General features: G+C 43.0%; 50 protein-coding genes, 1 rRNA gene, 1 other RNA gene and 1 pseudogene (1 of these 53 running past the window's edge). 44 read left to right on the forward strand and 9 right to left on the reverse strand.

All coding sequences use genetic code 11. The annotated features are described in order from the left end of the window. Positions 1 to 43: 43 nt before the first annotated feature. From rrf to ssrA, 16 genes are all read left to right on the forward strand, one after another. A 5S ribosomal RNA gene (rrf, locus tag HMPREF0999_RS14525) occupies positions 44 to 154 on the forward strand. A 139-nt stretch (positions 155 to 293) separates the two neighbouring features. After that, the gene (locus HMPREF0999_RS14530) at positions 294 to 1175 is read left to right on the forward strand and encodes an alpha/beta hydrolase (RefSeq protein WP_005865072.1); all 882 of its coding nucleotides are present in this window, start codon (positions 294 to 296) and stop codon (positions 1173 to 1175) included. 206 nt (positions 1176 to 1381) lie between these two features. Continuing rightward, on the forward strand, positions 1382 to 3694 hold the full coding sequence (gene bglX, locus HMPREF0999_RS14535) for a beta-glucosidase BglX (RefSeq protein ID WP_009276231.1): 2313 nt from the start codon (positions 1382 to 1384) through the stop codon (positions 3692 to 3694). Positions 3695 to 4008: 314 nt separating this feature from the next. Then, positions 4009 to 5178, forward strand: a complete 1170-nt coding sequence (locus HMPREF0999_RS14540; RefSeq protein WP_009276233.1) for a site-specific integrase — start codon at positions 4009 to 4011, stop codon at positions 5176 to 5178. A 45-nt stretch (positions 5179 to 5223) separates the two neighbouring features. Beyond that, positions 5224 to 6084, forward strand: a complete 861-nt coding sequence (locus tag HMPREF0999_RS14545; RefSeq protein WP_009276234.1) for a hypothetical protein — start codon at positions 5224 to 5226, stop codon at positions 6082 to 6084. 177 nt (positions 6085 to 6261) lie between these two features. Then, a complete protein-coding gene (locus tag HMPREF0999_RS14550) occupies positions 6262 to 6558 on the forward strand; it encodes a helix-turn-helix transcriptional regulator (RefSeq protein ID WP_009276235.1) in 297 nt (98 codons plus the stop codon). Next, positions 6555 to 7571, forward strand: a complete 1017-nt coding sequence (locus HMPREF0999_RS14555) for a hypothetical protein (RefSeq protein ID WP_009276236.1) — start codon at positions 6555 to 6557, stop codon at positions 7569 to 7571. The genes HMPREF0999_RS14550 and HMPREF0999_RS14555 overlap by 4 nt, the downstream gene beginning before the upstream one ends. Positions 7572 to 7831: 260 nt before the next feature. Further along, positions 7832 to 8128, forward strand: a complete 297-nt coding sequence (locus HMPREF0999_RS14560) for a nucleotidyltransferase family protein (protein WP_005865085.1) — start codon at positions 7832 to 7834, stop codon at positions 8126 to 8128. Then, positions 8112 to 8453 carry a DUF86 domain-containing protein gene (locus HMPREF0999_RS14565; RefSeq protein ID WP_009276237.1) on the forward strand — a complete coding sequence of 114 codons (342 nt, stop codon included), beginning with the start codon at positions 8112 to 8114 and terminating at the stop codon, positions 8451 to 8453. The genes HMPREF0999_RS14560 and HMPREF0999_RS14565 overlap by 17 nt, the downstream gene beginning before the upstream one ends. Before the next feature lie 742 nt (positions 8454 to 9195). Continuing rightward, entirely contained in the window at positions 9196 to 10122 is a 927-nt protein-coding gene (locus HMPREF0999_RS14570; RefSeq protein WP_232306312.1) for a hypothetical protein, read from the forward strand. Then, positions 10119 to 10322 carry a hypothetical protein gene (locus HMPREF0999_RS14575; RefSeq protein ID WP_009276239.1) on the forward strand — a complete coding sequence of 68 codons (204 nt, stop codon included), beginning with the start codon at positions 10119 to 10121 and terminating at the stop codon, positions 10320 to 10322. The genes HMPREF0999_RS14570 and HMPREF0999_RS14575 overlap by 4 nt, the downstream gene beginning before the upstream one ends. A 207-nt stretch (positions 10323 to 10529) precedes the next feature. Then, a complete protein-coding gene (locus HMPREF0999_RS22755; RefSeq protein ID WP_010184789.1) occupies positions 10530 to 10676 on the forward strand; it encodes a hypothetical protein in 147 nt (48 codons plus the stop codon). 535 nt (positions 10677 to 11211) lie between these two features. Further along, the gene (locus HMPREF0999_RS23255; RefSeq protein WP_009276241.1) at positions 11212 to 11766 is read left to right on the forward strand and encodes a hypothetical protein; all 555 of its coding nucleotides are present in this window, start codon (positions 11212 to 11214) and stop codon (positions 11764 to 11766) included. A gap of 253 nt (positions 11767 to 12019) precedes the next feature. Then, positions 12020 to 14104: an ADP-ribosylglycohydrolase family protein gene (locus tag HMPREF0999_RS14590; RefSeq protein WP_005859348.1), complete on the forward strand. Its 2085-nt coding sequence runs from the start codon at positions 12020 to 12022 to the stop codon at positions 14102 to 14104. A gap of 194 nt (positions 14105 to 14298) precedes the next feature. After that, the gene (locus tag HMPREF0999_RS14595) at positions 14299 to 14889 is read left to right on the forward strand and encodes a hypothetical protein (protein WP_009276242.1); all 591 of its coding nucleotides are present in this window, start codon (positions 14299 to 14301) and stop codon (positions 14887 to 14889) included. A gap of 295 nt (positions 14890 to 15184) precedes the next feature. Further along, positions 15185 to 15584, forward strand: a transfer-messenger RNA (tmRNA) gene (gene ssrA, locus HMPREF0999_RS22025). Between the two features lie 40 nt (positions 15585 to 15624). On the opposite strand, the gene HMPREF0999_RS14600 is transcribed toward ssrA, so the two are convergent. Then, positions 15625 to 16446 (reverse strand): M23 family metallopeptidase, encoded by an 822-nt coding sequence (locus tag HMPREF0999_RS14600; RefSeq protein ID WP_008771615.1) that lies wholly within the window; start codon positions 16444 to 16446, stop codon positions 15625 to 15627. Between the two features lie 423 nt (positions 16447 to 16869). On the opposite strand from HMPREF0999_RS14600, the gene HMPREF0999_RS14605 reads away from it, so the two are divergent. The 4 genes from HMPREF0999_RS14605 to HMPREF0999_RS14620 all read left to right on the forward strand — a co-directional run bounded on the left by HMPREF0999_RS14605 (position 16870) and on the right by HMPREF0999_RS14620 (position 20182). After that, positions 16870 to 17172 carry a transcriptional regulator gene (locus tag HMPREF0999_RS14605; protein WP_005865121.1) on the forward strand — a complete coding sequence of 101 codons (303 nt, stop codon included), beginning with the start codon at positions 16870 to 16872 and terminating at the stop codon, positions 17170 to 17172. A gap of 249 nt (positions 17173 to 17421) precedes the next feature. Beyond that, positions 17422 to 18417: a TRAP transporter substrate-binding protein gene (locus tag HMPREF0999_RS14610; protein WP_005855377.1), complete on the forward strand. Its 996-nt coding sequence runs from the start codon at positions 17422 to 17424 to the stop codon at positions 18415 to 18417. After that, positions 18401 to 18871, forward strand: a complete 471-nt coding sequence (locus tag HMPREF0999_RS14615) for a TRAP transporter small permease (RefSeq protein WP_009276244.1) — start codon at positions 18401 to 18403, stop codon at positions 18869 to 18871. Before HMPREF0999_RS14610 ends, HMPREF0999_RS14615 begins: the two co-directional genes overlap by 17 nt. Before the next feature lie 12 nt (positions 18872 to 18883). Further along, the gene (locus HMPREF0999_RS14620; protein ID WP_008780864.1) at positions 18884 to 20182 is read left to right on the forward strand and encodes a TRAP transporter large permease; all 1299 of its coding nucleotides are present in this window, start codon (positions 18884 to 18886) and stop codon (positions 20180 to 20182) included. Positions 20183 to 20360: 178 nt separating this feature from the next. On the opposite strand, the gene uxuA is transcribed toward HMPREF0999_RS14620, so the two are convergent. From uxuA to HMPREF0999_RS14640, 4 genes are all read right to left on the reverse strand, one after another. After that, a complete protein-coding gene (uxuA, locus tag HMPREF0999_RS14625; RefSeq protein ID WP_005865129.1) occupies positions 20361 to 21539 on the reverse strand; it encodes a mannonate dehydratase in 1179 nt (392 codons plus the stop codon). Between the two features lie 74 nt (positions 21540 to 21613). Then, positions 21614 to 22426 carry an SDR family oxidoreductase gene (locus tag HMPREF0999_RS14630; RefSeq protein ID WP_005865131.1) on the reverse strand — a complete coding sequence of 271 codons (813 nt, stop codon included), beginning with the start codon at positions 22424 to 22426 and terminating at the stop codon, positions 21614 to 21616. After that, entirely contained in the window at positions 22426 to 23487 is a 1062-nt protein-coding gene (locus HMPREF0999_RS14635) for a LacI family DNA-binding transcriptional regulator (RefSeq protein ID WP_009276245.1), read from the reverse strand. Before HMPREF0999_RS14635 ends, HMPREF0999_RS14630 begins: the two co-directional genes overlap by 1 nt. Before the next feature lie 34 nt (positions 23488 to 23521). Continuing rightward, positions 23522 to 24148, reverse strand: a complete 627-nt coding sequence (locus HMPREF0999_RS14640; RefSeq protein ID WP_008780866.1) for a hypothetical protein — start codon at positions 24146 to 24148, stop codon at positions 23522 to 23524. A 301-nt stretch (positions 24149 to 24449) separates the two neighbouring features. Between HMPREF0999_RS14640 and HMPREF0999_RS14645 the strand changes: the two genes are divergently transcribed. The 8 genes and pseudogenes from HMPREF0999_RS14645 to HMPREF0999_RS14675 all read left to right on the forward strand — a co-directional run bounded on the left by HMPREF0999_RS14645 (position 24450) and on the right by HMPREF0999_RS14675 (position 33196). Then, positions 24450 to 25661, forward strand: coding sequence for an efflux RND transporter periplasmic adaptor subunit (locus tag HMPREF0999_RS14645; RefSeq protein WP_009276246.1), 1212 nt, complete (start codon positions 24450 to 24452; stop codon positions 25659 to 25661). Positions 25662 to 25716: 55 nt separating this feature from the next. Next, entirely contained in the window at positions 25717 to 28938 is a 3222-nt protein-coding gene (locus HMPREF0999_RS14650; RefSeq protein WP_009276247.1) for an efflux RND transporter permease subunit, read from the forward strand. 3 nt (positions 28939 to 28941) lie between these two features. Further along, positions 28942 to 30333, forward strand: coding sequence for a TolC family protein (locus HMPREF0999_RS14655; RefSeq protein ID WP_009276248.1), 1392 nt, complete (start codon positions 28942 to 28944; stop codon positions 30331 to 30333). Between the two features lie 22 nt (positions 30334 to 30355). After that, complete coding sequence (gene lpxA, locus HMPREF0999_RS14660) at positions 30356 to 31123, forward strand: acyl-ACP--UDP-N-acetylglucosamine O-acyltransferase (protein WP_009276249.1); 768 nt, start codon at positions 30356 to 30358, stop codon at positions 31121 to 31123. A gap of 183 nt (positions 31124 to 31306) precedes the next feature. Continuing rightward, positions 31307 to 31768 (forward strand): hypothetical protein, encoded by a 462-nt coding sequence (locus HMPREF0999_RS14665; RefSeq protein WP_005855403.1) that lies wholly within the window; start codon positions 31307 to 31309, stop codon positions 31766 to 31768. A gap of 128 nt (positions 31769 to 31896) precedes the next feature. Next, positions 31897 to 32052, forward strand: a pseudogene (locus HMPREF0999_RS22030) (integrase); the annotation flags it as partial. A gap of 22 nt (positions 32053 to 32074) precedes the next feature. After that, positions 32075 to 32380 (forward strand): hypothetical protein, encoded by a 306-nt coding sequence (locus HMPREF0999_RS14670; RefSeq protein WP_010184765.1) that lies wholly within the window; start codon positions 32075 to 32077, stop codon positions 32378 to 32380. Positions 32381 to 32503: 123 nt separating this feature from the next. Next, positions 32504 to 33196 carry an AAA family ATPase gene (locus tag HMPREF0999_RS14675; protein ID WP_226769946.1) on the forward strand — a complete coding sequence of 231 codons (693 nt, stop codon included), beginning with the start codon at positions 32504 to 32506 and terminating at the stop codon, positions 33194 to 33196. 77 nt (positions 33197 to 33273) lie between these two features. Here the strand turns inward: HMPREF0999_RS14675 and mdh are convergent, their stop codons facing one another. Further along, complete coding sequence (gene mdh / locus HMPREF0999_RS14680; RefSeq protein ID WP_009276251.1) at positions 33274 to 34215, reverse strand: malate dehydrogenase; 942 nt, start codon at positions 34213 to 34215, stop codon at positions 33274 to 33276. A gap of 272 nt (positions 34216 to 34487) precedes the next feature. On the opposite strand from mdh, the gene HMPREF0999_RS14685 reads away from it, so the two are divergent. Both HMPREF0999_RS14685 and HMPREF0999_RS14690 read left to right on the forward strand, forming a co-directional pair. Beyond that, positions 34488 to 37265, forward strand: a complete 2778-nt coding sequence (locus HMPREF0999_RS14685; protein WP_009276252.1) for a SusC/RagA family TonB-linked outer membrane protein — start codon at positions 34488 to 34490, stop codon at positions 37263 to 37265. A 12-nt stretch (positions 37266 to 37277) separates the two neighbouring features. Next, on the forward strand, positions 37278 to 38903 hold the full coding sequence (locus HMPREF0999_RS14690) for a RagB/SusD family nutrient uptake outer membrane protein (RefSeq protein WP_009276253.1): 1626 nt from the start codon (positions 37278 to 37280) through the stop codon (positions 38901 to 38903). Between the two features lie 51 nt (positions 38904 to 38954). On the opposite strand, the gene HMPREF0999_RS14695 is transcribed toward HMPREF0999_RS14690, so the two are convergent. From HMPREF0999_RS14695 to HMPREF0999_RS14705, 3 genes are read right to left on the reverse strand one after another with little or no spacing between them, the layout of a single operon-like run. Next, positions 38955 to 40139: a class I SAM-dependent rRNA methyltransferase gene (locus HMPREF0999_RS14695; protein ID WP_005855414.1), complete on the reverse strand. Its 1185-nt coding sequence runs from the start codon at positions 40137 to 40139 to the stop codon at positions 38955 to 38957. Beyond that, positions 40140 to 40721, reverse strand: a complete 582-nt coding sequence (locus HMPREF0999_RS14700; protein WP_009276254.1) for a 3'-5' exonuclease — start codon at positions 40719 to 40721, stop codon at positions 40140 to 40142. Then, complete coding sequence (locus tag HMPREF0999_RS14705; RefSeq protein WP_009276255.1) at positions 40718 to 41266, reverse strand: DUF5063 domain-containing protein; 549 nt, start codon at positions 41264 to 41266, stop codon at positions 40718 to 40720. The genes HMPREF0999_RS14700 and HMPREF0999_RS14705 overlap by 4 nt, the downstream gene beginning before the upstream one ends. A 211-nt stretch (positions 41267 to 41477) precedes the next feature. Between HMPREF0999_RS14705 and HMPREF0999_RS14710 the strand changes: the two genes are divergently transcribed. The 14 genes from HMPREF0999_RS14710 to HMPREF0999_RS14775 all read left to right on the forward strand — a co-directional run. Then, positions 41478 to 42863, forward strand: coding sequence for an aldo/keto reductase (locus tag HMPREF0999_RS14710; RefSeq protein ID WP_009276256.1), 1386 nt, complete (start codon positions 41478 to 41480; stop codon positions 42861 to 42863). A gap of 21 nt (positions 42864 to 42884) precedes the next feature. Next, positions 42885 to 44405: a 4Fe-4S binding protein gene (locus tag HMPREF0999_RS14715; RefSeq protein WP_009276257.1), complete on the forward strand. Its 1521-nt coding sequence runs from the start codon at positions 42885 to 42887 to the stop codon at positions 44403 to 44405. Between the two features lie 156 nt (positions 44406 to 44561). Then, complete coding sequence (locus HMPREF0999_RS14720) at positions 44562 to 47087, forward strand: FtsK/SpoIIIE family DNA translocase (RefSeq protein ID WP_009276258.1); 2526 nt, start codon at positions 44562 to 44564, stop codon at positions 47085 to 47087. Positions 47088 to 47089: 2 nt separating this feature from the next. Further along, positions 47090 to 47764 (forward strand): LolA family protein, encoded by a 675-nt coding sequence (locus HMPREF0999_RS14725; protein ID WP_009276259.1) that lies wholly within the window; start codon positions 47090 to 47092, stop codon positions 47762 to 47764. A 37-nt stretch (positions 47765 to 47801) separates the two neighbouring features. After that, complete coding sequence (gene trxB, locus HMPREF0999_RS14730; RefSeq protein ID WP_009276260.1) at positions 47802 to 48755, forward strand: thioredoxin-disulfide reductase; 954 nt, start codon at positions 47802 to 47804, stop codon at positions 48753 to 48755. A gap of 72 nt (positions 48756 to 48827) precedes the next feature. Beyond that, on the forward strand, positions 48828 to 49604 hold the full coding sequence (locus tag HMPREF0999_RS14735; RefSeq protein WP_010184752.1) for a glycerophosphodiester phosphodiesterase: 777 nt from the start codon (positions 48828 to 48830) through the stop codon (positions 49602 to 49604). A gap of 12 nt (positions 49605 to 49616) precedes the next feature. Continuing rightward, positions 49617 to 51104, forward strand: coding sequence for a glycoside hydrolase family 10 protein (locus HMPREF0999_RS14740; RefSeq protein ID WP_005855440.1), 1488 nt, complete (start codon positions 49617 to 49619; stop codon positions 51102 to 51104). A 45-nt stretch (positions 51105 to 51149) separates the two neighbouring features. Continuing rightward, positions 51150 to 51578, forward strand: a complete 429-nt coding sequence (locus HMPREF0999_RS14745; protein ID WP_009276262.1) for a hypothetical protein — start codon at positions 51150 to 51152, stop codon at positions 51576 to 51578. A gap of 111 nt (positions 51579 to 51689) precedes the next feature. Next, positions 51690 to 53927, forward strand: coding sequence for a TonB-dependent receptor plug domain-containing protein (locus tag HMPREF0999_RS14750; RefSeq protein ID WP_005855444.1), 2238 nt, complete (start codon positions 51690 to 51692; stop codon positions 53925 to 53927). Positions 53928 to 54089: 162 nt separating this feature from the next. Further along, the gene (locus HMPREF0999_RS14755) at positions 54090 to 54440 is read left to right on the forward strand and encodes a cation transporter (protein WP_005855446.1); all 351 of its coding nucleotides are present in this window, start codon (positions 54090 to 54092) and stop codon (positions 54438 to 54440) included. A 168-nt stretch (positions 54441 to 54608) separates the two neighbouring features. Next, entirely contained in the window at positions 54609 to 55136 is a 528-nt protein-coding gene (locus HMPREF0999_RS14760; protein WP_005865183.1) for an RNA polymerase sigma factor, read from the forward strand. Positions 55137 to 55142: 6 nt separating this feature from the next. Further along, a complete protein-coding gene (locus HMPREF0999_RS14765; RefSeq protein WP_009276263.1) occupies positions 55143 to 56411 on the forward strand; it encodes a porin family protein in 1269 nt (422 codons plus the stop codon). A gap of 55 nt (positions 56412 to 56466) precedes the next feature. Next, the gene (locus tag HMPREF0999_RS14770; RefSeq protein ID WP_005865187.1) at positions 56467 to 57240 is read left to right on the forward strand and encodes a hypothetical protein; all 774 of its coding nucleotides are present in this window, start codon (positions 56467 to 56469) and stop codon (positions 57238 to 57240) included. Positions 57241 to 57368: 128 nt separating this feature from the next. Next, positions 57369 to 57671 carry the 5' portion of a hypothetical protein gene (locus tag HMPREF0999_RS14775; RefSeq protein WP_009276264.1) on the forward strand. 459 nt of this gene lie beyond the right edge of the window, so only the first 303 of its 762 coding nucleotides appear in the window; it begins with the start codon at positions 57369 to 57371; the stop codon falls past the right edge of the window.

Raw genomic sequence — 57671 nt, forward strand, 5'->3', positions numbered from 1 at the left:
GTCTCTTCGGATTGATGTCCGGTCAAAATCTTGATAATGATATTAAGGTGGCTATAGCACGAGGGATCCACCTCTTCCCATTCCGAACAGAGAAGTTAAGCCTCGTCACGCCGATGGTACTGCGTAACAGTGGAAGAGTAGGTAGCCGCCGTCTTGAGAAAGGCGAAAGCCGGAAGAGAGAGGAGTCAGTCCGTAAGGGGTGACTCCTTTTTCTGTTTTTATTTATTCGATTCTGATTGGATAAATAAAATAAGATGTATATATTCGCTCTCTATAACTTAATAATGTGTTGTATGGTTAAGAAGTGGATATTCCCTTTATTGATTGGGGTTTGTTTAATCAATACGTCTATGGCACAAGAAAATCCGATTTTATTATTCCCAAAAGGGGCGCCGGGAGAAACTATTAAATTAATAGAGAAAGCTGATACGGACGGTGGAAAAACCGGTGGTGAGAGTGTTTTGCGTATTACGAATGTAAGTGAGCCAACGATTACTATATATCATGCTCCGGATGAAGTGGCCTCGGGTGCCGCTATGATTGTCTGTCCCGGTGGTGGTTACAATATTTTAGCTTATGATTTGGAAGGTGATGAAGTCTGTGAATGGCTTAATAATCTTGGAATAACTGCGGTCTTACTTAAATACCGGGTTCCAAGACGAGAAGGACTGGAAAAACACGAAGCTCCTTTGCAAGATGTACAGCGTGCGATTGGTTATGTTCGAGCGAACGCTGAGAACTTGAATATAGATCCAAAGCGGATCGGTGTGATGGGATTCTCGGCTGGTGGCCATTTGGCTGCCATGGTTAGCAATAATTTTTTGAAACGTACTTATCCGGCTATTGATGCTACGGATAAAGTAAGTTGTCGTCCGGATTATTGTTTATTGGTTTATCCTGCTTATTTAGATGGAGAGAACTTCCAATTGGCACCAGAGTTAAAGGTTTCATCTGCCACACCTCCAACCATGTTAATTCAAGCGGAAGATGATAAATCTTATATTAACAGTAGTATTTTCTATTATTATGCCTTAAAGGAAGCTGGTGTTCCGGCATGGATGCATTTATATAGTCAAGGTGGCCATGGATACGGGTTACGAGATACGGGAGCGTCTGTAAATGAATGGCCGGATCGGGCTGAAGATTGGTTTCGTGAGATCGGTCTAATCGAATAGAACTCCAGATATCTTTTCTGGAGACTTGCGGAGTAGATTCTAAAATCGATTGCGCAATTTATTTATTACTAGTTTATTATTGATGGTAAACGTAGTAAAAGCGTAGTCTAGGAAAGCGTGTTCTATAGCATATCGTATCTTTGAAGTAGTGAGTTTATTGCTGTTTTCTGTTATTCGGGCTTTTTTTGAAGTAAAAAAGCTAAGTTATGAAATTCCTTAAAAGTTCAGTTTTATTTATTTCAATGGCATGTATAGTGCCTGTTTGTTCGATAGCGAGAGAAAAAAGTGAGAGAATCACAAGAGCTGAGATTGAACAGAAAAGTGCGGATGAATTTATAAATGGTCTGATGAGTCGAATGACCGTTGATGAGAAAATTGGCCAATTGAATCTTCCTAGTTATGGAAACGTAATGCCAAATCCTAAAAAGAGTGAGATAGCCAGTCGTATTGTACGAGGAGAGGTTGGTGGTATATTTAATATATTCGGTGTCGATGCGATCCGGCAGTTACAAGAAGTCGCGGTTAAAGAAAGTCGGTTGGGGATTCCTATAATTGTTGGCGCTGATATTTGTAATGGTTATAAAACTGTTTTTCCCATTCCTCTAGGTCTTTCGTGTAGTTGGAAACCGGAGAATATAGAAGAGGTCGCTCGAATTTCCGCAAAGGAAGTTGGTGCTGATGGTATCTGTTGGACATATAGCCCGATGGTCGATATATCTCATGATGCCCGGTGGGGACGAGTAAAGGAAGGAGCGGGCGAGGATCCGTTTCTTGGAGGTATAATGGCTCAAGCATGGGTGCGTGGTTATCAAGGCAATGATTTATCGGCTGATACGACTCTTATGGCATGTGTAAAGCATTATGCGCTTTATGGAGCGGCCGAGGCTGGTCGGGATTATAATACGGTAGATATGAGCCGTGTGACTGCCATGAATTATTACATGCGTCCTTATCAGGCTGCTGTAGAAGCAGGAGTAGGAAGTATCATGACTTCATTCAACGAATTTGAAAGTATCCCCGCGACCGGAAATACTTGGCTTCTTAATGACGTGTTGCGTAAACAATGGGGATTTAACGGCTTTGTCGTGTCTGATTTTACGGCAATAGCGGAGATGGTAAACCATGGAATAGGTAATAGTCAGGAAGTCGGAGTCAAGGCGCTAAAGGCGGGTGTCGATATGGATATGATAGCGGACTGTTATCATGCCGTATTAAAGAAATCATTGGAAGAAGGGAAAATAACAGAGGCTAAGATTGACTCTGCTTGCCGGAGAATACTAATCGCAAAATACCAATTGGGATTGTTCCATGATCCATATAAATATTGTAATCCGAAAAGAGCCGCCAAAGAGTTCTTGTCGGTAAATAACGTATCTGCGGCCCGTCGTATTGCGGCGGAGTCTTTCGTGTTACTTAAAAATGATAATAATCTGCTTCCACTTAAAGGATGTCGTAAGGTCGCTGTGGTCGGTCCTTTAGCGGATAGCAAGGCGAATATGGCTGGATCGTGGAAATATGATGAGCAGACTAAATCTTATCATGGATTGGTAGAGGATTTACAGGAATCTTTGGGAAATGGAGTAGAGGTTGTTTTTGCAAAAGGCAGCAATCTAGTCGATGATTCCGTCTATGAAGCAAACTTTACGGATCAAAATCGTTCAACCCGGGATGATAGAAGCGATGAACAATTAATCGCCGAGGCCCTAAAAGTGGCGGAAGGCGCTGATGTGATTATCGCTGCTTTGGGTGAATCGATAGATATGAGTGGAGAAGGCGCTAGTAGAGCCATCCTTGAAATGCCGCAAACGCAGAAAAAATTACTGGATGCTATCCAAAAGACAGGAAAGCCGATCGTAATGGTACTTTTTACCGGAAGACCTTTGGCATTACAATCCGAGGAAAAGCAGGTGAATGCGATCTTGAACGTATGGTTCGGTGGTACGGAAGCAGGAGCGGCTATTGCCGATGTCTTGACCGGAAAGGTTTCTCCGACGGGGAAGTTAACCATGTCTTTTCCTCGTGTAACAGGCCAATGTCCGATCTATTACAATCATAAGATGACAGGACGTCCTATGTCTCCCGATGCTTGGTACACTCGTTATGTCTCCAATTATATAGATGTGTTGAATGAGCCTCTTTATCCATTTGGTTACGGTTTGAGTTATACGACTTATACGTATGGCGATGTATCTTTGAATACGAATTCTATAGATGCAAATGGAAAAATTCAAGCATCCGTGATTGTTACCAATACCGGGGCTCAGGATGGAGAGGAAATCGTACAGCTTTATTTGCGTGATATCGTACGCAGCATAACCCCTCCGGTCCAAGAATTGAAAGGATTCAAGCGAGTTGCGTTAAAAGCGGGAGAAAGCAAGAAAGTAACCTTTGATATTGATGTGGATATGTTGAAATTCTACGATTCAACCTTAGATTATGTCGCTGAGCCGGGTGAGTTTCAGGTAATGATCGGTGGAAATAGTAAAGAGGTGAAAACAGCTTCGTTTACATTAAAATAATCCTAATCGGAAGGAATCAGTTATGGGTCTTTGCTAAATTCGAAATTATATGTATCTTTGCCAAAAGAAATATTACAAAACCATGGGGATGACCGGTTTTGAAAGACCTATCCGAAAAATCAAAGAAAATAAGAGTAAAGCAAAAGTTAAATAAAATACTAAATATTAGTGTTTTATAAGTAATATAAGAGCTAAATAGGAACAACGTGTTTTCCTTTGTTTAGCTCTTTTTTTTGTTACTTTTGTTACTCGTTTGTTACCCGTGAACGGAAATGTTACTTATCTTTACGGTGGGTAACAAATAAAGTAACGATATGGCAAAGCAAGTCAAAGTTAAAGAGCCGGTACGTATTCGTACAAAGAAACTGGCTAACGGGAATGAATCGATCTACCTGGATCTATACAAAGACGGTGATCGTGTGTACGAGTTTCTCAAACTCTATCTTATTCCGGAAAAATCAAAAGCAGATAAGGAAGCGAACCGTAAAACGTTAGAGTTAGCTAATGCGATCAAGGCTAAACGGATCGTAGAGTTGCAAAATAACGAACATGGCTTTAAAACAAATACTACCAGATCAAAGATGAATCTTATTCAATTTGTCTTACACTTGGCAGATGAACAACTAGCAAAATCGGGTAACAAGCGAAGTTATTATTATACGCTTCATTCACTTGCTAAGCATTTAGAGGCTTATGCTGGTGATAAAATTACCTTTACAAAGGTAAATACAGAGTTTGTTAAAGGGTTCATTGCTTATCTTCGTACTGCAATGAATTTTAACTATGAGAATAGTGAAAAGAAATCAAAATATGAAGTTCTTTCACAGAATACTCAACATAATCTATACAAAAAATTTGCTTGGGTAATTCGTAAAGCGATGCAAGCTGATATAATGGCGATTAATCCTCTTGATAAGATAGATAACACGGATAAACCTAAGCCGGAGGATGGGCAAAGGGAATTTTTAACAATTGAGGAAATAAAGAGGTTGATGAATACACCATGTGAAGATGATATGTTGAAATGCGCTTTTATCTTTTGCTGTTTAGTTGGGCTTCGTTACAGTGATGTGAAGAAGTTGGTCTGGAATGATTTGTATGAAGATAATGAAGGTGCCATTATCCTTCGGATTCGTGTGACTAAGACGAAACGTTGTGAGGACTTTCCTATAAGTAAAGAAGCTTTGAAATGGCTACCGGAAAGAATTGGCTCTGGTGATGAGAAAATCTTTAAATTGCCTAAAAATGATAATTCAAACCGGAAACTAAAACATTGGTGTACCTTGGCTGGTATAACAAAGAATGTCACTTTCCACGTAGCTCGGCATACTGCAGCAACGTTGAATCTTAGTTTGGGTGTACCGATAGAGACAGTTAGTAAGCTATTAGGACATACTAAGATTAGTACAACTCAAATTTATGCAAAAGTTATTGACGCAAATAAAAAGGCTGCTGTTCATAAGCAAGACGGCGTATTTGATTGATCCTTAGTAAATAGAATAATAAGTATCTTAAACTAATCATACGATATGGGTATACAAGAAAGACCATTTGAAAATATTATAAGCATGAATAACTCATTATCTGGTGATCCTATTAATGAGTTAATAACACTAAATAAATTAGAGAGAAGTATTTATAGTGAAGGTCGAAAATTAGAAACTATTATCTTGTTATCTGGTATGACATCAAAAGATAGATGGATATACATTTCTCTTATTCTTGATGATTTGTTATATCAATATGATATCTCTTGTAGAAAGGTTAGAGGAATGAATACTAATACTTTGTTATATAAAAGAGCTCTATTATTGAAGAAAGCAATCGTGGAAGTGATGGAAGTAACAAGCACACGATTAAAAATAGCATTTGATACTGATTATATAAAAGAAAGAGAAGAAAGATATGCTACAACGGGGGCTGCCAGATGGGATGATTCAACCGATAAAAAATTAGATTTAGATATAGTAGAAAACATGCGGTATTTTAATGATTTAATTTCGGGGAAGATTGATAGATATTTGGAAAATTGCAAAAGTCGGTTTACGAAAAAATATGACGATGATAAATTAAAAGCTATCTGGCTTCATTTGAAAGAGGAAAATTATATTAATAGTAATACAAGTTTAGATACGTTTCTTTATTTATTGGGGAATATCGATAATGTGCCTGAGCACTTTTATATTGAATGGTTAGCTTCATTGAAGGAATTGCATGTTCTTATAGATGTGTTTTGGAAGTCAGAGCGAAATAGGTGGAAAAAGGCAAGTGAAATATTTTTATATGGTGATAAGTTTTTGAACTATAGAAGCTTAACTACTGCTGTCAGTAAGGAAGATGATATTGAAAATATAGAAAAAAAATTTGCATGTTGGTTAAAAGAGAAGTGACACTCTTTAGGTGATAGTAGGTGATTTTGGGTGATACTTTTTATTATCACCCTTTTTAGTTGTTTTTTAATATGATCTTTGTTGTGTCAATACTGAGTAGGTACATATTGACAATATGTGAATATGCTGAATCTACCTACATTCAGCATTAAGATATGATAATTAAAAACAAAAAAAATGGATTCGATTAAAAATATCTTAAAAAGAATAGAGTGTAATACTCTACTTGCGACAAAGACAGTACTAACTGTTGATGATGTAGCAACTCTTACTGGCTTAAGTAAGAGTCATATATACAAGCTTACATATAGTCATCAGATACCTCATTACAAACCATCTGGAAAGCAAGTCTATTTTGATCGCTCGGAGATTGAGGAGTGGCTTAAACGAAATCGTGTTGATTCGGTAGAAGAGATAGAGCAAGCCGCCATTAATCATGTTGTAATGAATAAAAAAGGAAGGGGGAGAGTATGAAAGATGAGATAGCTTCTAAAATCTATGTCAATCTATCAAGGTGTGAGAAAGGACATGATTCATGTACTGAATATAGTAGTATGTTGCATGATATGGTACATGGTCATATGTTATATGATACGGTTGACTTTGTTCTTAATCAGAAAGATGTTCCAGAAATAGATTTGTTAGCGGAAGTGTCGCCATATTTGATGAATAGAAGTGATTGTATTGGTAATGATGGCCTCCCTTATGTACGTGGGAAATATAAGGGGTATAATGTGTATGTAAATACTCATACTCTAAAAATCAATGCTTGTAGCTTATGTAAATATTACTACGGTACCAACATGCACGATTTCCCTTTAGAGGACGTACGGAAAGCCATTGGGAGGATAGGAGAGGATTTAAACATCCCTATGGATAAGGTCATTGTGACTAGAATGGATTCAGCAATGGATTTGGAGTTACAGCGGTCTCCAATAGAATATTTCAATCGGATGTTAGATTTACCTTATTTTAGGCGTCTTTCATATCCTACAGGAATTACGTTTCAAACAGCAGAGAAAGAACTTTCGTTTTACGATAAAGGAAAGGAACAGGGGAGTAATAATAAGAATATAGCTCGATGCGAGTTTCGGATAAAGAAAGTTAGGAGGTGCTTTGGGAGATCGGTTACTGCGTCAATGTTATATGATCCTAGCTTTTGGAATGATTTGCTGGATCGGTTCTTATCTTGTTATTCCAAAGTCAAGGTGAGTAAAGAGTCTTTACCGCTTGATAAGATAGATGGAGTAAGAAGTTTGCTAAATAGTTCCTTACGTGATTCTGTTAATCGTAATGGATTTGATCCGTTGAGGTCTAGATTGAAGGCTCGTGTGCGTGATGGAAAATTGACGCAAAGAGCCTACAAGTCTATTATAGGAAAGATCAAGAGGTGTTGTTTCTCTTCTCAAGGAAAAGACGTTGGCCCAGAGATAGAAGAATTTGATGTGAAATTCAGGTCATTTTTGAAGTTAAAGAGATTTGATTAAATATCATTGTTTTGCCCATATTTGAGGCTTACAACGTATCTAGGCTTAGTTTTTTCCTAATAAAATGTAGGAAATAATACCCTTGTCGGGGATCTGTCAAATAAATTTAGAGAGGTGGGGGATATTTCCGGGGAGGTGGTATCTCTCACTTCTTTTGGTTTTAGAGGATATTGTTCTGTAAACGATTTTCCAAAAAAGAATCACGATAAAACGGAATTTAGAAAATGTTCGTTATATTTGCGTGAGGTAATCACTAAAAGATGAAACAACAGATAATTAATAAGCTAAGAGGCTTTTTCTCTTTGCAGCCAATAGAGAAAGCGTGGGTGTTTGGTTCCTGTTCACGTGGAGAGGAGACGAAGGATAGCGATATTGATATTCTGGTTCGTTTTGACTCCCACGCTCGTATTACATTATTCAAGTATGCGGGTATGGTGGAAGCTCTAAGCCAATTGCTGCATCGTAAGGTTGACTTGGTGGAGGAAGGACAATTGAAGGATTTCGCCGTTTCTTCTGTAGATCGGGATAAAATATTGGTATATGAGAGAGAAGCCTAAAGACGATACACGTCTACGGCATATGCTGGAGGCGATAAATAATGTCATTGAGTTCACGACAGATGTGACTTTTGAGGAGTATTCCAGGAACAAGATATTGCGTTTTGCGGTCATCAAGAATTTGGAGATTGTGGGGGAGGCTGCTTATTTGATTACAAAGGAATTTCGGGAGGAACATCAAGAGATCGCATGGAATGAGGTCATAGGCATGCGTCATGTGTTGGTGCATGGGTATTATCAGATTCGGGATGAGATTGTGTGGGGAACCATTCAAACAGATCTATTTCCGCTTAAGGATAAGATAGAACGGTTGATCTGTAAATAAGCTCAATGTATTGTTTTAGAAAATAACCCTTTATTGGGGGGGATATCAAATAAATTTAGAGAGGTGGGGGATATTTCCGAGAAGGTGGTATTTTTCGCCTCTCTCATTTTTAATGCGATCACTATCAACCAAGTTACCAATCTCGTACTTTTCGGCAAACAGCTATACGATAGTGCATGTTGGCGTATAAGGCGTTTTTAAGCCCGTTTTAGGCTATATAACCCCGCCCCTATATTCCTCATGTGTTTTCTTGAAATGTTTTGTGAGTAGCTTTAAATAAGATTTTCTGCGATTTTCTTTGCCCTTTGTTTTATATGTAATACATTTGCGGTGTATTGAAAATAACGTAGAAGCGTTTAGCATATCCTTGTCATCGGAAATCGCCAATTTCAACGTGCCACGAGGATAGACAACTAGACGCCTGCGCCGTTATAGGCGTGGGCTATGGTTTGTTTGTGGCATGGTGTTTGGCGATACCTCGATGACAGATAAGCTATAGTTCCCACGCTTTTTGTTGTTAATTTTTTCCTAAGAGGGAGCGAGGAAAATAGATAAACTTAAATGTAAAATGAAGTGGATTAATTTTAAGTGTTATTTGGTTTGCTTATTCCTTCTTTGGATAGGGGTAATGTTATTTGTGTATATAAAAGCCCAAGAAGAGAAAGATAAATTCTATTCTTATGTGTTTGATTTACCATCTAGAACCTTCTATACTCCTTTTATTAAATATAAAGGGTTCGATATGAGTGAAAAAGAATATCGTATGAAAAAGATGTTTGAATCTATAGACACAAGAGGATTTAGTTTTTTTGTTTATGAAATAACTACAGCTACTTATCCTATTCAATTGATGCAAAAATCATATGACGTAGGTGATATAACGTATTTAAAAAATTATTATAAAGAAGAGTCCTATATGGATCAAGAGTATTTGCCCGAAATACAAATGTATGGTTACTCAATAAAGCACCGTAAAGTCATAGATAATTTATCTCCGAGTGAGATTTATCAATCTTGCTGGGAGTATTATGAAAAACAATTACAGGAAAAAGGAGGTAAGCCTACAGGTTATAGATCGGAAGGAAATGTACTAGATAGTTTATCTTTAGCAAATTGGCATTATTATGGACTAAGCCAAGTTCCAGGTGAAGGTAATTTTAAGTATGAAAAAACTACTTATGGTAATGAATACTACTCAGTTGAAATAGGTATTCCTCAATATAGATTTGAAGCAAATTTCGTTTGGCGAAGAATTTGGAGGGATATTGGAATTTATTTTTTAATATTATCAATATTACCAACGATTCTAATCGTGATAAAGTCTTATAATAAAGCTAAGTTTTTAGTAATTTGGTACGTTGCAAACTACTTATTCCTTTCTTTATCTACCTATAGTGATAGGCTTAATTATTATGATCCCATATCAATATATTCATGTGAGGTTATTTGGCCTTTCACAAAAAAAATTGTTGATTTTCAAGAAAAAAAGATATATGCAGGGACAGATCCTAATAATGGAGCAACAATTGTTTACCGTACGAATGAAACTTATCTCAACGCAATATATCCTTTAGCTGGATATGATTATACTGAATTTATAGTCTATTGTATGATGGGTTATATTATACATTTATTCTTAATAAAACAAAATATAAATAAAAACGAATGAGCAATAATGAGCGCAAAGATGACAAGAACTTTTTTCTTGTATGGGGCGTCTTTATCTTTCTCTTGTATTGCGTTTTTAATTGTTCTGGTGAACAATGGAAAAAGGGATATATAGAGAGTTTAGTGAAAGATGGAGAGTATAGTAGTGTGAGAGAATTTGAGGAAGCTATGCGAAACGATTATGTTTCAGATGATAGGTAACTGCCTCTTGGATAATGGTGATTATCTATTTGATATATATAGTAGTCTGATTTTGATTGGTTGGCTCGCACTCCGGTCTCATGTTTCGAGTATTGGCAAGTGATGAGACGTTTTTTATGGGAGGACTATCGAATAGAGTGGAGATCCCCGGTTGAATTGAATCCTACTATATTCAAGGATGATCTTTAGGGGGTATTTGGGGTACGAATGGCTTTATATGGCGTGGATCGGGGCGGCACCAAAGGAGGAGGCTGCGAGCGGGTGCGGAAGGCGGCGGCGGGGACACCAGCCCCGTTTTCTCTTGTGGTGCTTGGCGATGAGGATATGAAACATGAGCCTATTCCTTGCGAATAAGGGGTGATAACTGATAAAGGGGTTATTTATAGATCCGTCCTATATCGTGTCTTAGAGGGCAAAAGAAACGGCCTGAATGCAAATAACACTAATTAAAAGAAAGCGGTAAAGTTGTGAATATGGTAAAAACGAGGTTTTTGATCATCTATTCGATAGTGTGTACTATGGTATTGATACGTACTTGTACGAATGATGATATGTTGGCGGGATTTGACTTAAGGGAAATATCTGGCGTTGAATTTCCTCCTTATCGAGAGATACGTAGATGCAAGACACAATATCCTAGACTTTGTTGGATTGACATTACATATTCTTTATCAGCGGATAACAAGAGAGCCTTGCAAAAAAGACTTGAGGATATTACGGGGAAACCATGTTCTCAATGGGTCAAATACGAGGACAGATACGAGTTTCGAGATTTAAACTCCCCTTATGATATCTTTGTGATTGAGGTAAACAAGCGGGATACTTGTTTTCATGTGAGTTTTTGTTATTGACAGTGGTTTAAAATAAGTTGTTCTTAATTTGAGGTGTTATGGTGTTAGTTTGTATAAGTCTTATAATCTTTGAATTATCGGTTTTTATAATCCTTACATTCAAGGCAAGACCGGAGCGATGGACATTTAAGTCTTTTTGTCTTTGGCTAGCTTCTTTGGTCTCGTGGTGTTGTTTTCCACCATTGTACGTATGGATTGAGCGGAAGTGGCGGCAGGCTAGTCTAAGAAGGGCGCTATTTGTGCTGTTATCCCCAGTCTCTTTTCTTTTCTTGGTGGATGCCTGTACGCTCGATCCGCATCGCTTCATCCATAACCTTGATAGCCTGATAATAGATCTCAATGCTATTAATAGAGACTGGACAGGGATTGATACGCTGTTATCTCTAATCTCTCTTATTTACTTAGTATATATCTGTTCATTGGTATGTAAGTGCGTCAATAAGCCTTTCTATAACCGAAGAGATCTTTCAAGCAAGGTAGGGATAGGGGCAGCATACAAGATTGTAAATTCTCATGGCCGAAATGGGGATACGGATGAGGTTGACATTAGGCTTGATTCGGGTAGTGAAACGGAGAGTTCCAACAAAGGATGAAGACGAATCCCCCGGCTCATTGGAGTATATCGGAAGATGGTGATTTCCCATTCGATGAGAATTAGATGATGGAATTTACTTCTTTATGGATATAGATCCTAGAGAGAATAAGGCATATATGTGATATGGAGGGACTTCGATAATTGGAGTCGGAATGATTTTCGCCATACAAGATCCTTGGTGGTAGGTCGAAAATGAAACAAGTTACCGATGGTAAATCGAGGTTTTTTGCAATCTTTGTGTTAAAGAATTTATGTATAGAGAGAAGTTAGCCATGATGAAAAATACTTACAGAACTATCTATGGAGCGATTGCTGGTGATATTATAGGTTCGATGTATGAGTTTCGTTCTGTCAAGAGCAAAGACTTCGAGTTATTTCCGTATGGTGCCTGTTTTACAGACGATACGGTGATGACATTAGCTATCGCACGATGGCTAATGGAGGATGTCACCCGCTCAGAATACACGCTTGTAGACACTATGTGTGAATTTGGCAACCGTTATCCGGCTGTTGGCTACGGTGGCCTTTTCTGCAATTGGTTATGTAATGATCCAACCCCCTATAACTCATGGGGGAATGGTTCCGCTATGCGTGTTAGTGCGGTAGGCCTTGTTGCTAAGACTTTGGATGAATGCTTGCGCTTAGCGAAACAAACAGCCGCAGTATCACACAATCATCCGGAAGCTATAAAGGGAGCGCAGGCTGTAGCTGCAAGTATATTCATTGCGCTACATTGGACTGGGGAAATAGACGAATTAAAAGTACACATAAGAGATTTTGTTACCAATCAGTTCGAATATAACATGAACCGTACATTGAATGAGATTCGGCCCCGATATGAATTTGATGTATCTTGCCAAGGTAGCGTGCCTGAGGCTATCATCGCATTTTTAGAAGCCGATAGTTATGAAGATGCGATAAGAAATGCCGTGTCACTCGGTGGTGACGCTGATACGCAAGGTGCTATAGCTGGCGCAATAGCGGCTTGTGTTTATCCAATTCCTGAATACATTATTAAAGAGTGCCAGAAACGTTTATCCGATGATCTGTTGAAGGTCGTCATCCGTTTTGAGGATTATCTTGACAATGAATGGCAAAATAAGATTAGTTTGCCCTGTTCGTGCTTGCAACCCAAGCGTGAAACGGTTGAGCCTGAGAAATATGTAGATATTATACGAGACAATATTGATTTGATACACAAATCAATTAAAATCGCAGTGGTGATGGTTGCATTTATATTGGTCAAAATATTATGGGTTTACTGGTCGTGTACTGATAATGGTACATGGGAGGATGAGAAGGGGGAACTCATTCAACGTCGGGATTTCCTGATCGATCGTGTAGTAACTTCACCACGTGCGTTGTTGTGTGAAATGCCAGAAGGAATTGGAACGCAATTTCAAGGTGAGTGGGCGTTGTATTCTTGTTCAATGCTGGCGGCAGCCTTATTCAATATGTCGAAACTTTATCCCGAAACAAAAACAGAGAATCTAGAGAACATAGATAATCTTATTGAGATGGTACTTTCCTTTGAGTTGAGAAAATATGATGCTGAGCGTTGGGGCGAGGATCCTCTGGAAACATTGGATGGTGACAGGAGTCATATTTCATATATCAGTCATCTTGCGTGGATGATAAGCGAGTATAAGATGGCCGGAGGAAATGATAAATATAATAACTTGTTTGATGATCTTTGCGGAACTATGAATCGTCGGCTTCTTCGAAGTAAAAGTCTAAACTTACCAACATATCCAAGCGAATGTATATATGTCCCTGATATGCTTGTTGCGATTGTCGCACTGAATAATTACTCGAAATTAAACAAGGGAAAATATATTTCTACGGTACGTAAATGGGTACGAAAGGCTAAATCTGAATGGCTTGACAAAGAAACAGGCCTACTTGTCTCATTTTTGAGTGAGGATGGCATACCGTTTAAAGCCGCCCCGGTGAAAGGCTCGTACTCCGCATTAAACTGTCTATACCTCACGCAGATAGATTCAGTATTTGCAAGAGAGCAATATCATAGGCTCAAATCCCATTTTTTGCAATCAGGTTTATTGTCTGGTATACGGGAATATCATGATTATTCGTGTTGGTTGGGATTTGACATTGATGCAGGCCCGGTACTGTTCAACCTCAGTCCATCCGGAACAGCATTCGCTGTGGGGGCAGCAACATATTTCAATGACGTGAGAGTACGTAATAATTTCTTACGTACGGCGGAAATTGCAGGACATAGTGTGATGTGGAACAATACTCGACATTATTTACTAGCGGAAATAGCACTTGTTGGGGAATGTATCATGTTGGCAATGCGAACAACAACTCCATAGGAAAGAAATGGAACTTTATATGACCATGTGATTTAATTATAAGGGATAGCTGCCCTAAATAGAAATGTAAGTGTTATAGATCTATTTTATACAGAACCTTCGAGTGCAAAAGAATTGGATTGGATACGAGATTATGATAATTATAAAGAAGGAGTATGAATAAGGTAAAATAGTAGTTCTTAATTTGAGGCGTTATGATGTTTTTTTTATTAGTTAGTGTGATAGTTTGGGGTGGTGGGTTACTGGCTTTCATAATCCTTCTATTTTGGGCAAGGCCGGAGCGATGGACATTTAAGTCTTTTTGCCTTTGGTTGGCTACTTGGGTCTCATGGGTATGTTGTCCGCCTTTGTACGTGTGGATTGAGCGGAAATGGCGGTGGGCGAGTTGGAGAAGGTGTTCTTATGCGCTGTTATCCCCTATCTCTCTTATTAGCTTAATATATGTTTGCTCGTTTGTATCAGATATCGTCAATAAGCCGTATGGGAGCCGTATGGAGATCTCATACAAGGTAGGTGTAGGATTGCCAGCGTACGAGGTTATAGATCGCACCTATGGAAAAAAGTCGTTCACTTTGGACTATATTGATCGGATAGATATTAAGTTTGAACCGGGTCGTGAAACGGAGAGATTCTATTGGTGGATGAAGACGAATCCCCCGGCTCATTGGAGCATGTCGGAGGACGGTAGTTTTTACTTTAATGAGATTTCGGAAGATGGAACCTTCTTCACAATGCGTATAGATCCCCTGAAGGGTACGGCATGCATAGAATATGGAGTGTGGTAGATAACTGGGGTTCGATTGTCAGGGGGAGGCCCTGTACCTGTGGACGGCGGCGAGAGTCCTTTACCCCCCTTTGTTTTTCTTTTGGTGTTTGATTGTATAGGCTATAGTTACGTAATCGCTTAGCATCATATGTTGATTTATGTGTGTCTTTTGTATTATTGAGAATAATTCCTATCTTTGTACCAAAGAAAGCGATCATTTGAAGAATGAAGTTCTTTGATTTTGTTACCAGTTTGTTACCTATAACGGAAAATGTGTTCGCTTTCTTTTGATTTTTAATTAGTTACAAAACCATGGGGATGACCGGTTTTGACAGCGGGTAGAAGTGGTTTGTAAGCATGTAGTGCGTGGTTGGCTTGCACTTAAATCTCAGACAACGAACAATTAACTGGCGAAAATAATTACGCTCTCGCTGCTTAATCGAAGTATAGTAGATTCAAGCTTAATCCCTGCAAAAGTTGTGGGGACGTGACATCACCCGGATGCTGTGGCTCCGAAGCGTTCCGATCAGGTGGTGCAGCAATATCGGAGATAGTTTGAGATAAGCCTCGGGTCTCAGGCGAAACTTTAGAGGATAAGGGATGAGTGGGTGGCTTCGGTCTTGCTCTTCCCCGACAATGAAGGCGAAGATAAACATGTAGAAAGCAAATTAATTCCTCGTTTGGACGAGAGTTCGAATCTCTCCATCTCCACGGAATGAAAAAAGGTCTTACGGATTGTCCGTAAGACCTTTTTTCATTCATTGTAAACCCATTTATAAGGAGGTGGCGGTACGTATGGACCAGCCTTTTGATGGGGTAATATATCAACCGATTTGACGATTACGTTATTACCTTTCTGGGTACAAACCAGACATTTTGAACGTAATTTCCTCTTAGCCATGTTGAAGACGATATTCGGATTGAAATGAACTCCGTTTATACGAGTCTCAAAATGTAAATGCTCGGTAGTAGCCCTGCCGGTACGTCCGGTTAAGGCGATCGGTTGTCCGGCGAGAACACGATCTCCGGGTTTAACCAAGTTCTTGGAGTTGTGGCTATAGATCGTTTCCAGTCCATTATAATGGCGGACAACGATAACGTTGCCATAGGCGGCGAATGGTTTCGCCATCCTGACAATACCATCGAAAGCAGACACGATCGTATCGTTGGCACAAGTTTTGATATCTACTCCGGAATGATGTCTTCTCCTTCCCCCGTAAGGAGAGATCACGTTTCCATTAGGAAGGGGAAATGCGTATTCCCCGGCGGGGATCAAGGATAAATCAATAATTTCCGTGTTATTCTCATCGAATAGCTTGGGGTCCTTGATCGCTATCTGGCTTTTATCACGGGGCGTAAAGGCTTCCGTGATATCTTTTCTAGGAGAATGACAAACCGCTAGCTCCGGAGCTTCCGGCAACATGAAATTGAAATCCACGACGGGAAGAGGAATATTTGCCGTAGGGAAATCCACAGTTTCGGGAGGGGCCGGGCGTGGAGCAGGCTTTTGCGTACGGCAAGACGCAAATAAAATTAGCGTAAGAATGAGTATTCCATTGTGTATTTTAGATGCCATTAGATATTGTTTTACCACAAAAGTATAAAAAAGCCTCTTTCAATGGCCTATATTTCCGATATGTTTATACTTCTTTTTATTCTTTGTGTTTTTTCTGATAGTTGAATTTGCCTACCTTTGTAAAGGTAAAATGGAGATATTATACGATGATTGAGGGGACTAGTTTGTCTCTTTGGTCAGAGAGGATGACGATATTGTATTTGCTGGTATTTCTCTAAACTGAAAACGACCAATTTAAAGTACACAGAGAAATAGACAATGCGAATACACCTGTATTTGGTGTGTTCCTTTGCCTTATTTCTGTTGTGTACAAGGCATTTGGTCGTGCCGCAGTTTGACGGGTTTAAGGTAAAGTGTAACACACCTTTTCTCAGATGTGGGTTTATTTATGAGATAAGATTACCTTAAAAACGGCTTTTGTATATGAAAGAACAAAAGGAGATACATATCGGTTCGTTAATAAAAGAAAAAATGGAAGAGCGGGGACTTTCGGTTTCCGATTTTGCCCATGCGCTTCATTATGAACGTACCAATATTTATAAGATATTTAAGCGAAGCAGTATTGATGTTGATTTGTTACTGCGTATATCGGAAGTCTTAGCCTATGATTTCTTGCGGGAGGTGTATTTAGCGGACGAACCCCGGCGATATTCAATCACTATAGAAGCGGACAAGGAAGATATAGAGGAGATCCGTAAATGGTTGTTAGAGAAAAGGCGTGAATAAGTTTCACGCTTTCGTGAAATAAGATCACGGTCGATATAAGACCGGTCACTTTGATTGTTTCTACATTTGACCGTCTCGATGTTTCATCATAACATTAGAGAAATAGGTTAAATCAAGGCCGTGCTCTTCTTGTTCCGTATGTGAATATAGGCAGGAAGAAAGCGGCCACTTTTTTCTTCTGTGTACGTGCACAATTCGATTATTTCCTTTATATTTGTCGATAAACAACGAATTGTTAACATTTCTAATATGAAAGTTCTAAAGACTGCCCTGCTATTCCTGATGTGCGTATCTTTCTCCTTCTCCTGTAAGGAAGGGGTAAAGGAAGTAAGGGTGCTGAAACTGGCACACGGATTGCCCCCCAGCCATTCCGTCCATTTAGGATTGCTCTATATGAACGAGCGTCTGAAAGAGTTGTCCGGAGGAAAGATGAGCATGGACATTTATTCTTCCGCTCAATTGGGATCCGAAAATCAATGTATAGAGTTGCTTCAAATAGGAAGTCTCGATATCACGAAAGTTTCCTCCGCCGCGTTGGAAGGATTTGCCGATCCGTTTAAGGTATTTGGCATACCTTATCTATTCCGTTCCCGTGAGCAGTTTTTCGAGGTGTTGGATGGTTCGGTAGGTAAACAGATATTGGGATCAACGGAACCTTATTGGTTTAGGGGACTCGCTTATTTTGACTCGGGGGCCCGTAGCTTTTATACGGTAAACAAGCAGATTCGTACTCCCGAGGATCTGAAAGGACTGAAGATCCGTGTGCAAAAGAGCCCGATAGCCGTGGAGATGATGAAGACATTCGGAGGTTCGGCTACTCCCGTGGATTGGGGTGAATTGTATACGGCCTTACAAAGTAATGTCGTGGATGGAGCCGAGAATAATACGCCTTCCGTGACAACAGCGTTCCATCATGAGGTGGTAAAATACTATTCAGTCAATGAGCACACGATGTGTCCGGACGTGATCATCATTAGTTTGGCTACTTGGCAGAAGCTGACGGAACAAGAACGTAATTGGCTGCGGCAGGCCGCTGACGCCGCCGCTATTTATCAACGGAAACTTTGGGCGGAGCAAGAGAAGCAATCGCTAGAGGAGATGGAAGCGCACGGAGTGGAAATTATTTACCCGGATAAGCAGCCGTTTATGGATGCCGCCGCCCCGATGATCGAGCGGTTTAAGAATGATCCGGTTTTTCATGATTTAATCGATCAAATACAGAATACCCATGAGAAAGATAATTGATAAAGGATTGGAGCTATCGTTGATTTTCTTGATGGCTTTCTTGGTCGTGGATGTGTTATGGCAGGTATTAAGCCGGTATATTCTGGTTTCCCCGAGTTCCGTGACAGATGAATTGGCCGGATATTTATTGATCTGGGTGGGATTGCTGGGGGCCGCTTATGTATCCGGTAAAAATGAGCATCTAGCGATCGATTTATTACTTCAACATATACGTCCTTCCCGCAGGAAGCTCTTGCGATTGTTTATCTTCTTGATCGTATTTTTATTCGCTGTATTTGTATTGATCGTAGGTGGGACTTGGCTGGTATACACTCGTTTTCATTTGGGAGTTACTTCGGCTTCCTTAGAGATTAATTTAGGATATGTGTATTTGGCATTGCCGCTAGGAGGATTGCTTACCGCTTATTATGCGGTAGATAACGCGATCACCTTATTTCGTTCCTCTAATTCTTAAAAGACTGATGATATGGATATTATAGGTATACTCGTATTAGTGATAAGTTTCTTTTTCCTGCTGGTGGTCGGGGTTCCGGTAGCGTATAGCATCGGCGTGGCGGGTATATTGACGATGCTCGTGAATATAGACTCGCTTCCCGCCCTTACGACTTACGCGATGCGTATGGCTTCGGGTCTGGACAGTTTCGCTCTGCTGGCGATCCCGTTTTTTATATTGGCGGGGAATATCATGAATAGCGGAGGTATCGCCTTGCGCTTGATCGATTTCGCCAAGGTGCTGGTCGGACGGTTACCCGGAGGACTGGCGGTAGTCAATGTCGTGGCGAATATGTTATTCGGGGCGATCAGTGGCTCTGCCGCCGCCGCTGCCTCTGCTATCGGGAGTATTATGACACCGGAGATGAAAAAGGCCGGTTACGATCCGAATTTCAGTGCCGCCGTAAATATCTCTTCCGCCACTACCGGCATGACGATACCTCCGAGTAATGTCTTGATCGTTTACTCCTTGGCGAGTGGTGGAGTCTCTGTATCCGCCTTGTTTATGGCTGGTTATCTACCGGGAATTCTTACGGGAGTGGCGATCATGATCGTAGCCGCTATGTTTGCCGCACGAAAGGGGTATCCGGTTGGCGTACGTGTTCCGTTCTCGGAGGCGACAAGGGTATTTTTCAGGGCGATCCCTAGTTTGATGCTATTGGTGATCGTGATCGGAGGAATCTTGGCGGGACTGTTTACGGCGACCGAGGCTTCGGCGATCGCTGTATTGTATGCGTTAATCCTCTCTTTTATCTATAAAGAACTTACTTGGGCTAAATTGCCGCAAGTGTTATTGCGATCGGCCAAGACTACGGCTATCGTCCTTCTTTTGGTGGCGACTTGTACGGGCTTATCTTGGATCATGAGCTATGAGAATATTCCTCAAACGGTAAGTGCCGCTCTGCTGAGCATAAGCGACAATCCGGTGGTCATCTTGATACTTATCAACGTGATCCTATTGATTGTCGGGATCTTTATGGACATGACGCCCGCTGTATTGATCTTTACCCCGATCTTCCTGCCGATAGCGACGGGGCAATTAGGGATGGACCCGGTACATTTCGGGATCATGATGGTGTTGAACCTTTGTGTGGGATTGTGTACGCCACCGGTGGGTTCGGTATTGTTTATCGGATGTAGCGTGGCGGGGACAAAGATCGATCAGGTGATCCGTCCGTTGCTGCCGATGTTTGCGGCGATGGTTATCGTCTTGTTCTTGGTGGCGTTCTTGCCGGATTTAAGCTTATTGATTCCCCGGTTGTTCGGTTTGTGATGTTCCTCCATAGGGTCGAGGTAGCCTTGTGCTATAAATAGGGCAGTACTCTGTACGAAGTATTCCAGTACTTACGTGCTGAGTACCGCAATACTTCGTGCAGAGTACTGTAGTACTTCAGTCACAGTACTGCGGTACTTCGTACACAGTACTGCGCTAACTGTAAGACGCTATCTTTTTAATGTCCTTTGAACAGGGATAAGGCGATACCCATCTCCAATCCCCGTAGCTCGGCCAGACCCCGTAAACGTCCGATGCAGGAGTAGCCCGGGTTGGTTTTCTTCTTTAGGTCGTCTATCATTTGATGTCCATGATCCGGTCGCATGGCGATGGAGCATTGGCGGCGTTGCTGCAATTCAAGGAAGGCTTTCATGACACCATACATGTCCACATCGCCCTCCAGATGGTTCGCCTCGAAAAAATTACCCTCCGAGTCTCGTTGCGTGCTGCGGAAATGAACGAAATCGATCCGATCCCCGTAACGTTCCATGATCCCGGCCAAGTCGTTATCACTTCTGACACCGAAAGAACCTGTGCATAGGCAAAGCCCGTTGCTAGGATTCGGCACGGCCTCTATTAACTTCCGGAAATCATCTTCCGTGCTCAAGATACGGGGAAGCCCGAGAATGGAATAGGGGGGATCATCCGGATGGATAACGAGCTTGACACCGGCCTCGTCCGCCACGGGAGCTATTTCCCGTAAGAAATAGATCAGGTTCGAGCGAAGTCTCTCCGCATCGATATCTTTATAACGGTCTAACGCTTCCCTAAACTGCTCGATCGTAAAAGTCTCTTCCGAGCCGGGTAGTCCGGCGATCATATTGCGAACCAACAGCTGGCGGTCTTCCTCGCTCATAGCGTCATAGCGTGCCTTGGCTTTCGCCTTGTCCGCCTCCGTATATTCGGCTTCCGCCGCCGGTCGTTTCAATATGAATAAGTCGAACGCCATAAAAGCCGCGCGTTCAAAGCGCAAGGCTTTGGAGCCATCCGGCATCGTATAAGCCAAATCGGTACGAGTCCAGTCCAATACCGGCATGAAGTTGTAAGTAACTACCCGGATATCGCAAGCTCCCAGATTACGGATGCTTTGTTTGTAGTTCTCTATATAGGTTTGAAAATCCCCGGTTTGCGTCTTGATATGCTCGTGTACGGGCACACTCTCAACCACACTCCACCGTAATCCGGCGGATTCGATCAAGGCTTTCCGCTTTTGAATCTCTTCCGTAGTCCAAACTTCCCCGTTCGGGATATGGTGCAACGCATTTACGATACCGGTGGCACCCGCCTGACGGATGTCCCAAAGGCTGACAGGATCATTCGGTCCGTACCAACGCCAAGTTTGCTCACATAGATACATAATGAATAATTTTTAAATTTATCAATGTGCCAATATGCCAATGCGGTTTGATGCATGGCTGGTTGGCACATTATTTAGATGGAGAAAGCGTCGAAACCTCCGTCTATGGGGATCACGGTACCGGTTACGAATGCGGAGGCGTCGCTCGCCAGCCATTGTAAAGTACCGAGTAACTCCTCCGGTTTTCCTAAGCGGCGGAACGGCGTGTGCGCGACGATCGTGTTGCAACGATCACTAGGTGATCCATCCGGATTGCTCATCAATGCCCGGTTCTGCTCGGTAAGGAAGAATCCCGGTGCCATGGCGTTTACTCGCAGGCCCTCTCCGAATTTAATCGCTAGCTCCCCGGCCATGTATTGCGTGAAATTGTTGATAGCGGCTTTCGCGCATCCATAGCCAACTACACGAGTCAATGGGCGTAGGGACGATTCGGACGAGATATTAATAATGCTTCCTTTCCCTTGCCCCACCATGACCTCGGCGAAGACCATTGTCGGCAGTACGGTCCCGAATAAGTTCAGGTCCACGACCGTCCGGAAAGCATCGATATCCAGATCAAAGATCGTCTTGTCGGGAGGAATCGTCGCTCCGGCTTGGTTACCACCCGCCAAATTGACTAAAACATCAATCTTCCCATATGCTTTCAATATCTCTTGCTTGTTTTGCTCCAGCAAGGCTTTATCCAGTACGTTTGAAACCAAGAATAAGGCCTCGCCCCCTTCCGCTTTAATCTCACCAACCAAGGCAGATCCTTTTTGCTCGTTTCGTCCGAGGATTACGACGTACGCGCCTTCTCTCGCCAAGTGTTTGGCCATGCAGGCTCCTAATATACCATAGCCTCCGGTCAACAAAATCACTTTCTCTTTTACGCTAAATAAGGAGTTCATCAGATATAATTATTGTAGTATTGTATATTTTCCTTTACCAAGATATCAATCGGCATATAATTGACAGGCTCAATTTTCTCCTTAAGGATCAAATGCCTGAAAAGTGCCTTGATACAATGATATCCTTGTACCTCCGGTCGCTGGGCGATCAAATGCGTGATCAAGCCGTTTTCCAGATAACGGACGTTCGGTTCTATCACGTCGTAGCCAAGAAGTTTGAAAGGATAGTCCGGCCGTTCGCTACTTAGATAATCTCCAAGGAAATGGGCCCTCGAATTAAAGATGATACCGATTCTTACTTGAGGATATTTGTCGAAGAAAGTATTCAGTAGTCTCGTATTCTCTTCTCGGTCATCTGCGTGCACATGCAGCAAATGAATCTTTCCCTTGAATGAGGTATTGGCGAGATAATCCCGGAATCCTTCCTCTCGCTTCTGCACTTGCGTAGAACATGAATCCCCCTTACGGGTAAAACGGAAAATCACTAGATCGTCCTCTTCACGGATTTGCTCGAATAAAAGGCGTCCCGCTATATACCCCGAATCATATGAATGCGTTCCGTAGTAAGAGATACAATTCGTGTGGTCGATAAAAGAATCGATTAATATATAAGGAATACCTTTCAGGTCTAGCCGCTGGGTCAAGGTCAAGACACTTTGCTTGAATAATGTAGCGATGATAACCCCTTGGCAATCCGCGGTCTCAATCTTCGGGATTAATTCGTCGAAACTGTTGCTATCGTATTGGTCAAAATAGATTTGCTCGACGTCTATATTATAGCTAAACAATTCCCGTTCCGCTTTCTCTATCCCTTGGCTTAGTTTCGCCCAGTATTCCCCTTCATGGAAAGAAGGGATCAAAGCGATGAAATGATATTTTTTCTTCAACGCTAAAGAACGGGCTATCAGATTTGGTTGATAGTCAATTTCTTTTAAGACTTTCTCCACCTTTTTCCGTGCGTCCTCCGATACCTTTCCCCGCTCATGTAAAATGCGGTCTACCGTACCGGTTGATACGCCGGATAATTCGGCGATATCTTTTATCCTGTAATTTTTATTCATGGTATAGATTGTAGTGTGTATTCGTCCTCTCTGCTTATTCGAGTATTTGAAGAGGAGTGTTCAATTTACGGAAAACGTAGCCATACATCATATAGATAAGAGGAACGGCGACGAAAATTCCGATACCGAACAAAATACATCCTAATATCAGGATCCCGATCATAACCAACGCCAGAATGAACAGAGGCAATACTTGTCCTTTCGTTATCTCCCAGCTTTTATGCAAAGACTCGATAATCCCGGCGTTTTCCTCGATAATAAAGGCTTGGAAGAACTGAAGGCGCAATGCCAGATAAATACCGGGGATGATAAAAAATAAGAAACCCGCCAATACGACAAATCCCGTGATAAGACTCGCTAGAAAGTAGGTGATGATATTCTTTGTCTGTTGTCCATATGCGGAAAACTGAGGTTCTTCCCCATCCAACGCCTGAAATATATTTTTCATATATCCTAAGGAGAAAATAATGGAGAATAACGCGCTGATCACGTTTACGATGATTTTACCGATAATAGAACTTTGCATGGGCATCGCGAACGCTGTCAGCGTGAAAGACAAGATACAATATCCGATTAATAATCCGGCTAATATCCATAGTTGCGACTTCGTTCCCTTCCATGCGGTACTGAATACTTCTGATATTATAAATTTAGGTTCCATAATGTATAATATTTGTTTATTGTGTGTGGACACAAATGTAAAATATATTGTTGAAAAAAACAATTTTATTTTCGTTTGAAACCAAAATAGATGTATTTCAACAGGTGCTTCCTTCTAAGTGCTATTAATTTAGGTGAAAAAGATAAGTAGGAAACAGAAAATCGTGTAAAAAGTTTCTACATTTGTAGGATGAAACAGCGAGTAAAGACCCTATTGTGTGAATAGATGTAAAAGATCTCCACTTGGGTTAGAAAGAGAAGGTAACTGAAAAACAGCCTTGAATATATAATTATATACAAATATGGATAAACGAATGCTGAAAATTACGATTACTCAGTTAAGGCAGATCGCATTGTTTGCGGTTGGTATGTCTTTATTAACTGCCTGTGGAAACAGTCAGAGTGGTATGAAATTAGGGGATGCTGAGTTCGCTGTGATGGCGGTCAATTCAACGACTAGCGACCAAACAACATCCTATCCGGCTACCATCAAAGGTACGCAGGATATCGAAGTCCGTCCTCAAGTTTCTGGATTTATCGTGAAATTATGTGTGGATGAGGGAGCTACGGTTCGTAAAGGACAGGCGTTGTTCCAAATTGATCCTACGCAGTACGCTGCTGCGGTAGGTCAGGCTAAGGCCGCGGTCGAGATGGCGAAGGCAAACGTAAGCACTTTAACATTGACCGAGAGGAATAAGAAGACTTTGTTTGATCAGAAAATCATCAGTGATTTCGAGTATCAAACAGCCGTGAACCAGCTGATGTCGGCAAAAGCGAGCTTGGCGCAGGCAGAGGCTCAATTGGTGAGCGCTAACCAGAACTTATCTTTCTGTACGGTTACAAGTCCCTCGAACGGTGTTGTCGGTACATTCCCGTATCGTGTAGGTAGCTTGGTAAGCGCTTCGATCGCTCAACCGCTGACTACCGTATCTGAGATCGGTGATATGTATGTGTATTTCTCTATGACGGAAAAGGAGTTATTGGCATTGACGAAAGCCGGTGGTACCTTGAAAGAGCAATTAGAGAAGATGCCGGCCGTAAGACTGCAATTGGCGGATGGCTCTACGTACCATCATGAGGGTAAGATTGATGCCGTGAGCGGTGTTATCGATCAATCTACCGGTTCTGTAAGCATGCGTGCTATTTTCTCTAACGAGGGAAATGTCTTACGAAGCGGTGGTACTGGTAATATTATCTTCCCGTATACGATGAACGATATCATTACGATCCCTCAATCGGCTACCGTGGAGATCCAGGATAAGAAGTTCGTATTTGTATTGCAGTCTGATAATACGGTGAAGAATACGGAGATCAAGGTTTCCAATTTGGATGATGGTAAGAACTATTTAGTAACAAATGGCTTGAAGTCTGGCGATAAGATTGTCGTGGAAGGCGTACAGATCTTGAAAGACGGTCAAGAGATCCAGCCGATTACTCGTGAGCAACAAAAAGCAAAGTACGATCAGGCCTTGAAAGACCAGCATGACGGTAATTTGCAGACCGCTTTTAATTAATATGTAATCATAGAATAAGACAAATATTCGCTTTTGTCGAGTAAAAACGAAAAACATGAAATTAGATAGATTTATAAACCGCCCGGTGCTCTCCACGGTGATTTCCATCTTGATTGTCATCTTGGGTTTCCTAGGCTTGATTTCCTTGCCGGTTACCCAATATCCGGATATCGCCCCTCCAACCGTATCGGTGAGAGCCACTTATACGGGTGCTAACGCGCAAACCGTATTGAATAGTGTGATTGCGCCTTTGGAGGACCAGATCAATGGTGTTGAGAACATGATGTACATGAGTTCTACCGCCTCGAATAACGGTTCCGCGGAAATTTCCATTTATTTTACGCAGGGAACAGACCCGGATATGGCGGCTGTAAACGTGCAGAACCGTGTGTCTATGGCTCAAGGTTTGTTGCCTGCCGAGGTAACGCAGATTGGTGTGACTACCCAGAAACGCCAGAACTCTATGTTGTTGGTATTTTCTGTATTTGCCGAGGACGATCGTTATGACTCTGAGTTTTTGGAGAATTACGCGAAGATTAACTTGATTCCGGAAGTGCAGCGTGTACATGGTGTAGGTGACGCGAACGTGTTGGGTACGGATTACTCCATGCGTATTTGGTTGAAGCCGGATGTGATGGCTCAATATAAATTAAGTCCGAGCGATGTGACCGTAGCTTTGTCTGAACAAAACGTAGAGGCGGCTCCGGGTTCGTTTGGCGAAAGGGGTAATCAGTCCTTTCAATATACGATTCGCTACAAAGGACGTTTGCAGGAGGCGAATGAGTTTGAGCAGATCGTTGTAAAGGCGTTGCCGGATGGTGAGGTCTTGCGTTTGAAAGATATCGCCGATATCGAGTTGGGGCGTTTGACTTACAACTTTATCAACCGTGTAAATGGTCACGACGCCGTTACCTGTATCGTTTACCAGATGCCGGGAACCAACGCTACGGAAACAATTAGTAACATTGAAACCTTGCTGGAGGAAACCCAGTTGACAATGCCTCCCGGAATGAAGGTGAATGTTTCCATGAATGCCAATGACTTCTTGTTCGCTTCTATCCATGAGGTAATTAAGACTTTGTTGGAGGCGTTCGTATTGGTGTTTATCGTGGTATATGTGTTCTTGCAGGATTTGCGTTCTACGTTGATTCCGGCTATCGCTATCCCGGTTGCCTTGATCGGTACCTTCTTTATGTTATCCTTGATCGGATTTAGTATCAACTTGTTGACTCTTTGTGCTATGGTGCTTGCCATCGCTATTGTGGTCGATGATGCGATCGTCGTCGTCGAGGGTGTCCATGCCAAGTTGGACCAAGGGTACAAGTCGGCGAAACTCGCTTCTATCGATGCCATGAGTGAGTTGGGTGGCGCTATCGTCTCCATTACGTTGGTCATGATGTCCGTGTTTATTCCCGTAAGTTTCATGGGAGGTACAGCCGGTACGTTCTATCGCCAGTTTGGTCTGACGATGGCGATCGCTATCGGTTTGTCCGCTTTGAACGCCTTGACATTGAGTCCCGCCTTGTGTGCGATATTCCTGAAACCGCATGATGAGGAGCATAAAGAAAAGAAAACGACATTTATTTCCCGTTTCCATACCTCATTCAATGCGGCTTACGATTCTTTGCTAGCTAAGTATAAGAAGCAGGTCGTGTTTTTTATCCAGAAGAAATGGCTTTCATTCGGTATTGTCGCCGGTTGTATCGCCGTATTGGTATTCTTGATGCAGGTTACGCCTACCGGTATGGTGCCGAACGAGGATACGGGTACGATCATGGGTGCCGTTACGTTACCACCGGGAACTTCCCAGGAGCGTACCTATGAGGTGATGAATAAGGTCGATAGTTTGATCGCTGCGGATCCGGCGGTAGAGTCGCGTACGGCGGTTGTTGGTTTCAGTTTTATCGGTGGTCAAGGACCTTCTTACGGCTCATTTATCATCAAGTTGAAAGACTGGGAAGACCGTTCTATGATGCAGAACTCGGATATCGTATATGGTAGTTTGTTCATGCGTGCCCAAAAGATCGTGAAAGACGCTCAGGTATTGTTCTTTACGCCGCCTATGATCCCGGGTTACTCCGCATCTAGTGATATCGAGTTGAATATGCAGGATAAGACCGGTGGTGAGTTGGATCGTTTCTTTGATATCTCCAAGGAATATATGGCCGCTCTGACGGCACGTCCGGAGATCAAGTCCGCTCAATCTACGTTTAACCCGAACTTCCCGCAATATGAGATCGATATCGACGCTGCCGCCTGTAAGAAAGCCGGTATCAGTCCGAAGGACATCTTGTCTACCTTGCAGGGATATTATGGTGGTTTATATGCCTCTAACTTCAACCGTTTCGGTAAGATGTACCGTGTAATGGTGCAAGCGGATCCCGATTTGCGTAAGAATATGGAGTCCATGAAGAACATCAAGGTAAAGAGTGGTAACGATATGGCTCCGATTTCTCAGTTCATTACGATGAAGAAGGTATATGGCCCGGATATCATCAGCCGTTTCAATATGTATACCGCCATCAAGGTCATGGTTGCCCCGGCGGATGGTTATACCAGTGGTCAGGCGTTGAAAGCGATTGACGAGGTGGCTAAGACAACGCTTCCGGCAGGTTTCGACTATGAGTTAGGTGGTATGGCGCGTGAGGAAGCAAGTACGAGTGGTAGTACGACGGCTTTGATCTTCTTGCTGTGTTTCGTATTCGTTTACTTGCTGTTGAGTGCGCAGTATGAGAGTTACATCCTTCCTTTGTCCGTATTGCTCTCCGTGCCGTTCGGTTTGATGGGTAGCTTCTTGTTCGTCCAAGGTTGGGCCGCTTTGGGAAATATCCCGGCGTTGAAGATGATCGTAGGAACCATGTCTAACAATATCTATATGCAGATCGCCTTGATCATGTTGGTAGGTTTGTTGGCGAAGAACGCTATCTTGATCGTAGAGTTCGCTTTGGAACGTCGTCGTATGGGTATGAGTATCACATGGGCTGCCGTGTTAGGAGCCGCCGCCCGTTTGCGTCCGATCTTGATGACCTCATTGGCGATGGTGGTCGGATTGTTGCCTATGATGTTCGCATTCGGAGTAGGAGCGCACGGTAACCGTACATTGGGTACAGCGGCTATCGGCGGTATGTTCATCGGTATGATCTTCCAGATCTTTATTGTTCCGGTTTTGTTCGTGGTATTCCAGTACTTACAGGAGAAATTCAAGCCGATCGAATGGGAAGATTTGGATAACAGCGATATGAGTACGGAAATAGAACAGTACGCTAAAATAAAATAAGAGATGACAATGAAGAAACAAATTATATATATGGTATGTGCGACTGCTTTGTTAAGCAGTTGCCATATCTATAAGGCATACGAGCGTCCGGATTCCATCGATGCGACGGGAATTTATCGTGATCCGGTTTCCGAGACTGATACATTAGCCTCCGCGGATACGACCAATATGGGAAACCTTCCTTGGAAGGAAGTTTTTCGTGATCCGAAGTTACAGGCGTTAATTGAGGAGGGATTAGCTAATAACGTAGATATGCAGGCAGCCGTTCTTCGGGTAGAGGAAGCGAAAGTATTGTTGACTTCTGCCCGTCTGTCTTTCTTGCCTTCTATAAACCTTGCTCCCCAAGGTACGATTACGAAGATGGAAAGCAGTGGGTATGTAAAAGCTTACACGGCTCCTGCGGCCGCTAGCTGGGAGGTTGACCTATTCGGAAAGCTCTTGAACGCGAGCCGTGGCCAAAAAGCCTCCTACTTACAGAGCCAGTATTCAAGACAGGCCGTGCGCTCTCAATTGATCGGTGGTATAGCGAATACTTATTATACCTTGTTGATGCTTGATCGGCAGGTGGAAATTACCGCTAAGACGGTTGATATCTATAAAGAGAATGTTCGTGTCATGGAGGCTATGAAGATAGCGGGTATGGCTACCGAGGCTGCCGTGACGCAAATGCGTGCGGCTTACCATCAGGTTTCCGGCTCGTTGATCGAGCTGGAGAGCCAGGTGCGTAGCGTGGAAAACTCATTGTCCGTGTTATTGGCTAAGGCCCCTCAACAGATTGATCGGGGTACTTTGGAGGAACAAGTAATGCCGGAGGATATCATGGTTGGTGTGCCTTTGCAATTGTTGGAGAATCGTCCGGACGTAAAGATCGCGGAGATGACACTTGCCAGTGCTTATTATACGACGAACCAAGCCCGTGCCGCTTTTTATCCGGGATTGAATATCACGGCTACGGCTGGTTGGACGAACGGTTCAGGCATACAGGTCGCTAATCCGGGTCAATTCATGTTTCAAGCTTTGGCTTCGTTGGCCCAACCGATCTTCAACAATGGTAAGTTGGTCGCTAACTTGAAGGTATCGAAGGCAGAAGAGAAGATCGCTCAAATGAATTATCAGCAGACAATTCTGGAAGCTGGTAAGGAGGTGAGTGATGCTTTACATGAGTATGATGCCACGAGCAAGAAGCTTGTGCAAGACAGAGCGCAGATCGAGCAGCTAGAGAAAGCGGTGGCTTATACCAGTGCCTTGTTCCAGTCGGCTCAATCTACTTATTTGGAAATCCTTTCCGCCCAGCAGAGTCTTTTGAGTGCCCAGTTGACGGAAGTGTCCGACAATGTGCAGCGTATGCAAGCGGTTGTCAGTTTATACAGTGCCATCGGTGGTGGTAGAGAATAATAACCTTAAATGTAGTAAAGTTATGATTAGTCCATTAGCATATGTAGATTCAAGCGCAAAGATCGGGAAGAACGTTATGATTCATCCTTTTGCGTACATTGATAAGAACGTGGAGATCGGGGATGATTGCGAGATCATGCCTCATGCCAGCTTGATGAGCGGTACACGCATGGGAAATCGCAACCGTGTATTTAACGGGGCTGTTATCGCTGCTGAGCCTCAGGATTTCTTTTATAAGGGAGGTGATACGATCGCCGTAATCGGAGATGACAACGTGATTCGTGAGAATGTGGTGATTAACCGTTCCTCGACAGCGGAAGGACGTACTAGTATCGGTAATGGTAATTTCTTGCATGAGGGGGTACATGTTTCTCATGATACGCAGATCGGAAACTGTAGTGTATTCGGCTATGGTAGTAAGATTTCCGGAAATTGTATCTTGGAAGATTATGTGATCTTCGGAGGCAATGTATTGATGAGCCAAGGATCCCGGGTTGGGGCTTGGGCGATGATTCAAACCGGCTGTCGTTTCCGTAAGGATATACCTCCTTTTATCGTAGCGGCTCAAGAGCCTACCACGTATTATGGCGTGAACTCTTTCATCATGTCTCATGAGGGATTCAGTGAAAAGGTTATCAAGCACATCAGTCATGCGTACCGGATCATCTTCCAAGGAAACAGCAGCCTTACGGATGCCTTGTTAATGATCAAGGATCAGGTTCCGATGAGTAAGGAGATCCAACATATTATAGATTTCGTTGGTGAGTCTAAATTAGGTATTGTCAAATAAATACTAATAACAAACGATAGGTAAAAGCCGAAGGAAATCATTTCCTCCGGCTTTTTTATGTAATGGAAGGACGGTTTGGTTAATAATGTTTGTTAAATAATGGTAAACGTGCAGCATTTGTCTCTTTTTAAGTGTCTTACTAATAAGACAACACACAATGAAATCCAATAAAGGAGGTTTAATATGAAAAAGTCATTTTTATTATATCTTATCATGTCTGTATTTCTCATCGGTTATTGCGCTTGCGATAATGATGAGGAAAATTTTGATACGGCTACTACCGGACAAGTGATCAAAGTCCCGGATGATATCAAATCTTTTAATTCAGTTACAAAAGAAATCGTTTTCGAGAAGAATATTTCTATCAAGCAAGACGTGCGAGGCAATGAGAAGGTTGAATTCCGGATAGCTGGAAACGGTCACTTCACGGTAGGCAGTATCTCTTCGATAAGTTCCGTTATCTATAATGCCCCAGTCTTATTAGGGGATTATCAGAGATATTATTTATATGATGGATATCCTGTTGTAGATGTTCTACAAAATGAGGTAAGTAACCAAGAGGAAAGGGACGAAAACATGCAAAAGATAGAGAAAGCTTGGAGCAACTTCCTGAAAGTATTGAATGAGGCTGGAAAGTTGAAGTAGTGATTACCGGTTTGGGATGTAATTCTGCGATACATCTTTTTTGCGCATTTAATAAGTACGTTCTGTATTACATTTGCTAGCGTTTAAATTTAAGTAAATGTGATGAGTATGGGAAAGAACGATTTTGTATGCGGACGTACATAACCGAGTTATGTGAGGGAGGACATCATTCTACGGCGAAGAGTTATCAAGATGCCTTGAATTCATTCAAGCGGTTTAGTGGTCGGGAGGAAATCCCTTATACCTATATTAATAACGAGAACCTTCTATTTTATCAAAATTTCGGAGAAACTTTGCGTCGACAGATTGGAGAAACGTGTGGCGAGCCAGCCGGAAGGGGAGAAGGATTATGAGGTCTATGTCGCTTCCCAAAAGGAGATGAGCCTCACTGCTGCAGGCAAGCGGAAGTGGGTAGAACGAATCCTGTTCCGCTCCATAGTTTTCATCCGCTGTACCGATACCTTACGTAGAAAGGAGATCGTGCACCTTCCATACATCAAACGTTTCATGGTGAACATCGCCGGAGAGAGGCGAGGCGGCATACGTCCCGTGGCCTTCATCCCGGACGATCAGATGGCCAAGCTTCGCCGGATAGTGGGACCTGTTTTGTGATTCGCATAGACTTGCTTGGCTGTGCCAAGGTCAGTATTTCCCGTGATCTGCTTGGTGGGGTTTCTTTGCTTGTTGCTAAATTATATGCATGTATGTCTGAAAAAGGCAGACAAACCCTGTATCGTGGCTTTTGATGAATTTCAGCAGATTTCCAAATACCCTGAAAAAAATATTGAAGCTTTATTGCGCTCCCATATTCAGCATTTATCTAATGTGCATTTTATCTTTTCAGGCAGTGGGTGTCATTTGGTAACGGAGATGTTCCTCTCTTCCGCTCGTCCATTCTATAACAGTACATCGATTTTGGAATTGTATCCTATCGTCGCTGAAGAATACATACCTTTTGTCTGTCATTGGTTTGATGTGTATGAACGGGCTATTCGTGAGGAAGATGTATTGGTTATATATCGTTTGTTTGAGGGGAATACATATTATATGCAGAAAACTTTTCATGAAGCTTTTATAAATATCCCTATAGGCAGTAGTTGTACGTTGGATATATTACGGCAGACAGTTGATGGAGTTTTGGAAGAGGCAGGCGATGGATATCGCCAACTATTGTCCAGAATTCCCGAACGTCAGAAAGAATTGCTGTATGCCATAGCCTCAGCAGGTAAGGCGGAGAAGATTATGAGTGCCGGTTTCATTCGTAAATATTCATTGGTCTCCAGCAGTGCAGTCCAAGCGGCTGCCCGTAAACTGATGGAATTGGATTTGCTGACTGAAGAAGATAATATTTATTTTATCCCGGATATTCTGTTCCGTATGTATCTTCAGCGGCTAAAGAACACGAATATTATCTTCATTCCGTCGTAACTATCCGTATCCACATAAAAAGAAAGAGGCTAACCCCGAAGGATCAGCCTCTTTTATCGCTTTAATAGAAATTCAAATTAAAGTGCACCCACTTCTTTCAAAGCCTCGTTAGTCTTATGAACAGCGGCAGCGCTCTTAGCGAAGAACTCTTTCTCCTCAGCTGTCAATTCCAACTCAACGATCTTCTCGATACCGTTCTTGCCAAGGATAACAGGAACACCGATGCAGAGATCAGATTCACCGTACTCACCTTCCAAGTAAACAGAGCAAGGAACCATCTTACCTTGGTTGTGAATGATAGACTCAACAACGAATGCTCCAGCAGCACCCGGCGCATACCAAGCGGAAGTACCTAACAATTTAGTTAATGTAGCGCCACCAACCATTGTGGAAGCAACAACCTCTTGCAATTTTTCTGCGCTTAACAATTTGCTAACAGGGATACCTTTGTAAGTAGCCAAGCGAGCCAACGGAATCATTGTAGTGTCACCGTGACCACCGATTACCATACCCTCAACCTCGTTAGCGTTACAGCCTAGAGCCTGAGATAAGAAATATTTGAAACGAGAGCTATCCAAAGCACCACCCATACCGATGATACGGTTCTTCGGCAAGCCTAAAGACTTCAATGACAAATAAGTCATTGTATCCATCGGGTTAGAGATAACTACCAAGATTGCGTTCGGAGAGTATTTCAAGATGTTTTGAGCTACGCTCTTAACGATACCAGCGTTAACACCGATCAGTTCTTCGCGAGTCATACCCGGTTTACGAGGAATACCAGAAGTGATAACTACAACGTCAGAGTTAGCTGTCTTCTCATAATCGTTTGTGCAACCTACAACCTTAGTATCGAAACCTAGCAATTGAGCGGTCTGCATCATATCCATCGCTTTACCTTCGGATACGCCTTCCTTTACGTCTAGCATTACAACTTCGTCTGCCACTTCATTGAAGGCAAGAACATTTGCGCAAGTAGCGCCTACATTTCCGGCACCAACAACTGTTACTTTTGACATAATAAATAAGTTTTAGTATGTTATTACTTAATAATACGCTATGTTTTTTAACGATGGCAAAGGTACAATCTATTACGGAATAAAGAAATATTTCCGTATATATTTTTGAGGGACATTATTAAATATCGCTAAAGCCTTGTCGAGGCTTCTTGACAACTTGGTACGCTTTTATTTTTAAGATCTTGAGGAAATGTTGTATCTTGGGTGTGAACAAAACTAAACCGAGGGAAGTTTTATTTATATGGGTTATTAATCTTAAATCCAACGTACTTATGAAAGTTCTTATATATATCCGAAAAGTCCTGTTTTTGTTTCTCTGCGGGGCCTTGTCTTTCTCTTACGGCTACGGTCAGGAGCTACCGCTTCTGCCGGATACGATCAAGCCTCTCTTGTCGGATTCCAATTTGATAGATGAGTTGATCACTGTCGGATATGCTACGGGCAATCGTAGTACTTTATCCGGTTCCGTAAATCGGGTGAATGAAGGGGGGATGAATGAGGGATTGATCTCTACACCCTTGGACGCTCTTCGGGGAAGGGTATCCGGCGTTAGTATCCCGGTTGGAGGAAATAGCGCCGCTGCCTTGGCTGCCGTCCGGGTCCGGGGTACAACTTCCTTAACGGGAGGTAATGATCCGTTGGTGATTATTGATGGGGTTTTTGCCGATCTTAATTTGCTTAGCTCGATCTATCCGGCGGATATCGAGAACTTCACGATCTTGAAAGATGCCTCGGAGACTGCTCAATATGGTTCTCGTGGCGCTTCCGGTGTTATCGAGGTAACGACAAAGAAAGGGCGGCAGGGAGCTTTTAGTATCAGTTATGATGGGAGTTTCGGTGTGGAGGCGGCTTATAAAAGTTTGGATATGTTATCGACGAATGGTTTCCGGAAACTGGCGGAGGAACGTAATATCGGTATTTTAGATTTAGGGAATAATACGGACTTTCAGGATGAGGTCACCCGGTTGGGGTTGGTGCAGAATCATCATATCGCTTTTGGGGGTGGTTCGGAGACTTCCAGTTATCGTGCCCCCTTGGGATTTGTGGAAAGGGAAGGGGTTATCAGAAATACGAACTCACGTAATTTTACGACCAAGTTGAATATTACACAGCATGCGTTCAATGATCTTCTAGTCTTTGATTTAGGCATATTTGGTTCCTTGCTGAAAAATGCTTATTTAAATGACGTACAGAAGATGTTCTATTCCGCCGCTACTTTCAACCCGACATTTCCGAATCATAAGAATATGGAGACGGGTAGCTGGGATCAAATAACTAACGCTAGCCAGATCACGAATCCTTTGGCTTGGTTGGAGGTGAAGGATGATGATTCGAATGCTCATATAAATACGCACTTAAAACTGGTTTTTAACTTGAGTAAGCATTTAATGTTTACGGCTTTCGGTTCGTATACCTATAATGTAATAGATAACGCCCAATACCTCCCTACTTCGGTTTGGGCACATGGGCAGGCTTATCGGGGGGAGCGGAAAACAGAATCTTTATTAGGAGATTTCATGTTGGCCTATAAAAAAGACTTTGGTTTGCATCAACTAAATGTATTGGGATTGGCGGAAGCTCAGAAAATGATAACGAGAGGTTTTTATACGACTGCGACGAATTTCAGTACCGATCGTTTTGGTTATGATAATTTACAGGCAGGTGCGGTACGTTTATGGGAGGGGACCGGTTCTTACTATGAGGCTCCTCATCTGGCTTCTTTCCTTGGACGTGTGAATTATATTTATGATGGAAAGTATATCGCTACCGTGAATGCCCGTGCGGATGCCTCTTCGAAAGTGGGGGCCAATAATAAATGGGGTTTTTTCCCTTCGGCTTCTGTCGCTTGGGTGTTGACCGAAGAGGAGTTTATGGAAGGTGTCTCGTGGGTAAGGAATTTAAAGATTCGTTCGGGATATGGCCTATCCGGTAATCAAGACGCGATCGATTCTTACAATTCTTTGCGATTGATGAAACCTAATGGGGTTGTTTCCGTAAATGGTGCGCCCACCGTTACCTTGGGTACGATCCGTAATGCGAATCCGGACTTGAAATGGGAGGTGAAACGTACGTTCAATGCCGGTATCGATGCAGGGTTTTTCGACAATCGTTTTATTCTTGCCGTAGATTATTATAATTCCAAGACGGATGATATGTTGTATTTATACGATGTAAGCGTTCCGCCTTTCGCTTATAATAAAATGTTGGCGAATCTGGGATCGATGCGAAATAGTGGCGTGGAATTGGGTATTGGCGTCACGCCCTTGCGTACGAAAGATATGGAATTGAATATAAACGTAAACGTAACTTTCCAACGGAATAAATTGCTCTCCTTGAGCGGTTACTATAAAGGGGAATATATGTCCGCCCCGGAATATACTAGCATCTCGGATTTAAATGGGGCTGGTTTCCATGGAGGGTATAATCATATCGTTTATCAAATGGTCGGACAGCCTTTGGGTGTTTTTTATTTACCGAAATGTACAGGTTTGGTTTCCGATGGGAACGGCGGCTATAAGTATGAGATTGAGGACTTGAATGGAAACGGGGTGAGTTTGGAGGATGGTGAGGATCGTTATATTGCGGGACAAGCTATGCCGAAAACACTTTTAGGCTCTAATATCAGTTTCCGGTATAAACAATTCGATCTATCAGTACAGATTAACGGAGCCTTTGGGCATAAGATTTATAATGGAACATCGCTAACTTATATGAATATGGATATATTCCCGGATTATAACGTGTTGCGAGAAGCCCCATCCCGGAATATCCAAGATCAGACGGCTACGGATTATTGGTTGGAGAAAGGGGATTATATCAATTTTGATTATTTGACGTTGGGTTGGAACGTGTCTCTTGGTAATTTAAGGAAATATGTAAGAAACGTACGGCTTTCGGTTTCCGTAAATAATTTGGCGACAATTACAGGTTATTCGGGATTGACTCCGATGATAAATAGCTCTATCGTAAATAATACCTTAGGTATAGACGATAAGCGATCTTATCCGGTGGTTCGTTCCTATACGATGGGGTTGAGTTTTAATTTTTAAAAAGGTGTTCGTATGAGAAAGCTTTCTATTTTATCCTATATATTTGCGGGTTTGATGTTATCGTCGTGCGATGGCTATCTGAAAGAGGACCCTCGTGATCAGCTTTATCCGGAGGATGCGTACGATACCCCTCAGAATGTCTATCTGAATACGGTTGCTTCCTTATATAATTATATCGGAGGTTATAGCGATAGCCAAGGATTGCAGGGAACGTACCGGGGTGTCTACGACTTGAATACCTTTACGACTGACGAGGCCATGCTCCCGACTCGTGGCGGCGACTGGTATGACGGCGGTTTCTGGCAAGGTCTCTTCTTGCATAAGTGGGGAACGAATAGTGACGCTATCCAAGCTACTTGGGAATATCTGTATAAAGTAATCGTATTAAGCAATCAATCTTTAGAGATATTAGGCGAGTTGCGGCAAAAAACGGATTATAACGATTTAGATCGGTATGAGGCGGAGGTTCGTGCTTTTCGTGCGATGTATTATTATTATTTAGTCGATATGTTTGGCCGTGTCCCTCTTATCGTTTCTTCTTCCATTCCGGTGAAAGACGTGCGGCAGAGTGACCGGAAAGAGGTCTTTGATTTTGTTGTAAAAGAATTACAAGAATCCCTTTTGTTATTGAGTACGGCGCATAGTAATTCGCCCGGCGATTATTATGGAAGAATTACGAGACCGGTTGTTTATTTCTTATTGGCGAAGTTGGCCTTAAACGCAGAAGTGTTTACGGATAACGACTGGACAGATGGTCTGCGTCCGAATGGACGGGAAATCTATTTTAGAGTAGGCGAGAGGAAGTTGAACGCTTGGCAAACGGTTGTGGCGTACTGTGATTCAATAACAGACTTAAACTATAGCTTATCTCCGAACTATGCGGATAATTTTTCTGTATTTAATGAATCGTCAGGAGAGAATATTTTCACGATTCCGATGGATAAGAACTTATATACGAACCAAATGCAATATCTTTTCCGCTCCCGTCACTATAATCATGCCAAAGCATATGGATTGGGGGGAGAGAACGGCTCTTGCGCTACGATAGAGACCCTTCGGGTATTTGCGTATGGGACGGACTCGGTCGATACCCGATTTTATGAGAATTATTACGCCGATACGATGTTTGACCTCAATGGTGATACGATTCGGTTAGATAATGGGACTCCTTTGGTGTATTTACCTCTAGAGGTTAGGTTGGATTTGTCTAGGTTGCCTGCCGAGAAAACGGCGGGTGCCCGCATGAAGAAATACGAGATCGATAAGATGGGGACGAAAGATGGAAAGCTATCGGATAATGATATCGTATTATTCCGTTATGCGGATGTCTTGTTAATGAGATCGGAAGCGAAAGTTCGTAATGGAGAGAATGGGGATGAAGAGTTGAATGCCGTTCGTTTCCGTGTGGGAATGTTACCTCGTAAGGCGACATTAGAAAATATTTTGGCTGAGCGTCAACTGGAATTGGCTTGGGAAGGCTGGAGGAGGCAGGATTTGGTGCGTTTTGGAAAGTTTACCCGCCCTTATACGGATCGCCCTCAATTGCCCCATGAATCGAATGGCTATACCACTGTTTTCCCCATTCCCGATAAAGTCCGTTCCTTGAATCCGAACTTGACACAGAATCCGGGGTATTAACTTGAATTTTGGGTGAAAACTAATTCTTTGTTTTCACCCAAAGAGCATATCTTATTCTACATACAATACTAAACCTTTCAGATATTCCCCTTCCGGATGGTAGATATTCACCGGATGATCTGCGGGTTGGGTTAATTGATGTAAGATTCGGACACTACGGCCGGATTGGGCGGCAGCACTAAATACGGCTAAACGGAAATTCTCTTTACTAACTACTTGAGAACAAGAGAAAGTAAACAAGATTCCTCCCGGCTTGATCTTCTCGAAAGCGATCGCATTTAATTTGCGATACCCTTGTAAGGCGTTACGTAGTACATTCTTATGTTTAGCGAACGCAGGAGGGTCCAATATGATTAAATCATAATTACTTCCCATTTTTTCCAAATACTTAAACGCATCTTCCGCATATGCCTCATGACGGGGATCTCCCGGGAAATTCAACTCGACATTCTTTTTCGTCAAAGAAATCGCTTTCGCCGAACTGTCTACGGAATGAACTACCTTAGCGCCTCCTCTCATCGCATAGAAAGAGAAACCGCCCGTATAACAGAACATATTCAATACGGAGCGATCCTTTGCGTAATGCTCCAACAAAGAGCGATTCTCCCGTTGATCCACGAAGAAACCTGTCTTTTGGCCTTTCTGCCAGTCTACACAGAATTTCAGTCCGTTTTCTATAGCGATATCTTCCACTTCGCCTCCGAATAAGTAACCATCTTCGCTACCTAAATTCGCTTTATAAGGTAAAGTCGCTTCCGATTTATAGTAGATGTTTTGTAAAGTATCGCCCAATACCGCTTTCAAAGCCTCCGCGATCTGATGACGGGCATAATGCATTCCTACCGAATGTGCTTGCATAACCGCCGTATGCGCATACATATCGATCACCAATCCCGGTAAATTATCGCCTTCGCCGTGAATCAGGCGGAACGTATTATTATTTTCTACCCCAGCCAGCCGCAAGGTCTTTCTGAGTTCGTAAGCAATACGGATACGTTCGATCCAAAAAGCATCGTCGATGGCGATTGGGGTGAAAGATAACACACGTACGGCGATACTGCCGATTTGGTAATGGCCGATTGCCAAAAAACGCTGGTTCGCTCCGTATACCTCTACCAAGTCACCCTCTTCCGGGTCGCCTTCAACAGATTGGATCGCCCCGGAAAATACCCATGGATGGAAACGCAATAGCGATTCTTCTTTCTTAGGCTTGAGAAAAACTTTACAATACTTCATTTATGCTTGATTCAATAAATTATATATTCTTAGGCAAGCCCAAGCATCGAGGGCCGCATATTTCTTTTGTGAGTCTGTCAATACATCCGCCTCCCAATTCGTGAGGCGTTGTCCTTTTGATATTTTTTTTTGGAAAAGTATCGCATATATCTTTTGCAGGCTGGCATCCTCAATGCCGAACTGGCCTACGTAATTCTGTAAATCAAGGAAATTGGCGGGTTCTATATCCGAACGCTTCCGTATCGCCCCGAAATCATCCCGTAAAGATAACCCGATCTTTAAGGTCGAACTGCTTTTCAGGAATTTCTCCAGAGATTCCGGTATACCGATATGATTCAAGCGGAACAAGAAACAAGTATCATCCGTTGATATCTGCATCAATGAGATCTTGTAACGCTGTCCTTTCTTAAAGCTGGGACGGGTCTCCGTATCAAAACCGACAATCGGAAAACGCAGCAAGTACTCTACGGCCTTGTCTGCCTCCTCTTTACTAAGGATCGTAATGATACGTCCCTTGAATTCCTCTACGGTAAGTTTCGCTATTTCCTCTTTAGTAATTGTATGTATAAATTGTTGTATCATTCTTCCTCTTCATTCTTTTCCAAATCCTCATCACCACTGTAACGCATAGCGTGCAACGCTTTCAAGGCATTCAATAATTGCTGTCCCCAGTATTCTTGGAAGTTCGTGCGGCACAAAGCGATAGCCTCTTGCATAACTTCCTCGTTTCCTTGACGGAATAAAGATACAAAATTTCCTGTATCTTGATAGACATCTGCCAAATTCTCGGAAATAAACGCTGCGATAGGAGTATCGCTATACCGCATATCCGCATGAAATGTTTCCAGATAGGAATCTCGTTCGCCAAGCAAACCGGCTATCCGTGAACGAACCGACTCGTACATGTCTTCTGAAACGGAAAGCTCGAGTTCGGTTTCCTCTTCAGATTCCACTTCGGGCAACAGGCTGGCCTTTAAGTATAAAAGAGGCAAAAGTTTTGTCGCCTTATCTACGAAGTCGAAAAGCCCGGTATTTCCGGCGGTCTCAACAAAGGTACAATATTCCAGTGCTACCGTAACAAATTCTAGCGTGTTGCGCTCGTATATCGGATTTTCTTCTTTTTCCATGTGCCTGTTCGTCTAATCATTCTTGATAACAATTCGCAAAAATACAACAAAAATCCGTTTTTTTCGTGATAAAGTCCCGAATATTCTTTTTAGTCGGGGATTGCTCTCCTATATATTTCCTGTTTTATTATTTTTGTGCAATTAATAGAAGGAATGTTAATGATAGACTAATGTTGGATATACTAATTAGGATAAAAAAACCGATCGAGTTATGAGTTCATGTGGAAAGAATGAGAACCCTCAAGAGATGAATCGCCGTAAATTCTTGAAGGTATTTGGGGGTGGGGCTGTCGCCTCTTCGGCGGCGCTTTACGGTTGCGCTCCCAAGAATGAGCCGGGGGCGGCTGTGGCGTTAGGTGAGGTTCCTACCGATAAAATGACCTATCGCCAACATCCTACGAATGGCGATAAGGTTTCTATTTTAGGATATGGTTGTATGCGTTGGCCCTTGAAACAAGGATCGGACGGTAAAGACCAGATTGATCAAGAAGCCGTGAATCGTTTAGTGGATTATGCGATAGAGCATGGGGTGAATTACTTTGATACTTCTCCTGTTTATGTACAAGGTATGTCCGAGAAAGCGACCGGTATCGCATTGGCACGCCATCCTAGGAACTCCTATTATTTGGCCACTAAACTGTCAAACTTCCAGAACTATACGAGAGAAAACTCGTTGGCGATGTATCGGCAGTCGTTCCGTGATTTGCAAACCGATTATCTGGATTATTATTTGCTTCACTCTATCGGTGGGGGGAATGGTATCGAGCTTTTCAATGACCGCTATATAAATAATGGAATGCTTGATTTCTTGGTGAAAGAACGGGAAGCGGGACGTATCCGTAACCTAGGTTGGTCTTTTCATGGGGATGTAAAAGTGTTTGATTATGTGTTGGATATGGGCGTGAAATGGGATTTCGTTCAGATACAGCTGAATTATCTGGACTGGAAACATGCCTCGGGGCGTAACGTAAACGCTGATTATCTGTATGGCGAATTAGAGAAGCGAGGTGTTCCGGCAATTATCATGGAACCGCTATTAGGAGGTCGCTTATCGAATGTTCCGGATCATATCGTTGCTCGTTTGAAACAGCAACGGCCTGAGAATAGCGTGGCTTCATGGGCTTTTCGTTTCGCCGGCTCTCCGGATGGGGTCTTGACGGTGCTAAGCGGCATGACTTATATGGAGCATTTGCAAGATAATATCCGTACCTATTCCCCGCTTATCCTGGTAACGGACGAGGAGAAAGACTTTTTGGAAGAGACGGCCCAGCTTATGATGAAATATCCGACAATACCTTGCAATGATTGCAAATATTGTATGCCTTGTCCATATGCGTTGGATATTCCGGGTATTCTCTTACATTATAATAAATGTGTGAACGAAGGGAATGTTCCGAAAAGCGCACAAGACGAAAATTATGCGAAAGCTCGTCGTGCCTTCTTAGTCGGTTATGACCGGAGTGTCCCAAAGTTGCGTCAAGCGAACCATTGTACAGGGTGTGAGCAATGTAATCCTCATTGTCCGCAGGGTATCGATATCCCCAAAGAGATGCAGCGTATCGATAAATTCGTGGAAGAGTTGAAAGTGAATGGTTAACCTTTAAACAAACGGAAAATTATGTTACGAAAAATAAGAATATTCGCCGCCACCTTTTGCTTTGTGCTGATAACCCTGTTATTTCTTGATTTCACGGGTACGATTCACGCTTGGTTCGGATGGTTGGCAAAGATACAGTTTTGGCCTGCGTTGTTGGCTTTGAATGTCGGTGTTGTGGTAGGGTTGATAATCTTGACTCTTTTATTGGGGCGTGTATATTGTTCCGTTATCTGCCCTTTAGGGGTATTGCAAGATATCATTTCGTGGTTTGCTAGTAAACGGAAGAAATACCGCTTTTCCTATTCTCCCGCATTGAAGTGGGTGCGTTATGGAACCTTGGTTATTTTTATATTGGCTTGTATCGCTGGTATCGGTTCCTTGGTAGCGTTGATTTCGCCTTATAGCGCTTATGGGCGTATCGCTTCTAATTTATTTGCGCCAATCTATCAAGAGGGCAACAATCTATTGGCCTATTTCGCAGAACGTATGGATAGTTACGCATTCTATTCGGTGGATGTATGGGTGCGTAGCCTGGCTACGATGGGAATCGCTATTCTGAGCTTTGTCATATTGGTGATTTTAGCTTGGAGAAATGGACGTACATATTGTAATACGATCTGTCCGGTAGGTACGGTTCTCGGTTTTTTGTCGAAGTATGCTTTACTTAAACCTCGCATTGATACCGATAAATGTAATGGTTGCGGATTATGCGCACGTAAATGCAAGGCTTCTTGCATCGACTCTAAGAATCATGCGATCGATTATAGCCGTTGCGTGACTTGTATGGACTGTTTGGATAATTGCCGTCAAGGCGCGATTTCGTATACGAGGGCACACAAGGCTGATAAAGCTACTTCGGTAAAAGAATCCTCAACGAAGGACACTACGGATGTTTCCCGCCGTCGAGCCTTGTCAGCTACGGCATTGGTAGCCATGTCTTCTGTTTTGCATGCTCAGCAGAAAAAGCTGGAGGATTATGTGGAGATGAAGAAAGACGGAGGCTTTGCGCCGATTAAAGAACGTAAAGAGCCGAATCGTTTGGCGTCATTGGTTCCTCCCGGAGCCTTGAGTATTGGGAATCTGGCCCAACATTGCACGGGGTGTCAGCTTTGTGTATCTGTCTGCGAGAATCATGTCCTGCGTCCATCTACGGATCTGATGAAACTGATGCAGCCGGAGATGGCATTCGATAGAGGGTATTGCCGTCCGGAATGTGTGAAATGTTCGGAGGTTTGCCCGACGGGAGCGATCAAACCGATTACGAAAGAAGACAAATCTGCTATACAGATCGGTCATGCCGTATGGGTAAAAGATCTTTGTATTGTCAATACGGACGGTATGAGTTGTGGTAATTGTGAACGCCATTGCCCGACAAAATCGATCCAGATGGTGGCGAAAGATCCTGCAGATCCGAAGTCGTTAAAGATCCCGGTGATCAATACGGAAACTTGTATTGGTTGTGGTGCTTGCGAGTACCTTTGTCCATCTCGTCCTTATAGTGCGATCTATGTAGAAGGACATGAGATGCACAGATCTATTTAATGCCGTTAAAATCTATCCCCAAAAACATGTACGTGTTTCCGCGAAAACATGTACATGTTTTTCAGAAAACACGTACGTCTTTTTTTCAAAGGTTCGTCAGACTCGATTTTTCTATGTACATTTGCGTGTTATAAAAGAATTATTGAGAAACTATTTATGGCAAAGAAGACAACAACAACGAAGCAAAATCATACAGAGCCGAGCTGGTTCGCAGCCTTGAAGACTTTTTTTACAAATGAACGGACCCGTTTCATTACAGGTTTGATTATCTCTATACTAACCATTTACGTAGGGCTTGCCTTGATTTCGTTTTTCTTTACAGGAGCCGCCGATCAAAGTAAAATAGAGAATGTTCCTTTAGGGGATTTGTTGACCAATCGAGGATCGGTAGAGAATTGGACGGGCGTACGCGGGGCGTATTTGTCTGATCTATTGATGAACCGTTGGTTCGGTATCTCTTCTTTTATGATCCTCTTTTTCTTGGGATCGGTTGGGGCGAAACTCATGAATTTAAATAAAGTATCCTTGTTGAGACGTTTCTTGTTCAGTGCTTCGGCGTTGATCTGGGGATCTGTGTTTTTTGCTTTCATATTTATCAAGGGATATGAGGATACGTTTATTTATCTAGGCGGTCAACACGGATATTACATCTCGGAGATGTTTATTACCAATATCGGAATTCCCGGAACGATCTTGCTTTTATTAGGCTCATTCTTAATCATCGCAATTTTTACCAGTAAGAAGACAATCCCGTTCTTACAGTGCGTATTCTCTTTGGGCTGGGTAAGGAACCGTTTGAAACGTGAGAAGAAAGAGGATGAGGTAGAAGTGGAGCAGACGCAAAAAGAGGATGTTGTAACTCCTCGCTCTAAGCCTGTCGTAGAGCAACCGGATGAACAACCCGAAATGGATGATTACGAAGAGTTTGATACGGAGGCTGAATTGTTGGAGGCCGAAGGGAAAGAAAACCGTAAAACAGAACCGGAATATCAGGAGGAAGAGGTCGCTGGTGATGATTTAGTAGTTACGATCGCTAAAGGTGACGACGATCCTATATGCGAAAAGACAGATGAGATAAATACCCCGGAATCAGAGGATGGGGAGGATGCTGGATTCACGGTGGAGGTTGCCGCCGGTAATGATGAAACCTACGATGCTTCGGCCTTGGGTACGTATGATCCCCGTTTGGATCTTTCCCGTTATGTATTTCCTACCTTGGACTTACTGAAAGCGTATGATAGTGGGAGCATGGAGATCAATCGGGACGAATTGGCAGAAAACCAACGCTTGATCAAGCAAGCCTTGGAAGATTTCAATATCAAGATCGCCTCGATCAAGGCAACAGTCGGACCTACGGTTACGCTTTATGAGATTGTACCCGAGGCGGGTGTCCGTATTTCTAAGATCAAGAACTTGGAGGATGATATCGCCTTGAGTTTATCCGCTTTGCAGATCCGTATTATCGCTCCGATGCCCGGAAAGGGAACGATCGGTATCGAGGTGCCGAATAAGAATCCTCAGACGGTATCGATGCAATCTGTTATCGCTTCACGCCGATTCGTTGAGGGTAAGTATGAGTTGCCTGTGGCGATGGGTAAGACGATTACGAACGAGGTGTTCATGTTCGATCTTTGTAAGACACCGCATCTATTGGTAGCCGGTGCTACGGGGCAAGGTAAGTCTGTCGGTCTAAATGCGATCATCACTTCCTTATTATATAAGAAGCATCCATCGGAGTTGAAATTCGTGATGGTAGACCCGAAAATGGTTGAGTTTAGTATCTATTCCAAGATAGAACGTCATTATCTGGCGAAACTTCCGAATGCGGAGAAGCCGATCGTTACGGAGCCAGCTGACGCTGTCGCTACATTGAACTCGTTGGTGATCGAGATGGAAGACCGGTACCGTTTACTGGTGAACGCGAATGTTCGTAATATAAAGGAATACAACGCTAAGTTTATCGAACGGCGGTTGAACCCGCAGAAGGGACATCGCTTCTTACCCTATATCGTGGCAGTGGTGGATGAGTTTGCCGACTTGATCGCAGTGGCCGGACGTGAGATCGAGTTGCCTATCTCTCGTATTGCGGCGAAGGCCCGTGCGGTAGGTATCCATATGATCTTGGCTACGCAACGCCCGGATACAAAGGTGATTACCGGTACGATCAAGAGTAACTTTCCGAGCCGTATTGCCTTTAAGGTTGCTTCTATGATCGATTCACGTACGATTCTGGATGCTCCGGGCGCTAACCGTTTGATCGGACGGGGCGATATGTTGATTGTCGTGGCGGGACAAGAGCCGGTTCGTGTGCAATGCGCTTTTGTAGATACGCCCGAGGTGGAGGATATCGTGGATTATATCGGTGAGCAGGCTGGCTTCCAAACCGCTTATCTGCTTCCGGACTATGTACCGGAAGGGGGGGAGGCATCGACTTCGGGAGCTGTCGATTTATCAGATCGAGACCCCTTATTTGATGAGGCGGCTCGCTTGATCGTGATTCAGCAACAAGGTTCTACTTCTTTGATCCAGCGTAAATTCGCTATCGGTTATAATCGTGCCGGACGTTTGATGGATCAATTGGAGGCTGCCGGTATTGTTGGCCCGTTTGAGGGAAGTAAGGCCCGTCAAGTATTGGTGCAAGATGAGTATTCGTTGGAGCAAGTATTAAATGCTTTGAAATAAATATGAGAAGAGAACATAAAATAAGAGTGTGGCGGTGTAGTGCGTTTGTCGGATTATTCTTGTGTTTCCTGTTGGGACTAGGATTGGGGGCACATGCCCAGAACGCGAATGATATCTTGAGGAAGGCGGCCGCTGCTTATGAGAATTCAAATGGGATAAGTGCTTCTTTTACGATGTTTACCCGTTCTGCCGGTCAGAATGCGGGAGAGAGTTTTGAGGGAACCATCCAGATGAAAGGTGATAAGTTTACATTAGTTACGCCGGAGGCGCTTACTTGGTTTAATGGTACGACGCAATGGACGTATGTGGAACGGAACGATGAGGTGAACGTGACGAATCCTACGGGAGAGGAGTTGCAATTTACAAATCCCGCTCTTTTATTAAATAGTTATAAGAAGGGATTCACGGCGGCTTATAAAGGCGAGAGTACGGCACCGAACGGAAAAGCCGCTTACGATGTGGAATTGACACCGAAGAAAAAAGGGGATATCGTGAAAGTGGAGTTGCAAATCGAGAAATATTCAAATTTCCCGGCTCGTATCACGGTTACTTCTAAAAACGGCGTTAGCAGTACGATCCAGATCAGCCAATTGAAAACAGGTATAAACCAACCAGATCGTTTTTTTGTTTTTAACGAAGGGGATTATCCGGACGTAGAGGTGATAGACCTTCGATAATAGAGAATTGAAAATTGATAATTAATACTTAGATACTATGAGCGATTCAGAGAATGAGAAAGTACGTTGCCTTATTATAGGCTCGGGTCCAGCAGGTTATACGGCAGCGATTTATGCTTCCCGTGCAAATTTATCTCCGGTGCTTTATGAAGGAATACAGCCGGGGGGACAATTAACGACAACTACGGAGGTGGAGAATTTCCCGGGATATCCGGACGGTATAACCGGTCCTGAGTTAATGGAAGATTTAAAAAAACAAGCCGTCCGTTTTGGTGCGGATATCCGTTTCGGTATCGCTACCGCCGCTGATTTGGGTGAGGCTCCTTATAAAATTACGATTGATGGCGAGAAAGTGATCGAGACGGAGACTTTGATTATCGCTACGGGTGCTTCCGCGAAGTATCTGGGTCTTCCGGATGAACATAAGTATGCGGGTATGGGTGTATCCGCTTGTGCTACTTGCGATGGTTTCTTCTATCGTAAAAAGACGGTAGCGGTAGTGGGTGGTGGAGATACGGCCTGTGAGGAAGCGATTTACTTGGCTGGTTTGGCGAAGCAGGTTTACTTGATCGTGCGTAAACCCTATTTGCGTGCTTCAAAAGTAATGCAAGAACGTGTCTTCAAAACTCCGAATATCACGGTACTTTTCGAGCATAATACCTTAGGTTTGTTTGGAGAGAATGGCGTGGAGGGTACTCATTTGGTAAAACGTATGGGAGAGCCGGATGAGGAGAAAGTGGATATCGCCATCGATGGTTTCTTCTTGGCGATTGGTCATAAACCCAATTCGGACATCTTCAAGCCATGGGTAGATACGGATGAGGTTGGTTATATCGTGACGGTTCCGGGAACTCCCCGCACGAAAGTTCCGGGTGTATTTGCCGCCGGAGATGTCGCTGATCCCCATTATCGTCAAGCTATTACCGCTGCGGGAAGTGGTTGTAAGGCAGCTATTGAGGCCGAACGTTATTTATCAGAGATCGGAAAATAATCCGTGGGAGGAGGGTGTGCCATATCATAAATTATGACACACTGTCCTCTTGCCTTGAAATACAAGTTTACCATGAATTTAAAATCTACTCTTCTTTTGCTACTTTGCCTGATGATGGCAGGAATGGTAGCGGCAAAGGATAATACGAAAGTGATAGCCCATCGGGGGTATTGGAAAACGGAGGGCTCTGCCCAGAACTCTATCCGCTCTTTGGAACGTGCTAGCGAAATTGGTGCCTATGGCTCGGAATTCGACGTGCATCTTACAGCAGACAATGTGTTGGTTGTCTACCACGATAATGATATCCAAGGAAAACATATCCAATCTTGTACATACGATGAATTGAAGGATCTACAATTGAGTAACGGCGAAAAGCTCCCTACTTTGGAACAATATTTGAAACGTGCGAAGAAATTGAAGAATATCCGGTTAATATTTGAATTGAAATCCCATGATACCCCGGAACGTAATCGAGATGCGGCAAGGTTATCTGTGCAAATGGTAAAGCGTATGAAATTAGCGAAACGTACGGATTACATATCTTTTAATATGGATGCTTGTAAAGAATTTATCCGTCTATGTCCGAAATCTGAGGTTTCTTATCTGAATGGAGAATTATCCCCGATGGAATTGAAAGAGCTTGGTTTTACAGGATTAGACTACCATTATAAAGTCTTGCAATCTCATCCGGATTGGGTGAAGGATTGTAAAGTCCTAGGCATGACTTCGAATGTCTGGACCGTAGATGACCCTAAATTAATGGAAGAGATGATCGATATGGGAGTCGATTTTATTACGACTGATTTACCGGAAGAGACTCAAAAAATACTACATTCGCGGGCTCAATAAGGCATTATAAAGATGAGAAAGTTTTGTCTGTTGCTTATCCTGTCGCTGGCTTTACCCGTTTTTTGTCTGTTACAAGCGGTGGAGCCTCCCAAAAAGGAAATTCGTGCGGTTTGGTTGACTACGGTTTATGGTCTGGATTGGCCTCATAAACCGGCTACTACCGAGGCGGGACGAAAAGCCCAGCAACAGGCATTGCTTGATATCTTGGACCGGCTTCAAGAAGCGAATTTTAATATGGTCTTCATTCAGGCTCGCTTAAGGGGAGACGTGATGTATCGTTCGGCTATCGAACCAGTCAGTAAGACATTCTCCGGTAAGTATGGAGAATTACCGGGATATGATCCGCTCGCTTTTGTCGTTGATGAATGCCATAAACGGGGAATGGAATGTCATGCGTGGTTCGTGACTTTCCCGTTGGGAACGGAAAAAAGCGTGAAGGAGCAAGGAAAGCTTTCCGTGGTTAAAAAGAAACCAAAACTCTGCAAACGGCATAATGGAGAGTGGTATTTGGACCCCGGTGTACCGGAGACCGCTGATTATATCTTATCCTTAGTCAAGGAGATCGTGAATGGCTACGATATAGATGGCATCCATTTTGATTATATCCGCTATCCGGAAGAGGCGAAAAAATTCCCGGATAAAGCGCTGTATAATAAATCCGGTAAGAAAAAGTCTCTGGCAGACTGGCGTAGGGAGAATATCAACCGGATGGTTTATCGTATTTACGATTGGGTAAAGCAAACGAAACCTTGGGTACAGGTTAGTAGTTCGCCACTCGGGAAATATAATCGTATTGAACGGGTACCTAACGCAGGTTGGACCGCTTACGAAAGTGTCTTCCAAGACCCTAAGATGTGGATGCAACAAGGTAAACAAGATATGATTGTTCCGATGATGTATTACCTGCATAAGAATTTCTTTCCTTTCGTGGATAATTGGGTGGATAATTGTAACGGGCGTTTGGTCGTACCCGGCTTGGGAGCTTATCGAATGGACAAGAGTGAGGCGGACTGGGCCGTGAATGATATAACGGACCAGATCGATTATAGTCGTTATTACGGAGGAGCCGGCTGTGCGTTCTTTCGTTGTGGAAATGTCCTGTATAATGATAAAGGACTTTATAAAGAGTTGAGAGACAATTACTATAAATATCCGGCCCAATTGCCTCCATTGACTTGGCTGAATGATTCGGTACCTGCCGCACCGGAGGGGATCAAAGTGGAACGTTTGGACGATGAGTTGCACTTAACTTGGCAGAAACCTGTGTCGGAAAAGCAGGATTTAACTTATACCGTTTATTATTCATTGACGGATTCGATCGACACAGCTTCGGCAAAATCCATATTAGCTACGAATATTTATGGCAACGAGCTTTTTCTTCCTATCGATGTAGAGTCTGAACGTGGGTATACATTTTCTGTAACGGCTTCCACCCGTTACCGGATAGAGAGTGAACCTTCTCCGGATACCTATTATTACCTGTCTAAATTTATCAAGTAAAGGGAGTATTTTGATTTCGAGTTTTTTTGCTTATTTTTGCGGCATATGAGACGATTTGCCACATCCTTGTTTCTTGTAATTCTTGCTTCCTTAATCTTTTATGGGGGAGCGGGGGTTAATTTCGTATCTTATTGTTGTGGCGTTTGCGAGAAAGAGGGAGTGGAGGCTTTATTGGAAGCTAAGTGCTGTGAGATTCATGGACATGATCATAGTCGTGATAAGCTTGCGAATAATACGGTGGAGTGTTGTGGCATGAATGGCTGTGGCATTGAACGGGTTGATTTTGATTGGAATTCTGTAAATATACAAGTACCGGATCTGCAACCAGTCGTACATGATTTGCTCTTCTCCTCTATTTTCGAGAGTTTACAAATCGCTTCCTTATTTGCTGATTCTTATGAGATTAGGGTGACAGGTCCTCCCGTAGCCTGTCCTCGTGTGTACCTTTCTTTATTGACTACGCTTTTGATTTGATTGTATTCGTGAGGGTGGAAGCTGCTCGCTGAATACCCTTTGGTTTTAAGGTAGGGAATGCTCTATCCCTGCGGAAACTGTATTTAACGATTCAATCAAATAACAACTATCATGTTAAGACAATTATATCTGATATTTTTACTGTTCTGTTTGACTTTTACTTTGACTTGGGCCGAGGATTCCGGCAAGAAAGTGAAAGGACGTGTATGTGATGAAAACAAACAACCTATTATCGGGGCAAATGTATATTGGGAAGGAACCCAAAATGGAACCACGTCCGATGTGGATGGAAATTTCGAGTTAGAACGAAAAGGTGACTCCAAGAATCTGGTGGTTAGCTATATCGGTTATATGACTGAGGTCACCCCTGTGGATGAGAAGGACGATGCTATGCAGATTATCTTAAAAGGTGAGATCGCCTTGGATGAGGTCGTGGTTAGTGAGCGCAAGATGGGAACCATCGCTTCCCGTACGAGCGTATTGCAAACTCAGAAAATTACGTACGATGAGATTTGCCGTGCGGCCTGCTGTAATCTGGCGGAGAGCTTTGAGACAAATCCGTCTGTCGATGTATCGTACTCGGATGCGGCTACAGGTGCCCGGCAAATTAAGCTGTTGGGATTGGCGGGAACCTACGTACAAATGTTGACCGAGAATTACCCGAATTTCCGGGGGGCCGCTTCCTTATATGGCTTGGATTATGTTCCGGGAGCTTGGATGGAAAGTATTCAGGTGTCTAAAGGAACCTCTTCGGTTAAGAATGGGTATGAGGCGTTGGCCGGACAAATCAACGTGGAATTCAAGAAGCCCCCTACGGCGGATATTTTCTCTGCTAATGTGTTCGCTAGTGATGCCGGGCGTTATGAAGGGAATGCGGATGCTTCTTGGCATATCAACGACAAGCTCTCTACCGGTTTATTGGTACACTACTCGAATGATAAAATGCAACATGACGGTAATGACGATGGTTTTCTCGATACGCCGCTAAGGGAACAGGTGAACGTAATGAATCGTTGGTATCATAAATTGGATAAATACGTGGCTCAATACGGAGTTCGCTATCTGCATGAGAGCCGTACCGGTGGGCAGGATACGAAACACCATGATTTCACCGACCCGTATCGGATTCATTTAAATACGAACCGGGCCGAATTATTTACGAAGCAGGCCTATATTATCGATAAGGAAAAGGTAGAGAGCGTGGCATTGATACTTTCCGGTTCTTATCATGAGCAAAAATCAAGATATGACCGTACGCCCTATAATGTATATCAGAATAATGTATATGCCAGTTTGCTGTATGAAAAGGAGTTTACGCCGATGCATAGCTTGAGTACCGGATTAAGTATGAACTATGATGGTTTCGACGAGAATCTGGTTCAATATGCGGGAGGAGAGTCGGTCCGTCATGCCTATGACCGTACGGAAGTCGTGCCGGGAGCTTATGCCCAATATACGTTCAATCTGAATGATAAACTGATCTTATTGGCGGGTGTACGTGCGGATTATAGTACGTTGTATGATTTCTTTGTAACCCCTCGTGTACATATTAAATATAATCCTTTTGACTGGTTCCATATCCGGGCTTCGGCAGGTAAAGGATTTCGGACAGCGAATGTGCTGGCAGAGAACAACTTTTTGTTATCCAGTAGTCGAAAAATGTATATCGCCGACAATCTGGATCAAGAAGAAGCGTGGAATACCGGTCTGAATCTGTCATTTTATATACCTTTGTTCGGGAAGGAACTGAGCTTGAGCGGGGAATGGTATTATACCGATTTCTTGAAGCAAATCGTGGTGGATATGGATAGTGATCCTCATGCGGTTCGTTTCTACAATCTGGATGGGCGTTCCTATTCGAATAGCTTCCAAGTGGAGGCTTCCTATCCTTTTTTCCGGGGATTTACGTTAACGGCCGCTTATCGTTATACAGATGCGAAGACCGATTACCGGAATGAGGAGGGGGTGGCGCATCGATTGAAAAAGCCGTTGGTTAGTGATTATAAAGGTTTATTGACCGCTTCTTATCAAACCCCGTTGAAAAAATGGCAGTTTGATTTGACCAGCCAGTTTAATGGAGGTGGCCGTATGCCGACACCGGATGCATCTAATCCGTTATGGGAGCCGAATTTTAAGGCTTATACGGTAGTGAATGCGCAGATTACGAAATATTTCCGTCAATGGTCTATTTACGTGGGAGCGGAGAACCTGTTTAATTACAAACAACCGAATCCGATTATCGATGCCAGCAATCCCAGAGGGGATAACTTCGATGGATCTATGGTGTGGGGACCGGTGCATGGACGGAAAATTTATGCGGGTATCCGCTTTAATATAAGCAGGGATTGACACGTATATACGTATAAGCCCGCACGTATATACGTGTAGGCCTATGCGTATACTGGTGTGGCCCTACGCCTATATACGTGTAGCCCGATGCCTATAGTGGTGCTTTTCTTTTGGTAGATATGAATGGATAATTAGAATTGTTAATATTAAAAATGATTGATTATGAAACGATTAATTATGTTGCTGTTTTGTGCTGTATGTACGGTATCGATGACATTCGCCCAAGACGCGAAAAAGAAGAAGGACTCTGTGACATTCTTTATCGAAGCGATGGATTGTGATCACTGTATCAAGAAGATCGAGAAAAATATCGCTTTCGAGAAAGGAGTGACCGACTTGAAATGTGATCTGAGTACCCGTACGGCCATTGTGACTTACAAGACGGATAAGACTTCGAAGACCCGCTTGGCCGCGGCATTCAAAAAGATCGGTATGGAAGCGGTTCCGGTAGATAATGGCGCCGGTTGTCCGGTACCTCCGGCGAAAAAAAGTGAGCATACTCACGCTCATTAACATGGAAATTCATAAGAACATCTTATCTTTGCAGATGTTCCGTGAGGGCGGGCCGGAGTGTCCGCCCTGTTTATGAAATAATTTTTCTACGGAATGCAGCGTTTGTTTAATTATTTACATCCTAATATTGTACAGTCTCCAGAAGGGAGACGTTCAAGGCACGACTGAATGAATGAGCTACAACTGATAGAGGGTTGTCGGAAGGGGGAGAGACGAGCTCAAAAAGAGCTTTATGATGCATATTCCCGAAAAATGATGGGAGTTTGCCTTCGTTATGTGAACGACAGGGAAACGGCTCGTGATTTGTTGCAGGATGGCTTCGTGAAAATCTTTACCAGTATGGATTCCTATACAGGGAGTGGTTCATTTGAGGGGTGGATGCGGAAGATCTTTGTTAATTGTGCGTTGGAATATCTGCGAAAGTCGGATGTGTTGCGTGAAGCGACCGATCTTGACAATACGGCGGAACTGATTCAACCCGATAGTTCGGCTATCTCGGACATGTCGGCGGCTGAGTTGATGAATCTAGTGAAGGAGTTGCCGGTTGGCTTCCGTACCGTATTCAATATGTTCGCGATAGAGGGATATTCTCATAAGGAGATCAGTGAGATGTTGAACATAACAGAGAGTACTTCCCGTTCCCAATATACCCGTGCCAAGCAGTTATTACAACGTAGAATTAACGCATTGTATTGAGATAAGATGAGTAAAAAGGAAAGAGATATATGGGATGATGCGATCCGGTCGAAGCTAGAGGATTTCGAGATGGATACGCTACCCGGCGACTGGGAGGCTATAGCCGATCGATTGCCCGGAAAGGCTCCGGTTCCTTTGCGTCGTACGCTTCGCTACTGGGTTGCCGCCGCCGTGATCTCCTTATTGGTCGTATCGGGTGGTATCTATTTATATGACAGGGAGATGGAAGATCTACCTATAGCCCAAGAAATACAGTCTTCACAAGAGTCGACATCCGTGGATACCCCGGTTGTTCCGATAGAGAAAACGATGGAGCAAGCGCCCGTATTAGCGACTATTCCTGCTGCTGCGGTCGTGAAGGCAAAAGCGGCATCTGGAGCGGTTAAAGTGGGAGCTAAGGCTAGGATGGCAGCGTTCCGGCAAAATGTAGAGAGTGCAGAGGATCGGCCTATTTCTGAGTCGGAGGTAATGTCTGCTGATAGATCGGCGAATGAGAAAGATACCGTTGAACCGGAGGTTGAAAGGAATAATGATGAGATAGTTGTTCTCAAGAATGATGTACTTGTCGCGGATGCTACTCCTGTTACTAAAAAGAAGCCAGAGAAGACCGCGTCTCGGAAATGGGGGTTCGGTATGGGAGGTGGAGGTCTTTCCATGGGCGCTGATAATCTGGTCCCTCAGTATGTGACGAATAGCAGTGTGCTTAAGAGCGAGAATCTGATGAGCTTAAATTCGTTCGATGCGGAGAAGAAAGATCCTGCTAAGACGGATATTCATCATAAGACGCCTATTGGGGTGGGTATCTCAATTAGTCGTTATTTGAATAATCGTTTTTCTTTGCAGACTGGATTAATTTATTCTTACTTAAGATCGGAGTGGAGTACGAATAATACGTACCATATAGAGAATGATCAGCGATTGCATTTTATAGGAATTCCATTATCATTGACTTATAAGATCGCGGAATGGAATCGTTTTATGTTTTACGCCTCAGCCGGAGGTATGGCGGAAATGAATGTCGCTGGCAAACGTAGAATGAAATTATTCTCGGATGAGGTAGAGATCGCAAAGCAAAGTGAACATATTCGAATGAAAGAATGGCTATGGTCTGTAAATGCCCGTGCCGGCGTAAGTTATCCGATTATCCGTTTCGTAAGCGCTTTCGCAGAGGTGGGAGCCAGCTATTATTTTGATAATGGTAGCGAGATCGAAACCATCCATTCGGAGAAGCCGTTTAACATGAGCCTTCAGTTCGGATTTCGTTTTGGTTTTTAATACTCGATAGATTAACAGTGTAAATACAAATACTTAAAAATAGAAAAATTGAATTATGAAAGCATTTAAATTAATTGGAGCAGCGGCGGCTGCGTCATTATTGTTGTTGACCTCTTGTCTTGGAGAATCGAATAATACGGTGACTCGTGCCGGCTTTGGTGTCGCAGGTCTTTCTGAAAAGACATATAAAACGGTACTGAATACAAATATGGGAGCATTATACTCTCCGTCTTTATCGGCACAAGTAGTTGACGGAGCTTGTTACTTGATCAACTATGAATTAGACCTAAATTCTCCGGAGAATGCGAATGCGGCGACAAATGGTTATTTAACAGCGACAATCTCTGTGGCAGATGAGATAACAAAAGGACAGCCAGTCTTTTATAATGTGCCAGATTCGGCCAGCTTACTTCAGAATGAGATACCTGTAAAAAACCTATTTAGCAATGGCGACTATGGGGTGTATGTAGACGGTTATTTATTCTTCTTTATAACAATGGATATGTTTAAGGATCAGAAAAATTCTTATACTTTATATTGGGATCGTTCAAAGGAGCCTACTATGGTGGATAATGTCCCGACATATGACTTGTTCTTGCGTGTCGCTAAAGTAGCGGACGGAACAGGTTCTGCTGCATCATCCATAGGAGAAGTCCGTGCGTTTAATGTTAAGTCTGTATTGGAGTCTGTGAATAGCGCTGAGGCTAATAAAGATTCAAAGTCTTTTAATCTTAAGGTCAATTATCTAAATACGATTAATGAAAAAGATAGTACGGATTTGAAATGGGCTTCTTATACCGTTCTATTCCAAGTCGTGAAAAACTCATAAAGAAATTAGTATAGAAGTTGAGGGCGTACCGATAAGAAGATTATCGATACGCCCTATTTTTTTGCCGTTTTTTTTATGTATATGGGTAAAGATCGTATCTTTGCGTACTTTAAGAGGAGTATTGTGAAATGAGATACAAGAATTTAATAGGTTTTGTCTGGGTGGCGGTTATCATGGGTCTGTTTACCTCTTGCCTAAAAGACATAAATAACGTCTATAATCCGGGAACGACCGCCGCTGTGGTTCGTCAACATGGAGATAGCGCGTTGATGATGGCTAATACCCGGTTCGGTTGGATCTATTCGACGAAGCTGAGCTCATACTCAGAGGGTAAATGCTTGTTGGTGAGTTTTGATTATGATCCTAGCTTACCGGAAAATACGAATGCGGAACAAAAAGGGTATTATACGGTGACGATACAAGGGGAAACC

This window comes from Parabacteroides sp. D25 (assembly GCF_000307475.1).
Lineage (GTDB): Bacteria > Bacteroidota > Bacteroidia > Bacteroidales > Tannerellaceae > Parabacteroides > Parabacteroides distasonis.

Bases quoted from the DNA above. Each gene is read 5' to 3' on its own strand.
- HMPREF0999_RS14530 (WP_005865072.1), top strand. From the start codon at position 294: ATGGTTAAGAAGTGGATATTCCCTTTATTGATTGGGGTTTGTTTAATC.
- bglX (WP_009276231.1), top strand. From the start codon at position 1,382: ATGAAATTCCTTAAAAGTTCAGTTTTATTTATTTCAATGGCATGTATA.
- HMPREF0999_RS14540 (WP_009276233.1), top strand. From the start codon at position 4,009: ATGGCAAAGCAAGTCAAAGTTAAAGAGCCGGTACGTATTCGTACAAAG.
- HMPREF0999_RS14545 (WP_009276234.1), top strand. From the start codon at position 5,224: ATGGGTATACAAGAAAGACCATTTGAAAATATTATAAGCATGAATAAC.
- HMPREF0999_RS14550 (WP_009276235.1), top strand. From the start codon at position 6,262: ATGGATTCGATTAAAAATATCTTAAAAAGAATAGAGTGTAATACTCTA.
- HMPREF0999_RS14555 (WP_009276236.1), top strand. From the start codon at position 6,555: ATGAAAGATGAGATAGCTTCTAAAATCTATGTCAATCTATCAAGGTGT.
- HMPREF0999_RS14560 (WP_005865085.1), top strand. From the start codon at position 7,832: ATGAAACAACAGATAATTAATAAGCTAAGAGGCTTTTTCTCTTTGCAG.
- HMPREF0999_RS14565 (WP_009276237.1), top strand. From the start codon at position 8,112: ATGAGAGAGAAGCCTAAAGACGATACACGTCTACGGCATATGCTGGAG.
- HMPREF0999_RS14570 (WP_232306312.1), top strand. From the start codon at position 9,196: ATGAGTGAAAAAGAATATCGTATGAAAAAGATGTTTGAATCTATAGAC.
- HMPREF0999_RS14575 (WP_009276239.1), top strand. From the start codon at position 10,119: ATGAGCAATAATGAGCGCAAAGATGACAAGAACTTTTTTCTTGTATGG.
- HMPREF0999_RS22755 (WP_010184789.1), top strand. From the start codon at position 10,530: ATGGCTTTATATGGCGTGGATCGGGGCGGCACCAAAGGAGGAGGCTGC.
- HMPREF0999_RS23255 (WP_009276241.1), top strand. From the start codon at position 11,212: ATGGTGTTAGTTTGTATAAGTCTTATAATCTTTGAATTATCGGTTTTT.
- HMPREF0999_RS14590 (WP_005859348.1), top strand. From the start codon at position 12,020: ATGTATAGAGAGAAGTTAGCCATGATGAAAAATACTTACAGAACTATC.
- HMPREF0999_RS14595 (WP_009276242.1), top strand. From the start codon at position 14,299: ATGATGTTTTTTTTATTAGTTAGTGTGATAGTTTGGGGTGGTGGGTTA.
- HMPREF0999_RS14600 (WP_008771615.1), bottom strand. From the start codon at position 16,446: ATGGCATCTAAAATACACAATGGAATACTCATTCTTACGCTAATTTTA.
- HMPREF0999_RS14605 (WP_005865121.1), top strand. From the start codon at position 16,870: ATGAAAGAACAAAAGGAGATACATATCGGTTCGTTAATAAAAGAAAAA.
- HMPREF0999_RS14610 (WP_005855377.1), top strand. From the start codon at position 17,422: ATGAAAGTTCTAAAGACTGCCCTGCTATTCCTGATGTGCGTATCTTTC.
- HMPREF0999_RS14615 (WP_009276244.1), top strand. From the start codon at position 18,401: ATGAGAAAGATAATTGATAAAGGATTGGAGCTATCGTTGATTTTCTTG.
- HMPREF0999_RS14620 (WP_008780864.1), top strand. From the start codon at position 18,884: ATGGATATTATAGGTATACTCGTATTAGTGATAAGTTTCTTTTTCCTG.
- uxuA (WP_005865129.1), bottom strand. From the start codon at position 21,539: ATGTATCTATGTGAGCAAACTTGGCGTTGGTACGGACCGAATGATCCT.
- HMPREF0999_RS14630 (WP_005865131.1), bottom strand. From the start codon at position 22,426: ATGAACTCCTTATTTAGCGTAAAAGAGAAAGTGATTTTGTTGACCGGA.
- HMPREF0999_RS14635 (WP_009276245.1), bottom strand. From the start codon at position 23,487: ATGAATAAAAATTACAGGATAAAAGATATCGCCGAATTATCCGGCGTA.
- HMPREF0999_RS14640 (WP_008780866.1), bottom strand. From the start codon at position 24,148: ATGGAACCTAAATTTATAATATCAGAAGTATTCAGTACCGCATGGAAG.
- HMPREF0999_RS14645 (WP_009276246.1), top strand. From the start codon at position 24,450: ATGGATAAACGAATGCTGAAAATTACGATTACTCAGTTAAGGCAGATC.
- HMPREF0999_RS14650 (WP_009276247.1), top strand. From the start codon at position 25,717: ATGAAATTAGATAGATTTATAAACCGCCCGGTGCTCTCCACGGTGATT.
- HMPREF0999_RS14655 (WP_009276248.1), top strand. From the start codon at position 28,942: ATGACAATGAAGAAACAAATTATATATATGGTATGTGCGACTGCTTTG.
- lpxA (WP_009276249.1), top strand. From the start codon at position 30,356: ATGATTAGTCCATTAGCATATGTAGATTCAAGCGCAAAGATCGGGAAG.
- HMPREF0999_RS14665 (WP_005855403.1), top strand. From the start codon at position 31,307: ATGAAAAAGTCATTTTTATTATATCTTATCATGTCTGTATTTCTCATC.
- mdh (WP_009276251.1), bottom strand. From the start codon at position 34,215: ATGTCAAAAGTAACAGTTGTTGGTGCCGGAAATGTAGGCGCTACTTGC.
- HMPREF0999_RS14685 (WP_009276252.1), top strand. From the start codon at position 34,488: ATGAAAGTTCTTATATATATCCGAAAAGTCCTGTTTTTGTTTCTCTGC.
- HMPREF0999_RS14690 (WP_009276253.1), top strand. From the start codon at position 37,278: ATGAGAAAGCTTTCTATTTTATCCTATATATTTGCGGGTTTGATGTTA.
- HMPREF0999_RS14695 (WP_005855414.1), bottom strand. From the start codon at position 40,139: ATGAAGTATTGTAAAGTTTTTCTCAAGCCTAAGAAAGAAGAATCGCTA.
- HMPREF0999_RS14700 (WP_009276254.1), bottom strand. From the start codon at position 40,721: ATGATACAACAATTTATACATACAATTACTAAAGAGGAAATAGCGAAA.
- HMPREF0999_RS14705 (WP_009276255.1), bottom strand. From the start codon at position 41,266: ATGGAAAAAGAAGAAAATCCGATATACGAGCGCAACACGCTAGAATTT.
- HMPREF0999_RS14710 (WP_009276256.1), top strand. From the start codon at position 41,478: ATGAGTTCATGTGGAAAGAATGAGAACCCTCAAGAGATGAATCGCCGT.
- HMPREF0999_RS14715 (WP_009276257.1), top strand. From the start codon at position 42,885: ATGTTACGAAAAATAAGAATATTCGCCGCCACCTTTTGCTTTGTGCTG.
- HMPREF0999_RS14720 (WP_009276258.1), top strand. From the start codon at position 44,562: ATGGCAAAGAAGACAACAACAACGAAGCAAAATCATACAGAGCCGAGC.
- HMPREF0999_RS14725 (WP_009276259.1), top strand. From the start codon at position 47,090: ATGAGAAGAGAACATAAAATAAGAGTGTGGCGGTGTAGTGCGTTTGTC.
- trxB (WP_009276260.1), top strand. From the start codon at position 47,802: ATGAGCGATTCAGAGAATGAGAAAGTACGTTGCCTTATTATAGGCTCG.
- HMPREF0999_RS14735 (WP_010184752.1), top strand. From the start codon at position 48,828: ATGAATTTAAAATCTACTCTTCTTTTGCTACTTTGCCTGATGATGGCA.
- HMPREF0999_RS14740 (WP_005855440.1), top strand. From the start codon at position 49,617: ATGAGAAAGTTTTGTCTGTTGCTTATCCTGTCGCTGGCTTTACCCGTT.
- HMPREF0999_RS14745 (WP_009276262.1), top strand. From the start codon at position 51,150: ATGAGACGATTTGCCACATCCTTGTTTCTTGTAATTCTTGCTTCCTTA.
- HMPREF0999_RS14750 (WP_005855444.1), top strand. From the start codon at position 51,690: ATGTTAAGACAATTATATCTGATATTTTTACTGTTCTGTTTGACTTTT.
- HMPREF0999_RS14755 (WP_005855446.1), top strand. From the start codon at position 54,090: ATGAAACGATTAATTATGTTGCTGTTTTGTGCTGTATGTACGGTATCG.
- HMPREF0999_RS14760 (WP_005865183.1), top strand. From the start codon at position 54,609: ATGAATGAGCTACAACTGATAGAGGGTTGTCGGAAGGGGGAGAGACGA.
- HMPREF0999_RS14765 (WP_009276263.1), top strand. From the start codon at position 55,143: ATGAGTAAAAAGGAAAGAGATATATGGGATGATGCGATCCGGTCGAAG.
- HMPREF0999_RS14770 (WP_005865187.1), top strand. From the start codon at position 56,467: ATGAAAGCATTTAAATTAATTGGAGCAGCGGCGGCTGCGTCATTATTG.